This window comes from Alteromonas sp. ABH2_165, assembly GCF_056159945.1.
Genome location: NZ_JBSWWF010000001.1, coordinates 1 through 57671, shown reverse-complemented (window position 1 = coordinate 57671; position 57671 = coordinate 1). Strand labels below are relative to the sequence as shown.

Annotated in this window: 35 protein-coding genes (1 of these 35 running past the window's edge); 9 read left to right on the top strand and 26 right to left on the bottom strand. The window is 49.8% G+C overall.

Annotation, left to right across the window (positions count from 1 at the left end; genetic code table 11):
* Nucleotides 1–2353, top strand: partial view of an efflux RND transporter permease subunit gene (locus ACXAFQ_RS00175; protein WP_474817597.1) — the 3' portion only. The gene continues 719 nt to the left of window position 1, outside the view; the window shows 2353 of its 3072 coding nt (coding positions 720–3072); its start codon lies off the left edge, out of view; the stop codon is at nucleotides 2351–2353.
* Nucleotides 2346–3785, top strand: coding sequence for an efflux transporter outer membrane subunit (locus tag ACXAFQ_RS00170; RefSeq protein ID WP_474817596.1), 1440 nt, complete (start codon nucleotides 2346–2348; stop codon nucleotides 3783–3785). The genes ACXAFQ_RS00175 and ACXAFQ_RS00170 overlap by 8 nt, the downstream gene beginning before the upstream one ends.
* 164 nt (nucleotides 3786–3949) lie before the next feature.
* On the opposite strand, the gene ACXAFQ_RS00165 is transcribed toward ACXAFQ_RS00170, so the two are convergent.
* The 7 genes from ACXAFQ_RS00165 to ACXAFQ_RS00135 all read right to left on the bottom strand — a co-directional run bounded on the left by ACXAFQ_RS00165 (nucleotide 3950) and on the right by ACXAFQ_RS00135 (nucleotide 10087).
* Nucleotides 3950–4390 carry a (R)-mandelonitrile lyase gene (locus ACXAFQ_RS00165; protein ID WP_474817595.1) on the bottom strand — a complete coding sequence of 147 codons (441 nt, stop codon included), beginning with the start codon at nucleotides 4388–4390 and terminating at the stop codon, nucleotides 3950–3952.
* A 63-nt stretch (nucleotides 4391–4453) separates the two neighbouring features.
* On the bottom strand, nucleotides 4454–5248 hold the full coding sequence (locus tag ACXAFQ_RS00160) for a carboxymuconolactone decarboxylase family protein (protein WP_474817594.1): 795 nt from the start codon (nucleotides 5246–5248) through the stop codon (nucleotides 4454–4456).
* Nucleotides 5249–5258: 10 nt separating this feature from the next.
* Nucleotides 5259–5723: a (R)-mandelonitrile lyase gene (locus ACXAFQ_RS00155; protein WP_474817593.1), complete on the bottom strand. Its 465-nt coding sequence runs from the start codon at nucleotides 5721–5723 to the stop codon at nucleotides 5259–5261.
* 573 nt (nucleotides 5724–6296) lie between these two features.
* Nucleotides 6297–6515, bottom strand: a complete 219-nt coding sequence (locus ACXAFQ_RS00150; protein WP_474817592.1) for a hypothetical protein — start codon at nucleotides 6513–6515, stop codon at nucleotides 6297–6299.
* A gap of 55 nt (nucleotides 6516–6570) precedes the next feature.
* Nucleotides 6571–7344 (bottom strand): hypothetical protein, encoded by a 774-nt coding sequence (locus tag ACXAFQ_RS00145; RefSeq protein WP_474817591.1) that lies wholly within the window; start codon nucleotides 7342–7344, stop codon nucleotides 6571–6573.
* 183 nt (nucleotides 7345–7527) lie between these two features.
* A complete protein-coding gene (locus tag ACXAFQ_RS00140; protein ID WP_474817590.1) occupies nucleotides 7528–9099 on the bottom strand; it encodes a sugar porter family MFS transporter in 1572 nt (523 codons plus the stop codon).
* The gene (locus ACXAFQ_RS00135) at nucleotides 9086–10087 is read right to left on the bottom strand and encodes a LacI family DNA-binding transcriptional regulator (RefSeq protein WP_474817589.1); all 1002 of its coding nucleotides are present in this window, start codon (nucleotides 10085–10087) and stop codon (nucleotides 9086–9088) included. Before ACXAFQ_RS00135 ends, ACXAFQ_RS00140 begins: the two co-directional genes overlap by 14 nt.
* Nucleotides 10088–10365: 278 nt before the next feature.
* On the opposite strand from ACXAFQ_RS00135, the gene ACXAFQ_RS00130 reads away from it, so the two are divergent.
* Entirely contained in the window at nucleotides 10366–12867 is a 2502-nt protein-coding gene (locus ACXAFQ_RS00130) for a glycoside hydrolase family 3 protein (RefSeq protein ID WP_474817588.1), read from the top strand.
* 48 nt (nucleotides 12868–12915) lie between these two features.
* Here ACXAFQ_RS00130 and ACXAFQ_RS00125 read toward each other — a convergent pair whose 3' ends face one another.
* The 3 genes from ACXAFQ_RS00125 to ACXAFQ_RS00115 all read right to left on the bottom strand — a co-directional run bounded on the left by ACXAFQ_RS00125 (nucleotide 12916) and on the right by ACXAFQ_RS00115 (nucleotide 21124).
* On the bottom strand, nucleotides 12916–15291 hold the full coding sequence (locus tag ACXAFQ_RS00125; protein WP_474817587.1) for a fatty acid cis/trans isomerase: 2376 nt from the start codon (nucleotides 15289–15291) through the stop codon (nucleotides 12916–12918).
* A gap of 160 nt (nucleotides 15292–15451) precedes the next feature.
* Nucleotides 15452–18394, bottom strand: a complete 2943-nt coding sequence (locus ACXAFQ_RS00120) for a TonB-dependent receptor (protein WP_474817586.1) — start codon at nucleotides 18392–18394, stop codon at nucleotides 15452–15454.
* A 63-nt stretch (nucleotides 18395–18457) separates the two neighbouring features.
* Nucleotides 18458–21124, bottom strand: a complete 2667-nt coding sequence (locus ACXAFQ_RS00115) for a family 16 glycosylhydrolase (RefSeq protein ID WP_474817585.1) — start codon at nucleotides 21122–21124, stop codon at nucleotides 18458–18460.
* A gap of 342 nt (nucleotides 21125–21466) precedes the next feature.
* Between ACXAFQ_RS00115 and ACXAFQ_RS00110 the strand changes: the two genes are divergently transcribed.
* From ACXAFQ_RS00110 to ACXAFQ_RS00095, 4 genes are all read left to right on the top strand, one after another.
* Nucleotides 21467–23059: an ABC-F family ATPase gene (locus tag ACXAFQ_RS00110; RefSeq protein ID WP_474817584.1), complete on the top strand. Its 1593-nt coding sequence runs from the start codon at nucleotides 21467–21469 to the stop codon at nucleotides 23057–23059.
* A gap of 91 nt (nucleotides 23060–23150) precedes the next feature.
* Nucleotides 23151–24005, top strand: a complete 855-nt coding sequence (locus ACXAFQ_RS00105; protein ID WP_070127375.1) for a patatin-like phospholipase family protein — start codon at nucleotides 23151–23153, stop codon at nucleotides 24003–24005.
* A 75-nt stretch (nucleotides 24006–24080) separates the two neighbouring features.
* A complete protein-coding gene (zntR, locus tag ACXAFQ_RS00100; RefSeq protein ID WP_474817583.1) occupies nucleotides 24081–24506 on the top strand; it encodes a Zn(2+)-responsive transcriptional regulator in 426 nt (141 codons plus the stop codon).
* The gene (locus tag ACXAFQ_RS00095) at nucleotides 24503–25816 is read left to right on the top strand and encodes an SO_0444 family Cu/Zn efflux transporter (RefSeq protein WP_474817582.1); all 1314 of its coding nucleotides are present in this window, start codon (nucleotides 24503–24505) and stop codon (nucleotides 25814–25816) included. Before zntR ends, ACXAFQ_RS00095 begins: the two co-directional genes overlap by 4 nt.
* A gap of 141 nt (nucleotides 25817–25957) precedes the next feature.
* On the opposite strand, the gene ACXAFQ_RS00090 is transcribed toward ACXAFQ_RS00095, so the two are convergent.
* The 5 genes from ACXAFQ_RS00090 to ACXAFQ_RS00070 all read right to left on the bottom strand — a co-directional run bounded on the left by ACXAFQ_RS00090 (nucleotide 25958) and on the right by ACXAFQ_RS00070 (nucleotide 34083).
* Complete coding sequence (locus tag ACXAFQ_RS00090; protein ID WP_474817581.1) at nucleotides 25958–27520, bottom strand: tryptophan halogenase family protein; 1563 nt, start codon at nucleotides 27518–27520, stop codon at nucleotides 25958–25960.
* 20 nt (nucleotides 27521–27540) lie between these two features.
* Complete coding sequence (locus ACXAFQ_RS00085; RefSeq protein ID WP_474817580.1) at nucleotides 27541–29037, bottom strand: tryptophan halogenase family protein; 1497 nt, start codon at nucleotides 29035–29037, stop codon at nucleotides 27541–27543.
* Between the two features lie 10 nt (nucleotides 29038–29047).
* Nucleotides 29048–30082 carry a cupin-like domain-containing protein gene (locus ACXAFQ_RS00080; RefSeq protein ID WP_474817579.1) on the bottom strand — a complete coding sequence of 345 codons (1035 nt, stop codon included), beginning with the start codon at nucleotides 30080–30082 and terminating at the stop codon, nucleotides 29048–29050.
* 38 nt (nucleotides 30083–30120) lie between these two features.
* Nucleotides 30121–30843, bottom strand: coding sequence for a SapC family protein (locus ACXAFQ_RS00075; RefSeq protein WP_474817578.1), 723 nt, complete (start codon nucleotides 30841–30843; stop codon nucleotides 30121–30123).
* Between the two features lie 174 nt (nucleotides 30844–31017).
* Nucleotides 31018–34083, bottom strand: a complete 3066-nt coding sequence (locus tag ACXAFQ_RS00070) for a TonB-dependent receptor (RefSeq protein WP_474817577.1) — start codon at nucleotides 34081–34083, stop codon at nucleotides 31018–31020.
* Nucleotides 34084–34885: 802 nt separating this feature from the next.
* On the opposite strand from ACXAFQ_RS00070, the gene ACXAFQ_RS00065 reads away from it, so the two are divergent.
* A complete protein-coding gene (locus ACXAFQ_RS00065) occupies nucleotides 34886–35986 on the top strand; it encodes an ROK family transcriptional regulator (protein WP_474817576.1) in 1101 nt (366 codons plus the stop codon).
* 24 nt (nucleotides 35987–36010) lie between these two features.
* Here ACXAFQ_RS00065 and ACXAFQ_RS00060 read toward each other — a convergent pair whose 3' ends face one another.
* The 11 genes from ACXAFQ_RS00060 to ACXAFQ_RS00010 all read right to left on the bottom strand — a co-directional run bounded on the left by ACXAFQ_RS00060 (nucleotide 36011) and on the right by ACXAFQ_RS00010 (nucleotide 54325).
* Nucleotides 36011–39700 (bottom strand): AAA family ATPase, encoded by a 3690-nt coding sequence (locus ACXAFQ_RS00060; protein ID WP_474817575.1) that lies wholly within the window; start codon nucleotides 39698–39700, stop codon nucleotides 36011–36013.
* Nucleotides 39700–40917, bottom strand: a complete 1218-nt coding sequence (gene sbcD, locus ACXAFQ_RS00055; protein ID WP_474817574.1) for an exonuclease subunit SbcD — start codon at nucleotides 40915–40917, stop codon at nucleotides 39700–39702. The genes ACXAFQ_RS00060 and sbcD overlap by 1 nt, the downstream gene beginning before the upstream one ends.
* Nucleotides 40918–41047: 130 nt before the next feature.
* Complete coding sequence (locus tag ACXAFQ_RS00050) at nucleotides 41048–41767, bottom strand: transglutaminase-like cysteine peptidase (protein ID WP_474817573.1); 720 nt, start codon at nucleotides 41765–41767, stop codon at nucleotides 41048–41050.
* A gap of 69 nt (nucleotides 41768–41836) precedes the next feature.
* A complete protein-coding gene (locus tag ACXAFQ_RS00045) occupies nucleotides 41837–43756 on the bottom strand; it encodes a bifunctional diguanylate cyclase/phosphodiesterase (RefSeq protein ID WP_474817572.1) in 1920 nt (639 codons plus the stop codon).
* On the bottom strand, nucleotides 43753–45009 hold the full coding sequence (locus ACXAFQ_RS00040) for a sensor histidine kinase (protein WP_474817571.1): 1257 nt from the start codon (nucleotides 45007–45009) through the stop codon (nucleotides 43753–43755). The genes ACXAFQ_RS00045 and ACXAFQ_RS00040 overlap by 4 nt, the downstream gene beginning before the upstream one ends.
* An 11-nt stretch (nucleotides 45010–45020) precedes the next feature.
* The gene (locus ACXAFQ_RS00035) at nucleotides 45021–46568 is read right to left on the bottom strand and encodes a DUF3369 domain-containing protein (protein WP_474817570.1); all 1548 of its coding nucleotides are present in this window, start codon (nucleotides 46566–46568) and stop codon (nucleotides 45021–45023) included.
* A gap of 3 nt (nucleotides 46569–46571) precedes the next feature.
* Complete coding sequence (locus tag ACXAFQ_RS00030) at nucleotides 46572–48230, bottom strand: sensor histidine kinase (RefSeq protein ID WP_474817569.1); 1659 nt, start codon at nucleotides 48228–48230, stop codon at nucleotides 46572–46574.
* A 26-nt stretch (nucleotides 48231–48256) separates the two neighbouring features.
* The gene (locus ACXAFQ_RS00025) at nucleotides 48257–48847 is read right to left on the bottom strand and encodes a response regulator transcription factor (RefSeq protein WP_474817568.1); all 591 of its coding nucleotides are present in this window, start codon (nucleotides 48845–48847) and stop codon (nucleotides 48257–48259) included.
* A gap of 2 nt (nucleotides 48848–48849) precedes the next feature.
* Nucleotides 48850–50181 carry an HlyD family type I secretion periplasmic adaptor subunit gene (locus ACXAFQ_RS00020; protein ID WP_474817567.1) on the bottom strand — a complete coding sequence of 444 codons (1332 nt, stop codon included), beginning with the start codon at nucleotides 50179–50181 and terminating at the stop codon, nucleotides 48850–48852.
* Nucleotides 50178–52355 carry a type I secretion system permease/ATPase gene (locus ACXAFQ_RS00015; RefSeq protein WP_474817566.1) on the bottom strand — a complete coding sequence of 726 codons (2178 nt, stop codon included), beginning with the start codon at nucleotides 52353–52355 and terminating at the stop codon, nucleotides 50178–50180. Before ACXAFQ_RS00015 ends, ACXAFQ_RS00020 begins: the two co-directional genes overlap by 4 nt.
* Nucleotides 52355–54325, bottom strand: coding sequence for a TolC family outer membrane protein (locus ACXAFQ_RS00010; protein ID WP_474817565.1), 1971 nt, complete (start codon nucleotides 54323–54325; stop codon nucleotides 52355–52357). The genes ACXAFQ_RS00015 and ACXAFQ_RS00010 overlap by 1 nt, the downstream gene beginning before the upstream one ends.
* Nucleotides 54326–54566: 241 nt before the next feature.
* On the opposite strand from ACXAFQ_RS00010, the gene ACXAFQ_RS00005 reads away from it, so the two are divergent.
* Nucleotides 54567–57671 (top strand): retention module-containing protein (locus ACXAFQ_RS00005; protein WP_474817564.1); only part of this gene is annotated, 3105 nt, incomplete at its 3' end.

The following is a 57671-nucleotide window of genomic DNA, read 5'->3' as shown; positions in this document are numbered from 1 at the left end:
CCGCAACATGATTATCCGCGAATCGGGTAACGATGTGGTGCGTCTGAAAGACATCGCAACCGTGGAAATCGGCGGGCAGAATACCAACAGCGTCGCGCTGAGTTCAGGCAAACGTTCTGTATTTATGACCATCTCCCCGACCCCGGACGGCAACCCGCTGGAAATCGTGGCTAGCGTGAAGGCGTTGATTGAAGACATACAGAAAGTCGCCCCACCGGGCATGGTCATCACCAACCAGTTTGATGTGGCGCACTTTGTTGATGCCTCTATCGAAGAAGTTCAGCACACCCTGATTGAAGCTATCGCAATTGTCATCGTCGTGATATTTCTGTTCCTGGGCACCTTCCGTGCGGTCATTATTCCGGTAGTGACCATACCGCTGTCGCTGCTGGGAACGGCAGCGCTGATGGTCATGTTCGGCTTCTCCCTGAACCTGCTCACCCTGCTGGCAATGGTACTGGCCATTGGTCTGGTAGTGGACGATGCCATCGTGGTGGTAGAAAACATTCACCGCCATATTGAGGAAGGACATTCGCCGTTTCAGGCCGCGCTCATCGGTACCCGTGAAATTATCGGCCCGGTCATTGCCATGACGATTACGCTGGCAGCCGTTTACGCCCCCATTGGCATGATGGGCGGCCTCACCGGCGCACTGTTCAAAGAGTTTGCCTTCACGCTGGCAGCATCGGTGGTGGTCTCCGGCGTTATCGCCCTGACCCTGTCGCCCATGATGAGCAGCCAGTTACTGGACTCCAAACTGACTGAATCGAAAATGGCCCAGCGTGTTGAACACACCATGGAAAGCCTAACTAACGACTACACCCGCCTGCTCGACAGTACACTGGTGAACCGCCCGGCTGTACTGCTGGTTGGCGTGGCCATTCTGGCCACCATCGTGGTGTTCTTCATGAGTGCTAAACGGGAACTCGCGCCCCAGGAAGACATGGGTTATGTGTTCGTGCAGACCAAGGCGCCCCAGCATGTGAGCGTGGATTACACCGAGAAGTACAGTGCCGCGGTGGCCTCGCAGTTCACGGAGCTGCCGGAATTTGAGAACAGCTTTTTCGCAGTCGGTCTGGAAACCGAGAATGTGGGCTTTGGCGGGATAATCCTCAATGAATGGAGTGAGCGTACCCGCACCGCCGACGACATTCAGGGCGAACTGATGGGCCGTACTGCAGGTATCACCGGGGTGTATTCCTCCGTGTTCCAGGACAGTCCGCTGCCCGCCAGCACAGGCGGACTGCCATTCCAGATGGTTGTGCGTTCGCCGGACGACTTTAGCAGTCTGTTCCAGACCTTACAGGGCCTGAAAGGCGCGGCATGGGGCAGCGGTTTGTTTGCCTTTGTGGATAGCGATCTGGCGTTCGACAGCCCGCAGGCACATATTACCGTGGATAAAGACAAAGCCGGACAGCTGGGCGTCAGCATGACTGAAATTGCGAATGCGCTTGCGGTGCTGGTAGGTGAAAACTACGTCAATCGCTTCAACTGGTTTGATCGCTCCTACGATGTCATCGTGCAGGCCAATCAGGAAGATCGCCTGACCGCAGAAGATCTCGGCGAAATATATGTGCGTGCTAACACTGGCCGCCTGATTGCCCTTTCGACGTTCATCGACGTGGATATGCGTTCACAGGCGAATCAGCTGCCCCAGTTTAATCAGATGAATTCTGCCACGGTTTCAGGTGTACTCCTGCCCGGCGTGACCATGGGACAGGCGGTGGACTTTATGCGTCAGCAACCGCTGCCGGATAATGTCACCATCGACTGGCTGTCGAACAGCCGCCAGTTCGTGCAGGAAGGGAACAGGCTGACCGTCTCTTTCATCTTTGCACTGATTGTTATCTTTCTGGTACTGGCCGCGCAGTTCAACAGCTTCCGCGATCCGCTGGTTATTCTGATCACCGTACCACTGGCAATTTGCGGCGCACTGGCCCCGCTGTATCTGAGCTTTACCACGCTGAACATCTACACCCAGATTGGTCTGGTCACCCTGATAGGGCTGATCTCAAAACACGGGATCCTGATGGTGAGTTTTGCTAACGATATGCAACAGCACGACGGTGTCAGCAAGCTCGAGGCGATCCGCCATTCAGCGGCTGTGCGGATGCGTCCGGTACTGATGACCACTGCCGCCATGGTGGCAGGCCTTATTCCGCTGCTGTTTGCTGCCGGAGCCGGCGCTTCCAGCCGCTTCGCGCTGGGCATTGTGGTGGTGATGGGCATGCTGGTAGGCACCTTCTTCACCCTGTTCGTGCTGCCAACACTTTACGTGCTCATTGCCGGAGACCACCGCGAGAAACCGCAGGATGATACCTCCCCTGCACACAAGGAGCTGGCCCATGACTAAATCGCTTACCGCGCTTGCCATCGCATTGAGCCTTACCGGTTGCAGCAGTATGACCCGGGTGGAAACACCCGAAGTCAGTGCGCCGGCTCCGGCCACATTTGAAACCACCGACAGCGCCTTCAGCAATGCTGCCACACCAGTAAAATGGTGGACACTGTATGAAGACGACACCCTGAATCAACTGGTTGAACAGGCTGTTGCCGCCAACCGTGATTTGCGCGTCGCCAGCGCCAACCTGAAACGTGCCCGGGCGATATTTGAGGAATCTGACAGTCGCCGTTTACCGTCCACATCGGTGGATGCCTCGCTGGCTTATGGTGACAGCATTCCAATGACGGGCATGCCCACGGGCACCCGACAATGGTCTGATACCGGCAGTTTCAGTGTTAGCTGGGAAACCGATCTGTTTGGCCGGGTCTCTCATGCTATTGAAGCCGCCGAGGCAGACATCGCTGTACAACAGGCTCTGCGAGACGGCGTCGCATTACAGGTTGCCTCAGAAACGGTTGAAGCTTATCTGCTCGCCTGCACACTGGCGGAAAGTAAGAAGGTGGCTGAAAATTCACGTGACGTTACCCGCTCCCAGCTAGAGCTCGCTGAAAAAATTCAGCAGGCCGGTGCGGCAACGCGGGCAGAGACGGAAAGCGCCAGAGCGGCCGTGATGGTAGCGGAAGCTGAGATCCCGGCACTGGACGCAGGGCGTCAGGCTCAGCTGTTCCGTCTGGCAGCACTGCTTGGCACGATCCGCAGCAAGTTACCGGATAGCGTGGATGATTGCACGGCGTCACCGCAAATTGCTGGTATCACACCGGTGGGGAATGTGGCTGATATGCTCAGACGCCGGCCGGATCTGCGCGAAGCCGAACAGCAACTTCGCAGCGCCACGGCATTGAACAGCCTAGCAGTCGCTGAGCTTTATCCCAGCATTTCGCTGGGCGGCAGCGTGAATTACTTCGATAGCCATCAGTCCGCGGTGTCGGACAACTGGTCGTTTTCAGTGGGTCCGCTGATATCCTGGCAGTTCCCGAACCAGCAGGCAGGACGCGCCCGGGTGCGTCAGGCACAGGCCACGGTGGAGGCTTCGGTTGCCGCATTTGAAGGCAGCATTATCAAAGCGCTGCAGGAAGTGGAAACGTCACTGACACGGGTGACTTCATTCGACCAGCGCGTGGATGCGCTGGAACAGGCGGCTGAACACGCCGAACTGGCTTACAAGCTCACTAACCTGAGTAAAATCGCTGGTGCCAGTTCATACCGGGATGTGCTGGAAACTCAGCGGGACTGGCTGCTGGCGAGGCAAGCCTTTCTGAATGCCAGACAGCAACAGGTGGCACAACGAGTCACCCTATTCAAGGCATTAGGCGGCGGTTGGAAAGCTCTTCCGCTGACTGCCAGTCAGGACAATTCAGCCAGCCCGACGCAACAGCCTTGAGCGCTGAGATAAGCCCTGGGCGCAGGTGTAAGCCCTGAGCCTGGCAAATAAAAAAGCCCGGTCTCGCTTCACAGCGGGCCGGGCTTTCGCTTACTTGTCAGTATATGCGTGTAAGCTTTTACTTGTCACAGGAAACCACACGCGCTGAATCATACTTTTAAAGCTTAGTCGTTAGTTACCGGAGTTTCCAGAAACTGTTCGTCAGTAACGGGTTCCATCCAGTCTACCGGACTGCCGTCTTTTGCTTCATTCACGGCCACGTGCTGCATCGACGTTTTGTCGGTGGCTCCGTGCCAGTGGCGACGACCGCAGTTACACCAGATAATATCGCCCTCGCGGATTTCCCGCTTCGGTCCACCTTCACACTGATGCCAGCCTACGCCGTGGGTGACAACCAGCGTCTGGCCCAGTGGATGGGTGTGCCAGTTGGTGCGCGCACCGACCGAGAAATTAATGATGCCGACACCGACCCGGGAAGGCTCAGGCGCACTGAACAGGCCGGAAATATGTACTTTACCGGTAAAGTTCTCATTGCCGCCATCAATCGCTTTGAATTCGCTGGCACGGATAATTATCATATCCTGATTTATTAAATCTTCGCTCATAAATCGTGTCCCCTTGATGCTGCAGATTCGACGGGCATCGTTGCTGCCCGGCGAATTGATAAATTATTTCTCGTTACGTTTTTCAAAGATGTCTTTGAAAACCGATAACGCTGAAAACGCCTTTGGCCAGCCGCTGTAGAATGCCAGCTGAGTCAGCACTTCACCGGCTTCTTCCTGGGTCAGGCCATTGTCCATGGCTTTGTTCAGGTGGAAATTAACCTGCTCAACCTGGCCGGTAGCAACCAGTGCAGACACTGTTGCCAGGCTGCGGTCGCGGGGATCAAGACCAGGGAGTAACCATAAGTCACGGAACAGCGCGTCGGTAGTGAACTGCACGGTGCCTGGCGAGACATCACCGTAGTTATCTTCCACCATATTGGCCCGTTGCTTTTCCTGCTCCCAGTTGATGGGCAAGAGGTCTAATTCGGACGATGGCAATTGCTTCGCTTTGATTTTGCGCTCAGCATAAACCGGCCCGATAGCTGCAATGGCCGCCTTGGCGTTAGCAAACCCGGTATAAAACGCGAGGTGATTTATAATTTCAGCAATTTCTTCAGGCGAAACATCGCTGTCCAGCGCTTTGCCTACAATCTCAGGCATAGCGTCTAGCTGGCCACGGGCAATCAGACCGGAAAGGGTCACGATGCTGCGGTCACGGGAGGACAGCGCCTTGCGCTTCCAGAGATCATTGCCGATAACGTTATCAAGGTTTCGCTGCACCTGAGGCGCAACGATTTCTGCATAATTAGACTGTGTCACTGTAGTTTGTCCTGTTGCATAAAATGAAAGTGAAAATAACGTCGCCAGCGCGGTCAGCGCTGCCGGCTTACGAACCTTGTTCAAACCAGAAAGCGTCATATTCCGCTCCTTATTTTTCGTACTGTTCGTCAGTGACTTTTTCCATCCATTCGACGTTCTTGCCGTCTTCGAACATTTGTACCGCCAGGTGGGTCAACATGGTGCTTTCAGTCGCGCCGTGCCAGTGCTTCACGCCTGGTGGCGTCCAGATTACATCACCGGGTTTGATTGTCTGCTTGGACTTGCCCCACTCCTGTACGTAACCGCTACCCGCGGTCACCACCAGATACTGGCCTTTGGGATGGGTGTGCCAGTTCGAGCGCGAGGCTGGTGCAAAGGTAACACTGGCTGCGGATACACCGTTGTCCTTGCTGCTGAAATACGGGTTTACGATGCTGGTGCCGGTGAAGAGTTTTTCGGCGCCGGTGATAGCTTTCTGAGTGCCGTTTTTTGTGATCTCAATGGATTGCGCTGTGGCGAAGCCACATGCAGAGAGAAATAATGTTGCGCTAAGTAATTTTACGGTAAATCGCATGTTTTCAGTTACCTTCCATTTAAACGTATTTGAGAAAACGTGTATTAGAGGTTACGTGAAATGGATGGCGAAGTTTTCCCGTTGTAGTGCAATGCTGTTATGAGCGAAGTTCATTAATCTTTTTCACGCAACCAGCAGTATTTTTCACGACAAGCTCTTTTCCTTTCGGCTCTCAACTCTCGGAGTTTCAGGCAAGAATTTCACAGGATTGTGGCTTATCTGCGCGCCGTCGATCCCAGCCAGGGTGGCAGTGAAAAGGAGGTGAATATAAGTCCTGATTCGCTAAAAAATGCCACTGCTGTATTGCCTAATTCACCATCATCACAACAACGGCGTAAAATGTTGTTTGAGGGCGATTGTGCGGGTATTCACTCAAGTAATTCTGAATGGTTCGTCTATCAGCATTGGTGAGCAGCATGAATTCATGCCTGGCTTTGGCAGCATTTATTCAGACAGAGACGTAGCCGCATTAGCAAACATAGATGCGATAAACCACAAAGAAAAAGCCAGCACTGATATCAGGTGCTGGCTTTTGTTTTTAAGACTCTATGCTCGCTCAATTGTCAGGCTAGGTCATGGCTTGGACGGTGCATCTTTGAGAATACTCAGCATCTTTGGGTCTCCATTAAGTTCGGCGATGTCGATGAGATAACTTTTCTGCAGTTCATCCAATGTTTGCCCGGCAAGAAGTTGCTTAACCCGATCCACTTCGTTATTCGCAATGGCCGATTGAAGCCCTTCCATATTGGCAATAGAACGGGATTCGGCACTTTGACTGCTTTGTGATGACATAATAGGTTCCTCAGAAAAAAGCCCTCATGAGAGGGCCAAAATATGGATCAAAAAATTAGCTTTTCATTTTCATCAAACCTTCAGCTTCCACAGTGAAGGTATTGAAAAACTCCTCTTCCATCTCGCCGGTCACGCGTACACGCTCACCTTTCATCAGTGAGAGTTTACCGTCATCATCCACCGGTGGTAGTTCGTCCAGGTCGTCTAGCTCAACTGTGAGCGTTGAATCACCCACTTCTAACTGCAGTGCCTTTTTACCAATAGACTTTACGGTACCGACGAGTACCATTTCTTCATCGTCCACGTCTAACGCACTTGCAGCACTCAGGTACATATCGGCCGCGTGTTGATCTACATCATCGGCAAGGTATGTGGTTTCCATCTCATCAACAAAAACACTTTGTGCTTTGATCCGCTCGTCGGAAAACAGGCTGTCATCAAGTTGAGCCGTCACCATCACATCTTTGCCTTCGAGTTGCTCATACGCTTGTGCATCAAGATCGGTATTATTCAGCTCTACAAAGATGGTGCCCTCACCATAATCAAGGGTGAAGAATTTGGAATCTACGTCAACCACTTCACCAGTAAGGGTTATCCAGGTGCGAGGCTCGGTGCTCACTTGCGTCATCGTAGTGGAATCTTGAGCTTGCATCTTAGCTTTCTTCATACGCTCATCCACGTATGACATTTCATCTTGTTTCATCTCGGTTGCGGAGTGCTGCATTGCTTCAGCTTGTGAATTAATTTGCTTTGCTGCAGCGGCGCCAGATACTGTCGCCAGTGTTGATGTAACCATTACCGCAGCAAGTGTTTTATTCATGTTCATCATAATGACCTCCAGATTGATATGTCTTTCGAGAACGCTGAAAGCTCATGCAAGGCCAATACCTTCTATAATATTCAGTCACTTACATAAAAATCGCAGTTTTATATCAACCAGGTGGTCAGAAAAATTCGCATGATTTTTGTAGAGTTTACAGGGGCCTTGCGTCTGGCTTGAGAGTGGAAAAGGTTACAAACCCTGCCCTATTTGCTCTAGTGTCCGCCCCCGGGTTTCAGGGAATATTTTGATAACCAACACCAGGCTAATAAACGCAAAAGCGCCATACAAAGTGAATGTCAGGGCCGCTCCCAAATACATCAACTCCCAGGGGAACAGAAGCTGCACCATAAAGCTTGAAAGGGAGTTCACTACGCCGACCAATGAGATAGCGAGTGCTCGGCTCTGGTTGGGAAATATTTCAGCGAGCATGGCCCACATCACCGGCCCCAGTGACATGGCATACGAGGCGACAAAGGCAATAATGCCAAATAATACCAGCGGGGCATTCATGTCGATGCCTTTACTCAAAAGCGTACGCTGATAGTGGTGATACAACTCATCCCCTAGCGCGCTGCGCAGTGCATGCTTGAATTCAACATCAGAATCAAATGCAATACCTTCCAGTGGTGTCAGCGCCGACTGCAGTTCAGCTGAGCCAAGGGAAATTTCAGCTACCTCCACACTGTCCAGCTTGTATGTTGCCTGTTTGAAGCCATACGCGCACACCGACATACTCAAGAGCACGCCGCACAAGCCAGTGATCAGCAGCGGTTTTCGACCCCAGCGATCAATGGTCACCATGGCGACTACGGTAAAAACGATGTTCACCAGACCAATAAAAATGGCCTGCATAAAGGCTGCATCGGTACCGACACCGCTATGTTCAAATATGGTTGGCGCATAGAAGAAAATGACATTGATTCCGGTAATTTGCTGCGCAACGCCTAGAATAAGCCCGATACGTAAAGGAAAGCGCATTTTCGGTGTCAGTAGGAACCCCAGCCGTTCCCGCCATTGCCAACTCTTCTGCTCCAATGAATCGCCGATGGCGGCGAGCTGCTTTTCAGCCTGTTCGCTGTCGAACAGCGAATGAGCGACCTGGCGAGCTTCTTCATGACGATTATTCAGCATCAGCCAACGAGGGCTTCGTGGTACCGTGAACAATAGCGTAAACCACAGCGCCGCTGGTATCACCTCCATGCCCACCATAAAACGCCACGCGTGGTCATTAATGCCTAACTGCTGAACCCACTGAGCCTCACTACTACTGACTTGTAAAAACATGAAATTGCTGAAGTAAGACACGGCGAAACCAAGCACAATATTGAGCTGATTCACCGAGATCATTCGCCCACGATGGAACGGCGCGCTGATTTCAGCAATGTACATGGGCGCGATGAGTAAGCAACAGAACGCCATACCGCCGACAAAGCGGGCGCAAACCAGCATGGTGTAGTTTACCGACATGGCAGACGTTAACGACGACATGAAATAGAGTGCGGCAATGAATATGAGCATTTTTCGCCGCCCTATCACATCACTCACCGCACCAGCGCAGCACATGGCGAACAACGCTCCCAAGGTAGGTGAACTCACCACGAAACCCTGCTGCCATTCAGTCAAACCGAACTCAGTATCGATAAAACCAATAGCTCCGGAGATAACGCTGGCGTCGAAACCAAAAATGAATCCACCAATGGCAACAATCAGCGTATGTCGCAGCGTGGGAGAGACCCGACTAAACGGACTAAAGCGGCCCAAGCGAGTCCCGCTCTATAAGTTCAGGTTCGAATACATGAACAATGGGCTCGGAAGATTTAATGTCGTAAACATTTTCCAGGATCCAAGCAGCCGCCATCTCCCCCATGGAATGTACCGGGTTGTTGATGGTGGTGAGCTTAGGGTGCAAATAACGTGAAAACAGCACATTATCAAAGCCAATGACGGAGAGATCGTCAGGAATAGTCAGGCCCGCTTCCCTGGCAGCTGTCATGGCACCCGATGCCATTTCATCGTTTGCGCATACCAGCACAGAAAGGTCTGCATTGTCGCTAAACAACTTGGCGAAACCGTCTTGTCCAGAGGATTCATGATAGTCGCCCTCAAAAAGCAACGTGGGCTCGTTGTCGATACCCGCATCGTTCAGCGCCCGCAAATGACCATTTAAGCGTTCGGTGGCATCTTGCTTAAACAACGGGCCGCTGATGTATCCGATTCTTTTGTGCCCGTTGTCGATAGCTGCTTTGGTGGCCAAGTAGCCGCCATTTTCGTTGTCGGCAACAAAGCACTGATCTTCCATGCCTTCCACTTTACGGTTTACAACCGCTACCGGCACCCCACTCTTACCGAGTTTGGTAAGATAATCATCCGAAACTGCTTCTGCGTGCAGAATAAGGGCATCACAACGACGACTGGTCAGGAAGTCTATCGCTTCTGTTTCTCTGTGCTCTTCCACATGTCCAGCCGTAATGATCACGTGTTTACCGTGCTTTTTAAGGATGAACTCAATGGTGCTCATCAGCTCACCAAAGTAAGAGCCATGCAGCTCCGAAACCAATAAACCAATACTGTTCGTGCGATTGGAGGCCAGAGACTGCGCAATAGCGTTTGGTCGATATCCCAACGCATCCATGGCATCCAGCACCTTCTGACGTGTACGCTCACTCACCCTGGCATTCCCGTTCATTACCCGGGAAACCGTTGCCAGCGACACGCCAGCCGCCTCAGAGACTTCGTAGATGGTAGCCATAATTGCTTCTTAAGTAAGTGGTTTTATTTTGCTGGTTATATTTTAACAGTAATGTACCTAGAAAAGCCTTTTCGAACCAGTGTTTCACACTCCACCGCAATGAGAGCGGAATGATCAGTTAATCACTATCTGTCCATCGTCCATTTGCGGCTGCTAAAACAAAGACTATTGAACTCGCTCACACTTCATGTAATTATCATGTTAAAAAATGTAAGCACTTTCAAAACAAAAGTAAACCGAAATGTAAGCGCTTTCAAATTTTAATTGGAAGGACACCCATGCGTAAAAAACTACTTTCCGCTCTGATTGCCAGCGCGCTGTTATCAGGTTGCGCGAAATTACCCGAAACAACCACTGCTCAACAATCAGAAACCACAACGATATGGCCAAAGCTGGATATTGCAGTGAAGCAGGACCCTGCTGTAGAAAAGCGAGTTGCCAGCATTTTGGCTTCGATGACCGTTGAACAAAAAGTAGCGCAAATTATTCAGCCAGAAATCCGCAGTGTTACGGTAGAGGACATGCGCCGTTATGGTTTCGGTTCTTACCTCAATGGCGGTGGTTCCTTCCCCGGCGATAACAAACATGCCACGCCAGAAGAATGGATTAATTTAGCAGAAGCCATGTATCAGGCGTCTGTTGATGACAGCCTGGATGGCTCAACGATTCCAACCATGTGGGGAACAGATGCGGTGCACGGCCACAATAATGTGGTCGGTGCCACGCTGTTTCCCCACAACATTGGTTTGGGTGCAGCAAACAACCCGGCGTTAATGGAAAAAATAGCGAATATCACCGCGCAGGAAGTCATGGCCACGGGCATCGATTGGGTATTTGCGCCAACCGTCGCCGTAGTCCGTGACGATCGCTGGGGCCGAACCTATGAGAGTTACTCAGAAAATCCTGACATCGTTAAGGCTTACGCGGCGGCGGTGGTAAAAGGGCTGCAAGGCCATGCTGATGCCGATGATTTCCTGGGTGACGAGCGAGTGATCAGTACCGTAAAACACTTCGTTGGCGATGGCGGTACAGTAAAGGGCGACGACCAGGGCGACAACATCGCTACTGAACAAGCCCTATTTGATATTCACGCTCAGGGCTACGTGGGTGGCCTTACCATTGGCGCGCAATCGGTGATGGCATCGTTTAACAGCTGGCACGGCAAAAAGCTTCATGGCCACCAGTACCTGCTCACCGATGTGCTTAAAAATCGCATGGGTTTCGACGGCTTTGTGGTAGGCGACTGGAACGGTCACGGTCAGATTGCAGGATGCACTAATGACAATTGTGCCCAGGCGATTAACGCTGGGCTCGATATTTACATGGTGCCTTCAGATTGGAAAGCCCTGTATGAAAACACCCTGGCACAGGTAAAAGATGGCACCGTTAATGCCGCTCGTTTAGACGATGCCGTGCGCCGAATCCTGCGGGTTAAAGTTCGTGCGGGCTTATTTGATAAACCAAGCCCGGCGGCACGACCGCTTTCAGGTAACAAGTCACTGATTGGCAGCGAAACACACCGGGAAGTAGCGCGTCAGGCCGTGCGTGAATCACTGGTGTTGCTGAAGAATAAGCACAACTTACTACCACTAAACGCGAGCAGTAAGATCCTGGTTGCCGGTGACGGTGCAGACAATATCGGCAAACAATCCGGCGGCTGGACCATTACCTGGCAAGGCACCAACAATACCAACGACGATTTCCCCGGCGGTAGCTCCATTTATGACGGTATCGCTACTCAGGTCGACGCCGCAGGCGGTAAAGTAAGGCTGTCAGTCGATGGCAGTTACACCGAAAAACCGGATGTGGCTATTGTCGTATTTGGCGAGGAACCTTATGCCGAAGGTGTTGGCGATCGCGACACACTGGTTTACCAGCCCGAAGGTAAAACAGATTTAGCGTTGTTAAAGCAACTGCAAAGTGACGGCATTCCGGTGGTTTCAGTCTTTATTAGTGGCCGTCCCATGTGGGTCAACCCAGAACTTAATGCCTCCGATGCGTTTGTCGCCGCCTGGTTACCGGGCTCTGAAGGCGCGGCGGTGGCGGATGTGTTATTCGGCCAGCAGGATTTTAACGGCACCCTGCCCTTTTCGTGGCCTGCTTCCGGCTCGCAAATTGTGAATATGGGCGATGAAGACTACACGCCTCTGCTGCCATATGGTTTTGGTTTGCGATACAAAGATGCAAATGTGCTTCCAGATAATTTAGATGAAAATTTCTCTACAGATTCAAGTAATGAAAACTCAACTATCGACATTCTGGTTGGTGGTGTATCCGCGCCATGGTCACTTTCTCTACATTCCGGCGATCAGTCACAACGGGTATCCGCTGCAGCCCAATCATTGGGTTCGGTAAGCTATCGAACGGTAGATAAGGTAGTTCAGGAAGATGCCATCAATGTGACTTTTGATGGTAGTGCGCCTGCGGCCGTTGCTTTTCAACGGGATGATAACAGCGCGCCCAATAATGCTGCAGCGTCTCTCAGCGGCTATGCACTGAACGTTAGCTACGCTGTCACAGAAGCGTTTACCCAGCCCGCTTATGTTTCAGTTGCATGTGACTCGTTTGAGAGCTGTGATACACGTTTTGCGCTTAAAGCCTCAGAAGTCACAGACTGGGAAACTATCAGCATCCCACTTTCCTGCGTTTCCAATACGTTAGAAATATCTGCAATCACAACGGGACTTACCGTTAGCACCTCAGGAAAAGGCGCGGTTAGCCTGGCTGATATCCGTTTGCTACCGCCAACAGAAACCGTTGATACGGTTAATTGCAATTAACAAAAAATGGGGCGTGTCTGTAACACGCCCCATTTTTGTTTCTGAATCTTAGCGATCTTCCAGCCGGTTATAATCCAGCAGTCCACCTTCAATGGGGTAACGGCTTAGCGCCCACTGAATCACTTCATCGCTAAATTGCCAGAACGCCGGATTAGTTCGTCTTACGCCATAGTCGGTGATAAACGCTTCGTAATCCGACTCCGATTTAATCCGTTTTACTTTCGCTACCATGTTCTGCACCTCTGACGCATTTATCTGCAAGAACACATCAGGATAGCTACCTAATAAACCTTGTACCAAGGTAACCGAATCCTGACCGTAGTTACGGTTTTCGTCTTCTTCAAACAAACTACTGACATTGTAATGCGCACTATTTCGCAAAAGGGTGAACATTTCAGGTTCACCTTCGCCGTTGTCCGGTCGAACCATGAGCATGGTAATTTCTGGCAGGATGGTAGCCTGCTCCGGTGACAACGTATCCAGACTACCTAAAAGCGCCAGTTGGTCGTCTGACAGCCAGTTACTGCGCAGGCTACTGCTTTTGGGCTGTACGTTTTCAAGGGCTTGTTTAAGCATGCTATAAAGCTCGGCTTTGGGGGTATCGGTGGAATACTCGATACCGGTATCCTGTTCAAAGCTATTGATGTCGCCTTCGATGAAATCAGTCAACTCCGGCCCCGCCTGCTGGTACCATTCCGACAGTTGTTGATGACGGGTTTGTGGTGGTAACAACGCCAGAAAGTTCGACTCACCTTCCATACGGAGAAAGTCCATATACAACCGGGTCATCAGCTGATGACCGTAGTTTCCATACACATCAAAACCGGCCACCAGCAGGTAATGAATTCGCTCTAGCAAGGCATAATCAATAACCCATGCCGTCTTGGTGGGCTCGCCCACCAGCCCTTTCGCCACCGTGGCGTTGTCGAAATGTCGGAATACGGTTAGGGTGGCATTGGTGTTATTGCCATCCCCGTCCCAGATACTCTTAAGACTTAAATGTTGTCCCTGCTGGAAGGTATCATTCATAAAGTCAGTGCGGGCGCGAAGATAATCGCCTTGATGCTCAGCGTATTTGACCCAGCTTACGGCCAGTGCGGTTGACTCCTGCTCTGCTGGCAGGTGTAAGTTTTCTTTTTGCGACGCATAGAAGCGATTCAACTTTTCAGACGTTGCTACTTCGGGATCAACAAAGAATACCCAGAAGCGGTCATTAATCACGTTAAGTGCCACCTGACCACGACACACTGGCCCTTTGATGTAACCCATAATGGTATTTTGCGCGCGCTCCAGCATAAAACGGTAGCGGGTGTTTACCGGCATTAAGGTAAAGGCGGTAAGCGGGTTCGCGGCCACTTCGGGTTTATAAGAAGGAAGCTCCGGCACGTCAAATTCGGCCTCGACAAACCATGCGTTCCATTTCGCCATCAAGTCGTCATTGATTGCGTAAGGCTGGTGCGTTTTACTCACGATGGTTGACGTTACAGGCTGCAGGCGATACCACACTCTGTCCGTGCCAGGATGATCGAAGGGACGGCGGGTTGCCACCACATCCAGCGGCTCACCGGGCGGTGTTAGCGAACGTACCAGATTGAAAAACTGCGGCGTCACGCCTTCTTCAGAGAGCTCTTCAAAGTAAAGGTGCGACGTAAACAGGTGCTCGTAAATATACCGGGCTGAAAGCTGCGCTTTGTTCGAGTTGCCATTCAGCCAGGCTTCGAATTTATCGGCACGCTTCAACAGTGCAACAGGCAAAGGTTGAGCTTCGGGTAAAGGTGCGCCATTGTGTAGCCAGCGCATCAACGTTTGTTGCTCTTCGTTGGTCAGTCCTGGTAGCGCATAAGGCATGCCGCCTAACGGTTGTTCGGCAATGTAACTCCCCATTTCATCCAATGTGGGGCACTGCTGTGGTCGGTTCAGACTAATATCAAAACCTTCACCTAAGTGAGTAGTTTCAGGTAACGGATGTGCTTGCTTCAACAGCAGCATTTGCGCCAGCACTGAGGTTTGCGTAGGCGGCGAATCTTCGGTTTCCACCGTTTCGGGCAACACGGTGAAAAAATTCCGCTTGCGCCATTCATCCACATTCTGCGCGTCGATGAACAACCGGTTTGGCGTGGCCGCCGTTAGCCTTGTGCCCTGATACACTTTCTCTTTATTGGCACCTCGGGCAAGTCCTTCAGCGGAGGACATTTTCAATTGACAAGGGGCATCGTAACAGGCATGACAAACTACACAGCGGTGGGTGAGTACAGGCTCAACATGCTGAACAAAGAATTCCGGAGGTAGCGGTTTGGCGGTCAATGTGTTTGTGGAATCAGCCAGTAAAGGGGCTTCTTCTGGCATCCATTTACAGCTCGCCAACCCCACAATTAAAGCCAAAACTATCACCAGCCCAGCTTTCGAGACACCACTTTTCATCATATCTATCATTCCTGCAAAATTCGGCGTCAGTCTACCATCAAGTGGTCGGGCCTTAATACACAAAAACGCCTAAGAAAAATTCACAATAAAAAAGGGCTGCGATGGTTTCCCATGCAGCCCCAAGTCGTCAGGTTGCTCTTGTTATTAGTGTTATCAGCTATCAGAAGGTATAGCGAGCACCCAGTGTATAACGCGGTCCATATTGGCGTGCGTAAAGGAATTGCTCCTCAAAGCGCCCGTAGCCTCGTTCGGTTTCGTTGTTTACATTCACGCCTTCAACAAACACGGTAAACTGCTCGTTGAAATCGTAGTTAATGCTGAAATCCCACTGGCCAAATGAATCAGCCTGTGTGGGTGGTACATCGGCGGAACCCTGTGCCTGCCCCATGCCTTGCAGATAACCTGCACGCCAGGCGTAAGTGACTTTTACCGACAACGCTTCTTTTTCGTAGAACACCTGGAAGTTGGCAGAATCACCAATACCCACCAGCGGGTTCTGACCACTTTCGAGAATGTACGGATCGTAAGTCACATCGCCGTCGACTAATGTACCGTTTACGCCCACACCAAAACCGGTTTCGCCAAAGGTATGTTGAACGGCCAGTTCAATACCATCCACCGTGCGGGTATCCGGCAAATTACGCGGTTTAGTCACACGCCATGTGATGAGTGGATCATCCGCATTTGGCTCAATCACACCCTCCGCATTGGCATAGCCGTTATCCTGGAAATACTGGAAGATGGCACTGTCTGTGGCCTGTACACCATCAGCTTGCAGGGCCGCTACCGCTTCGTTCCAGCGCGGTCCTTGATAAATATCTTGTAATCCTTCGAAGGTCTGATCGCCCCCCGTGGTTTCGATATACTCACTCACTTTCTTACGGAACAGGCCCACAGAGGCATAGCTATCTTCGCTGTAGTACCATTCCAGTGACAAGTCGAGGTTTTGCGACTCGTAAGGCTTCAGGCTGGTGTTGCCCTCAGACGCTGTGCGAGCACCAATTTTCGGGCTACCACTGAACGAACGACCCCCTTGCAGCAAGCCAATAGGCGCACGGGTTATCGATTTACCCCATGAGAAACGGGCCACCACGTCTTCGGTCACATCCACTTTAATGTCAAACATGGGCAGCAAAATGTTATATTCACCGGTGAAATCCTGCAGGATAAGTTCCGACTGATATTCAGTGATCCACTCTGAAGGGGCTACCCAGTTCACCTGCGTAGGCACCCTTACCTGCGCGGAACTGGGCACTTCAGTTTCTTCGTAGCGCACACCGGCATTCACCTGCACATAGAAATCACCAATATCAAAATCCCACTCTGTTTGTACGTAAACGGAATCGGTGATCTCTTCGACGAAATTCACCGTTGGCGCATTAAAGAAAGGATCGATGGAGTAAACGTTACTGTCACCGGTCACGTCCGCCGTAAGGTAAGCCAACTGTCGGGTGATCGCTTCATCAAAGCTGTAGGTGTAAAAGTAATTCGGATTAAGCGCATCACCACCACCACTGAATGCATCAAGGAAATCAGCAGTGTCATGGCGGGTAAACATGCTGTCCGGGAAAATTTCAGTATAAGACGGGCTGAAGCCAGGTCCACCTCGCAAACCACCCCAGGCATCAGTTGCACCCAACGACTGTTCGGTACGGGCATAACCAAAGTCGACTTTCACCAGTGGAATACTGTCGAAAACCGAGTTGTACCAGGTACTGTCGATTTGTAGCTGTTCAATGTCCGAACGGCCCTGATTACGGGTAAATTGACTGAAGTTAGAATCTATTTCACTGGGCATCAGCTCGTTGGTGCCGTTATTCCAGTTGATGTAATAACTCGGAATATCACCTTCCCGATAGTCATACACCTTGGAGATCAACTGATCGGAACCAAGAATGACCTGGCCACTGCCGCCCAACCCTTTGTCCTTACCGTTATCAATCTGATTGTAGGAGTCGTGATAATCCACTGACACTTCCCAGTCATCGGTAATTTGCCACTCAAGGTTCACACCCAGAGAGCGGGCATTCACTTCGGTGGTGTTACGGCTGGCTGTAGCAGAACCGTCGTCACCGGCAATATCCGCATACAATGCGGTACCATTTTCGTCCAGTTCATAAGCATTGATATTCGGCCCGAAGTTATTCCAGATCCCCCAGCCAAAGCTGTTGGTGCCGGTGACGGCGTCTGATGCGGTGTAATCCACGGTTGCCGTGAAATTATCGGTAGGACGGAACTGGAACGTGACCTGTGCGTTGGTACGTTCACGCTGAACATCGGCAAAGCCAAAGTTCAGATCTTTAGGAAAGAATGCCGCATCGGTGATAACAGAACGATTATCTACCACCATTGACGGGTCAAGCTCGGGCAGATCTGCATCAGGCACTTGTACCCACCCTTGAATACTGGCGGACTGTTGACGGAAATCCCGTTCCTGGTGAGAAACCGACAGCCCAATGCCGAACATATCGTCGGCAAACGTGTTAGTGAACACACCTGCCACTTCCGGCGTAATGTCGCTGCCTTCCTCATTAGAGGTGTCCATAATGCCTTTGGCCGATACCGAGAATTGCTGGCCTGGGTTGTCCATGGGGCGCATAGTCAGAATATTCACCGTTGCGCCAAGACCACCACTGAGGTTTTCAGCCCGTGCAGTTTTCTGCAGTTCCAGGGTTTTTACCCCTTCCGAAGACAAGTTCTGTAAGTCGTAAGAACGGGTGAAGCCGGTGCCAGGCATCTGACGACCATTCAGGGTGATAAGGTTAAATTCAGGGCCAAAACCACGCACTGTGATCTGGCTACCTTCACCGTTTGCACGGCTAATGGTCACACCGGTGATACGCTGTAACGCTTCTGCCAGGTTGGTATCTGGAAATTTACCCAGTTCTTCAGCGGAAATGGCATCGACGACACCGCTTGAATTACGCTTCAGATCCTGAGAACGCATCAGTGAGCCGCGAATCCCCTTAACCTGAATGACTTCCATGCTTTCGTCAGCAACGACTTCGGCTTCCTGTGCCTGCACGCTGAACATGCTTGTTGTACCCAGTAACAAAGCCATTGATGTGGCGACCCGGGTCTTTTTAAATGTATTGTTTTTCATAGTTGACCTACTCATCATAATCAATTGTTCCGGCGAGCCAGCCTGGCTTCGCCGGAGGCTTTGTTATTGTGCTGCAATTTCTGCGTTATCGATGCGGTAAACCGCGCCGTCACCCTGTCCCCATGCTGGGAACACCATTACTACGTTAATGTCTGAAACATCGAGACCAAGATCAGACAGCGTTTGCAGTGGGAAGGTATAGGTTTGCCATTCGCCGGCTACCGGATCGAGGCCTTCAAGGCTTTCCGACAGCGGCAACTCAACGGCAGTGGCAGCACCGGTAGATTCAATTTTAAACAGCCAGGGGGCTGTGCTGTCAGCAGGCATAGAAGTCACTTTCATTTCAAAGCGAACAGCCCCTGTGGTAAGCAGTGCTGAGGCATCAAATGACACATCTTCGTCTGCTAGGAAACCCATTACCGTTGGTGTACCGCCAATGCGGAATTCGGCTACGTCACCATGGGCATCATCATCGGCTTCGATTGTCGGAGTTGAACCGCCACAGCAATCCCACGCGCTCCACATGTCCGCTGCAGTATCAGCGAACAGCGTTAAACCTGCAGCCGCACCGGCATCCGGGTGATAGAGCTTCATGTTGTCGATACGGTAAGCTGCACCTTCACCGGCGCCCCAGGCCGGGAACACCATGATCACGTCGATGGCGCTGATATCCAGACCTCCAGCCTGCAGGTCAGCTATGGGGAAAGTGTAAGTTTGCCACTCGCCTTCAACCGGCGCTTCCCCTTCCACACTTTCAGTGATGGGTAATTCAATGGCCGTAGAAGCTCCGTTAGATTCCACTTTAAACAACCAGGCGGCAGAGGCATCGTTTGGCAAACTCACAACACGCATATCAAATTGCAGTAAGCCACCATCAGCCAGTGCAGTGGCATCAAACGGGGTGTCACCACCACCGTCGGCAGAGCGGGTAGTGAAGCCCATTACCGTTGGATCGGCACCAATACGGAATTCAGCAGTCAGGCCGTGGGCATCATCATCCATTTCTTCTGTGGGCGTTGAGCCGCCACAGCAATCCCACATTGGCCAGTTGGGATTCATAGCATCTTCAAAAATCACCAGTTCCGGGTAGCTGGATTGTGCTGAGATTTCCACGTTGGTCAGGCGGTAAGTTGCTCCGTCACCCGCGCCCCAGGCAGGGAACACCATAATGACGTCAATGGCGCTCACATCCAGCCCGGCTTCATCGAGCATGGAAAGCGGAAATTCATAAGTTTCCCACACACCTTCTTCCGGCGTGTCACCAGCCGTTTCATTCGGGCCAACATAACCGGTAGCCAGTGGCAGCTCTACAGCAGTAGACCCTTCTGAACTTTCAATTTTAAACAACCAGGCTGCGCTGGCGTCTGAAGGTAATGAAGTAACATTTAAATCAAACTTCACACTGCCGGTTTCCACCATAGGCGCACCGTCAAAAGGGGTTGCCTGGCCGTTTGGATCGGTAATAAAGGTACTACGACTGACGAACCCCATTACCGTTGGCGTTGCACCGATTGAAAACTCGTAAACGCTGCCTTTTTCGGCATCATCAACGATGGCAGGAGTGGAACCGCCACAGCAGTCCCAGGCTGGCCAGTTTGGATTATCGGTACCACCAAAGATGGTCAGGTTCTGTGCCACACCGCTGGAAGGTGGTGAAGGAATGGGCGCTTCACCTTCTACCAGCGCATCGTCCGTAGAGGCATAACCCGGACGTACAGTTTCACAGCCTTTACCGGTATCCGGGTTGGCCGAACACTGATAAACATGTACATAGTCGATTTCGTAAGTTTGCCCTTCGGCGAAGGCTTCCGCATCGATACCCAATTCATTCACGTTAGATGGCCAGTCGCCGCCCACCGCCAGATTTAGGATCATGAAGAATTCCTGATCGAATGGGGCATTGTTATAGTAGTTCTGTAATTCGCCGCTGGTCTGATCGAAGTATTCGGTGTACCAACCACGATGCGCCAGGCCTGTTGCTTCGCCTTTGCTGTTGTAGCGCACCGTTGATTTTCGCTGTGTGGCGTACAGGAAATCATCCATATACCAGCGAATTTCCCCTTCCTGCCATTCCACGGCATAAGTGTGGAAGTCATCAGCCGGGTTGGAACCATCTGGTAATTTATACGCCTTGCCACTGTACTTATTGTTCGGCCACTCGCTGCCGTAATGCAGGGTACCGTGGATGTTTGCTTCTGGGTTGCCGTCAGCATCCATGGCTTTCAGGTTCACCGCTTCCATGATGTCGATTTCACCACTGCGGGGCCAGCCACCATAAACAGAGTCGGTGGGCATCATCCAGAATGCCGGCCAGCTTCCCTGACCAGAGGGCAGCTTTGCGCGCATTTCAAAACGGCCGTATTTAAAATCTGCTTTGTACTGCGTAACGAGTCGGGCTGAAGTATAAGGCTTTTCCGCCCCCTCTTCGGCTGGCAGTGCAACAATGTGCAGCGCACCATCCGCAACATAAGAGTTGGCATCACTGTCGGTGTAACATTGCGATTCATTATTACCGCCGCCAGCGCAGTTAACCTCATGGGTCCACTTGCTATCGTCGATGCTTGTTCCGTCGAAGTCATCGCTCCATACCAGTTCCCAATCTGTCACTGGTTGCGTGGTATCAACGATGTTGATATCGGTGTCTGTTGTGGCGCCCCCACCGCACCCAACAAGGGTCGTGACCGATATCGCGGCCGCTAACCGCGAGAGTTGCGTGATTTTCTTAGTCATTATTTTCAGCCCTGATCGATTAATTATAAGTTGTGTTCCGCCGAGTGGAGGCGTCGAACCGCATTTTTGTAAGCGCTTACAAATTCAAATAAAAAGAAAGCACCCCTGAATGAAAGCGCTTTCATTACATTAATTGAGGGTAAAATAAAGATCAACAATATTTTCATTGCATTAACAATTCATTTCATTAAAAACCGATGGAAGGGTTGTTTTCCGCCAGCGCTGTAATCTGCGCGACATTTAACCAATTTACCCTCGACATAACGGGCGCGATTCTTTATATTGCGCGGCCCTGCACGCACACCGTGTTTCATTTATCTGTTCAGCTTCTGGGAAAGAATTTTGATTACCACCGCCAATATCACCATGCAGTTTGGCTCCGCGCCGCTTTTTGAAAACATTTCCGCCAAATTTGGTAATGGCAACCGATACGGCCTGATTGGTGCCAACGGCTGTGGTAAATCCACCTTCATGAAAATCCTGAGTGGTAAACTCACGCCGACAGCGGGCAATGTGTCGATGGCGCCAGGTACGAAGCTTGGGATCTTGAGTCAGGATCAGTTTGCTTTTGAAGAAATGTCGGTGGTTGACGCTGTGATCATGGGCGACCGCGAATTGTGGGAAGTAAAGCGTGAGCGCGACGAGATTTATAGCAACCCAGACATGAGCGAAGAAGACGGCATGCGCGTGGCCGATCTGGAAGTACAGTTTGCTGAAATGGATGGCTACACCGCCGAAGCCCGTGCCGGCGACATACTGATTTCTGCAGGCATTGAAGAAGACTATCACTTTGGTCTGATGAAAGAAGTCGCCCCGGGCAAAAAGGTGCGTGTGCTGTTAGCTCAGGCACTGTTCGCGGAGCCGGATATTCTGCTTCTAGACGAACCTACCAACAACTTGGACATTTACACCATCAACTGGCTGGCGGAAGAGCTGAACAAGCGTAAGTCCACCATGATTATCATCTCCCACGATCGCCACTTCCTGAACTCAGTATGTACTCACATGGCTGACATTGACTACGGCGAGTTACGTATTTATCCGGGCAACTATGACGACTTCTCTGAAGCCGCTGCGGCAGCGCTTGAGCAACTTCATCATGAAAATGATAAGAAGAAAGCAGAAATTGAAGAGCTGCAAAGCTTCGTTGCTCGCTTCTCGGCTAACGCGTCTAAAGCTAAGCAGGCAACCTCCCGGGCTAAGCGTCTGGAAAAAATTGAGCTTAATGAGATTAAAGCGTCCAGCCGCCGCAAGCCTTACATCATCTTCAAACAACATAAAAAGCTACACCGACTGGCAATCACGCTAGAAGAGCTTGGTCATGGCTTCCCAGAATTACCCTTGTTCAGTGGCGGCAACCTGTTGCTGGAAGCTGGCGCACGTTTGGCAATTATCGGTGAGAACGGTGCCGGTAAAACCACCCTGCTGAAATGTCTTATCAATGAACTGGACGCCAACGAAGGTGTGGTGAAGTGGGCAGAGAATGCCGCCGTGGGCTATGTTCCACAGGACAGTAACCGTGACTTCGCCAACGATCTCACTTTGTTCGAGTGGATGAGTCAGTGGCGCGGACCAAAGCACGATGATCTGCAGGTTAAAGCCATGCTGGGACGTCTGCTGTTTGGCTCTGACGACTTTAATAAAAAGGTCAGCGTGTGTTCTGGTGGTGAGAAAAACCGCCTGTTGTTCGGTAAGCTGATGCTACAGGATATCAATGTGCTGGTGATGGATGAACCGACCAACCACCTTGATATGGAATCTATCGAAGCATTGAATAACGCCCTGCTCCACTACGACGGCACGGTTATTTTTGTCAGCCACGACCGCGAATTTGTCTCGTCACTGGCCACCCAGATCATTGAAATTAAAGATCAGAAAATCAATCATTTCGAAGGCACTTACGAAGAGTTTCTGGCACACAGCGCTGGCGCTTAGTATTTTTCTAAATACCTTTTCGACGACTAACACTATCACCTTTTGACTTACTGGACTATGTTTAACAGTGAGGCATAAAAGGTGATGGTGTATGTCAGTATCCAGAATTTATCCTAAACAAATCGTTCCAATCCTCTCTGGCGGCGGTACTCGGCTACCCGCTCACATTGGTATTCTGCAAGCCCTCGACGATCTCAACGTAAAACATGAAACCATTGTGGGTGTATCCGGTGGCTCCATTATTGCCGCCATGTACGCCAAAGGCTTTTCTGTTGCAGAAATGAAGCACCTGGCGCTGAATACCGACTTCCGGCAGTTTGCCGATTTTTCTCTGTGGCGTTTGCTGCGCGAGGGCGGGCTGGCCTCTGGCGACGTATTCGAAAAATGGCTCGATGAACAGCTGGACGGTGCCACCTTTGCGTCGCTCAAATACCCCTTGCATATTCTCGCCACCGACGTAAACGGCGGCGGCCCGGCTTTATTCAATAAAGAAACTACCCCCGATGTGCACGTGTCTGCTGCTGTGCGAGCTTCCATGTCCATTCCACTGATTTTCTCTTTCAAGCAATTTGGCGACAAACTATTGGTAGATGGTGCCGTCCTTTCGGAAGATGCCCTGTTCCGCGACTGGCAGCAGGATGGTACGCCCTCTGTGTGTTTCCGCCTGCAAAGTCGACAGAAAAAAGAGCCGTTAAACAAGAAAGCGCGGTTTGCTCTGCCCACCTATGTCATGCTGCTCATCAGAACCTTCATGTCTGCTTTGTCACGGGAATACGTGCACGCTGAACATTGGCACCACACGATTCTAGTGGATACCGGCGAGGTCTCTGCCGTAGACTTTGATGCTAACGATATCGATAAAGAAGCTCTTTTCGAGATTGGTTACAACACCACCCTGGCTTATCTGCCGGATAAGCTAAAGAAGCAGTACACCCAAATTAGTTAATTCATCGGCCTTTTTCACTGATTTTATCGCAAACCCTTGACTCTGGAGTTAACTCCAGGGTTTATAGTAGGCAATATGAGAAAATCAGACTTGCTGAAAATAGGCGAATTGGCGCGCCTGACTGACCTGAGTAACGACACCATTCGCTTTTACGAAAGCAAAGGCTTACTCACCCCTTCCGAACGTTCTGATGCAGGTTACCGGCTGTATTCTGCAGATGATGTGGAAAAGCTTTTGTTTATTCAACGTACCAAAACGGTGGGGTTCACACTGAATGAAATCAGCGAACTCATGGAGCTGAAACTGCACCCGGATACGCACACCTGTGGCGAGGTAAAGAAAGTCACCGAACAAAAGTTGCGGCAAGTCACAGCTAAAATTAATGAACTGGAGCGTATTCGTCAGTCGCTCCTGCAAATGAACGATTTGTGTGATGGCGGCCCAAAAAGCACCCAACACTGTACCATTTTACAACTTCTGGACTCTGAAAAACCGTTATGAATGACATTACGCTTTTACTTACCAACTTCTTTGGCCTGTTCATGGAGTCAGCCCCATGGTTATTAATGGGCCTACTGGTCGCCGGTATCATGCACGAATTGGTACCTGTTAGCCTGTTGCAAAAACACATGGGCAAAAATAGCACCGGGGCGGTGGTAAAGTCGGCTTTAATTGGTGCGCCTTTACCCCTATGTTCCTGCGGCGTTATTCCAGCTGCACTGGGTTTACGCCGTAGTGGTGCATCTAAACCGGCAACCGCGTCCTTTCTGGTATCGACGCCAGAAACGGGGGTAGATTCAATTTCTGTATCCTACGCCCTTCTCGGCCCGGTATTCGCCATCGTACGCCCCTTCGCCGCCATCTTCAGCGCCATTTACACCGGTATGATGGTGAAATGGTTTGTGAAGGAAGACACTATCACACAGAAAGCTGTCGATGATTCCACAAAGGCAATGCCCGTTGAGTCATGTTGCAGCAGCGAAAAGCCTGCTGAGAAAGCGCAGACATCGTCGTGCTGCTCGTCAGAAAAAGCGCCGGTAAAACAGGCGACTGCATCTTGCTGCAGCAGTGAAAAAGCGGCCAAACCGGAAGTGACAAGTTGTTGTAGTTCGAAAACGCCAACGCCGGAACCTGCGGCATCATCCTGTTGTCGCACTGAGCAAACAAAAACGGTGAAAGCCGAATCCAGTTGTTGTGGCACGTCTACGCAGGCCGCTCAACAAGAAAGCAAACTGGTGCAGGTGTGGAAATTCTCCACGGGCAAGCTGCTCGAAGATATCACCCTGTGGTTACTATTGGGTTTAGGCCTTGCTGCCGCTATTCAGACCTGGGTTCCCACTTCATTTTTAACGCAATGGGGAGACGGGTTCCTCGCTATGCTGGTGATGGCGCTAATTGGTGTGCCCATGTATATCTGTGCCACAGCCTCTACACCATTGGCGGTTGGCTTCTTGTCAGCGGGCCTCTCACCTGGTGCCATCCTGGTGTTCCTGTTAGCCGGCCCGGCCACCAACATTTCTACCATGGGCATGATTGGCCGTGAACTGGGCAGAAGCTCACTGGTCATTTATCTATTCTGTATCCTTACCGCCAGTATCGGTCTTGGTTATTTACTTAATTTCGCTGTGGATGCCTTCAACTTACAAACGCTAATCCCGACCGGTGAAGGTGCCCATATTCACGGTGAAGGTGTAAGTGCAATTTACGCCTTGTGTGCGGTCGTGCTAGGCGGTCTGATAGTACGTAATCTATGGCAGGCGGCGAAAGCAAAGATTGCACCGGCTGGCGGTGCACAAAGTAGCTGTCACTAACAGTTGCTAAACATTAGCGAAGAAAAGGGAGGGTTTTATGTTTTCATTTGCAAGAAACATCAGCTTTCCCGTTCGGCGGGAGCTGGTGTTGTCCAGTCGGGCCATCCGCGTGCGCGACGGTGCGAGAATAGTTAGGTAAAGCTATGCGCTAGCGCGGGCATTTTCCTGCACTTTACCAGCCAGCCGGGTGAGATAATCCCGGTTGGAGGGTAACGACCCCAGCAATTCTGCTGTGGCGCGCTGTACACCGCCTAGCGCTTTATCTGCCACTCGCATTTCATGTTGGCTCAGTCCTACACAAGCATCGCTGCAGGTTGCCTGCATACCCATCAAAATATACTGCTTACTGGCAGAAGAAAACAATTCTAATCGGCGATCGGTTTCGTACAACCAAGGTGGCTGAGTTTGCCACAAGAGTAGTGACTCTTTCAGGCTCTCCGGAATAGACGCGCCTTCCCGGTGAGCACGCCAGTATTCGCTGTCGTCACGAGAAGACAACACGTAATGTAGCTTGATGAAATCGATGATCTCTTCCCACCGTTTGTGAGTCATCTCATTGTAACGCTTCGCTAATACTGTCATTGCATTGCGGCAACGAGGGAACTGGTGGCTGATCCACTCGACGGACTTCTCAACCAGCACCAACGCGGTGGCTTCCAGAGGTTCAACAAAACCAGCAGACACCCCAATACCCACACAGTTACGGTGCCAGAACGTTGAGCGATGGCCGGGTTCAAACGTGATCAAACGCGGCTCTGCGCCGTTGGCATCAAGATGCGGATCGCTTTTGACATAGTTCATTAGCGCTTCCCGAGCTTGTTCTTCAGAACAATGCTGACGGGAGAAAACGTGCCCGATCCCGCGACGGCTAGACAGGGCGATATCCCAAATCCAGCCATGTTGCTGTGCCGTTGCAACGGTTGCAGAAGCAATGGGGGCGGTGTCATCTTTGTAAGGCACTTGCAATGCCAATGCGGCATCGTTGAAAAGTTGATCCCGTTTACTTACCAGGGGAATGTTGTAAAAGCCGTTGAGTAGCAATGCTTTAAAACCACTGCAATCGATAAACAGATCGCCGTCGATCTGACGTCCATCATCTAGCGTCAGAGAGGCAATATCACCATTCGCTGCGCCATTAACGTTTTCCACATGACCCAGCGTGTGTACCACACCCAGTTTCTGCGTACAGTGTAAACGCAACATTTCGGTGAATTTACCGGCATTCAGGTGATAACCGTAATTCATCGCAAAGGCGTATTCAGGCATGACCAGAGTTTTCGGCGCCAAATTCTGTTCGCATACTGCGCCTTGAGCACATACCATGGACTCGAAATCTGCACCGGGACGGTTCTTTACAAAATGACTGGATAAGTTGACGGCACCATAGCCAGCTGGCGCTGTGAAAGGATGATAATAATGCTCGCCATTACCATACTGCCAATTAACGAACTTTGAAGCTTGCTTGAAGCCCGCGTTACAAAATCGCATGAAATCTTGTTCAGATAAGCCGATTTGTCGAAGCGTGTCGCGCATGGTAGGCCAGGTTCCCTCACCCACCATGAGGTTTTTTACATTGGGTGATTCAACCAGCTCAATATGAACAGGATTGGTACACCCGGAATGGATGCCATTTTTTGCAGCAAGGATACCAGCAGTAAGCCAACCCGCGGCTCCACCACCTACAATCACAACACGGTTAGTCATTTTTCAGGCTCCTGAAAAAATTAACCCACCTTCCCTGCCGGGCAATATTTTTGAATAAATTGCTCATGAGGTGGCAACTGTGCCACCTGGTTTTCAATTTGTTGCTTCAAAGCGGCTAACTGTTTTTTTAATCCTTCGGGTGCCAGCATCTTGCCTGCATGATGGTATTGCTTTGGCTGTAAGCCCTGCCCCATCATCACCTGAATCCAGGAATCCACTCTGAACAGCGACACGTCGTCCGGCCAGACATAACCATTTTCAGCAAAAATGGTCATTCTGTGTCTGAGAGAATCCGGAATATCCATAGTCCGGTAATGGTCCCAGAACGGACTGTCATCGCGCGCAGTCTGATGATAATGAAGGATAATAAAGTCACGGATAGTTTCAAGTTCAACCGCCGATTCCTGGTTAAACCTTTCGGCTAATATTCCGAAATTATCCGAGAACGGAAATAATTTCATAAGCCGGATCAGTGCCGTGGTCACTAGGTGAATACTGGTAGATTCAAGAGGCTCTAAGAAGCCGCTCGATAAACCAATGGCAACACAGTTTTTGTGCCAGGTTTTTACTCTGCGGCCGGTTTTGAACTTAATGCGACGGGGTTCTGTTAAGGGTTTCCCGGTCAGATTGGCCAGTAAGGTTTCTTCAGCATCTTCGTCGCTCAGGAAACGACTGGAATAAACGATGCCATTACCCGTGCGGGTTTGTAAGGGGATACGCCATTGCCAGCCAGCATCGTGGGCAATCGCACGGGTGTAAGGCCGCGGTGGTTCTGGTGATTCAGTCTGCACAGCAATGGCGCTGTCGGCTGCTAAGTAATGGCTCCAGTCTTCATACTCCACGCCAAGCGCATCGCCGATTAATAAGCCACGGAAACCAGTACAGTCGATGAAAACGTCACCCTGTACGCATTCACCATTGTCTAATTCCAGACTACGGATGTTTCCGCTTTGCTCATCAACAACGATATTGTTAATTTTACCTTCTACCCGTTTAACGCCAGCGGCTTCTGCCTTTTTGCGCAACCAAGCAGCATAAGCGGTGGCATCTAAATGGAAGGCGTAATTAACCGGCTTCTTGCCTGCGGCGAGGGCGAACTTGCCGGCTTTCGCCGCTTTCAATTCCAGACAGTAATCATCTAAACTGTCGTTCAATCCACTGTCGCGGGCAGCCATCCAAAAAGCATGAAATTCAGCCATCCAGGCACGTTGACCAATTTCGCCAAATGAGTGGATGTAACTCTCGTTTTTCTGCCCCCAGTTTTCAAACTCAATGCCGAGCTTAAACGTGGCCTGTGTGGCCGACATAAACTCTCGCTCATCGATGCCCATTAACTGATGGAAATTGCGCATGGTTGGAATGGTTGCTTCGCCTACCCCAACGGTACCGATTTGCTCTGATTCCACCAGCGTAATATCAAGCAAGTTTCCCAGTCGGGTAACCAAACTAAAGGCACTTAACCAGCCAGCAGTACCACCACCGGCGACAACAACACGCGTCTTCGTCGCTGAAGTCATGTCTGGCTCCTTATCGATTTAGGTTACTGATTAACATGGCGCGCAGACGGCGGGCGTTTATCTCGGTCATCTCACCCAGCGCGCCCTGACATTCAGGCGGCAGATGCTCACGCACCACTTCACCTTCACCGAATACGTAGTAATCAAACAATGCTTTCCATGCACGCTTTTCGTCTTCAGGCTTGTCGCGTAGACTCATCATGCCATTTAACAGAACATCCATCGGATTGCCTTTATAGCGCTCTGTGGTCATCCACCAGAAGTTCACCATAATGTTAAAACGCTCGAACGCTGTCACCTCGTGCCACCACATACTCGGATAATACAGTCCATCACCAGGCTCGAGATCGGCAATCCAGGCATTTTCCAGCGCCGTTTTAAGGCGAGGAAACTTTTCAAAATCCGGCTCAGCGAGGTTAGCAATCGTCACTACCTGACCACCCGGTGTTGGATGCAGTGGACCGGGATATAAGTTTTCAATCTGGTCTGGTGGAAACAGGGTGAAACGACGTTTTCCCAGCACACAACAAGCGAGATTTTTGGGTTGATCGAAATGGCAGGCTGCCAACGACTCGGTGCCAATCCAGATTTTGGCCAGCACCTGATTTTGCTCGAATTCAGGATGATTAAAAGCCAGCGAGTGAGAGGCCGCTAATGCGGGAAAGCCCTCGTTGAGGATTAACGAATTGACATACAGATATTCATGCTCTTCTTTATCCAGCTCATTGCGAATGATGTCGAGCACAGAGGGAATCGTTGAACGTTCTGCGGCGAAGTTAAAACCGGTGTAGTTGTCGTTGTAACCAAAGCGCCCTTTTATGGAAGCGGGCGCGCGGTAAACAAGCATGGGCTTTTGACTGTAATTCTCTTCCAGCATTTGCATAGCAGGCAATATTCCCTGCTGACCAGTTTTAACCAGCGGCCAGTCTTTTACCAGCCCTTTCAGGATAACCGGTTTATCCAGAGCAAAGAGTTCATCAAAAGGAATGTTGTCCGGCGTAATGCCTTCCCACACGGTTACTTTCTGTTGAGATGCCTGCACCATAGCGAGTTCCGTTTGTGATTATCAGGAAATTGCGGACTTTACAGCAATGATGACTTCGCGTTCTTGAGGTCAATCAAGCGCTGGAAATTTGCAAGCGAAGAGACAATAAAATACAACGGCCCAAGCATGCCGAACTGGCTCAATCGCGCTAACGCTTCGCCACTTAGCTGGCTAAGTTTGTCTTGATTAATCGTGTAGTAATTACTGAAGTTAACCTGTTCCACGTTGCTGAGCTTCACCTCAATGTTAACGTGTTCAAGCAGCTCCATTTCTTCCACCAACGCAAACAACGTTTTATTGTATTGGGTACCCGCTTCAATAGTCTGCAGAGCGCGTTTTACATAGCTCAAGTAACCTGACTCGCCGCCCATGGGCATGAATACAGGTTCCCCTTCCGTTTCGTTAATGCGGGGATCATCGGTATCCACACAAATGAAAGGTTGCGGTGCGGCATCATCAGACTCGCGATAGGCAATGCTAAAAGGCCCTCTACCTAACAATGCAGGTACATAGCGAGTGATCCAGCCATGATCATCGAGGAACAGGTTTTCGTCTTTACTCAGGCCAAGAATGGCGTGGATCTGGATGTCGCCTGACTCACTGTCTTTATGAAACACCAGCGGAAATTCTTTGTGCAACTCACTCACTTCTGAGGCATAAACCCGAGTGCGATTTACCTGATAACCCGTAAAAGCGGATGGGCGAGTATCGACTTTCAGATCTTTGTGATCAACGTTATTTAACATGGTAGGTGTAGACATAGATTGGTCCCCGGTTACTGCGGGTTAAACGAATGGTATACGCGGGATGTTATCGCGCTACCTTGTTATGCGCAATGTCGTGATGGTTTTGAAAGTGTAAACTGGCCGACCGATGCCGGCCAGGAAATTATTCCGCCACAGTGAAGGACCACGGTGGCGGGTTGCTAACAGCGATTAGAAGCTGTAGCGCGCACTCAGTACGATACGTCTATCAAGTTCCTGGATGAAGAACGTATTGTTGTAGCTACGGCCATATTGACGCGAGCCTTCTTCCAGTAAGTTGATTACGTCCAGGCTCATGGTGAAATCTTCAGTGAAGTCATAGCTCACGTTCAGATCCAGCTGCTTGTACTCATCGATAAACAATGGGTTACGAACAGAAGAAACACCACGGTTAACTTCCGCAAGGAAAGAATCACGCCAGTTGTATGCTACGCGAGTAGACAGACCTTCTTTTTCGTAAATCAGTACCAGGTTAGCGGAGTCACTCAGACCTTCCAGAGCGAACTGGTCGATTGAAGGATCTGCACCGATGTCGTAACCGATATCACCGTCTACGATAGTGAAGTTAGCTTGGTAACCGAAGCCACTGTCACCGAAGAAGTGCTGCCACGCAAACTCGTAACCGGAGATACGTGCACTCTGGTTGTTTACAGGCTGAGTTACTTCAAACTGCATTTCCGGGTCGCCGGCTACTGGGTCAACGTTATTGTTAGCAAATACGTCGTCAGCAAACGCCTGACCTTCCTGGAACTCATCCGCGCCACCAGGGAACACGTCTGGGTTTGCAAGCAGAGCAGTCATGGTGAAGAAGTTACGCTCGGTAATTTCTACGCCACGCGCTTCCAGTTCGGCAATGGCTTCAGCTGAGGTAGTACCTGCTGCGCCAGAAGTCGCATCCAACAGACCAAACAGCGTCTGAGAAACCTGCTGCGTACCTACAAAGTTATCTACGTCTTTACGATAGTAACCCACAGACACCATGCTTGAATCACCGTAGTAATATTCAAGAGACAGGTCGAAGTTGTTGGATTCCAGTGGATCCAGGGCTGCGTTTCCGCGGCTACCAGAAGCCACACCGCCTAAGTATGTAGGACGACCAGGCGCACCGATAGAAGTTGCAGTGTACATCTGGTTATACGCAGGGCGTGCCAGAGTCATGCTGTAAGAAACACGTGCTTTTAAATCATCAGATAGGTTTACAGACAAATCGATGTTAGGCAGGAACGCTTCATATGAGTGGTCCTGAGACAGCGCTTGAGTCTGGTCGCCGTAGCTGATAGTGAAGTCGTTATCTGATAACCAAGTGATTTGCTCTGGGATAGACTGTATAGAGATTGACTCTACATCTGTCTTCTCATAACGCGCACCTACTACCAGGTTAGCTTCGAAGCCACCGATTTCACCGTCCATTGTCGCCATTGCGTACAGAGACAGGATATCTTCTTTAACCGTATTGTCCTGCGCACCTACAGAAGGCAGGTCACCAGGCGTGTAACCGTAAGCTGGCGCTACTGCGTTCAGCAAGTCTACAGCGTTGCCGCGGAACGATACACTACCCAGAGGGATAGTAGTAGACCCCGCAGGTACTGCAATTGAGTCTGCACCTGCAACACCGCTCATGTCGTGATCTTCAAATGCACAAGCAGTACAAGTTACGTCAAGCAGACCTTCAGGAATGTTGCCAACATCAGCTACACCCCAGCCACCCAGCTGTGCTTCAGTTTCGTAACGAATCTGGTTCATTTCGGTGGCCATGTAACCGATACCGAAATCAACTTTCACGTCAGAACCTTCGTCCCAAGTACCGTCGAAACGGAACTGCTGAACGTCAGACTCTTGATCTGAAGAAATAGCACGTGTTACCTGAGGACCAACATCCGCCAGGTCGAAAACACCGTTGTTGTTACCTTTAACAGAATCGTCAACAACAATGCTTGCTTGTGGCATATCCAGACCGAAGTCCATGGTTTGCCAGCCAGCGGTTGCACCTGCAACGTTGAAACGGATTACGTTTTTACCGTAAGGGCCATTACCACCAGACTTAGCATTTGCCACGTTAGCGTCGAAGCGCAGGTTCAGTGAATCGTTGGCCCACCAGTCAGCGTTGAAGCCGAAAGAGCTCAGTTCATCTTTCGCAGCCATTACCAGGTTCTGGAAGAAGAAGTCTTTACCGCCGTCAATGTCTTCAGTGAAACGGATAGGCGTAGCAACTACAGGGTTACCATCAAATTCCATATCAGTGAACTGACGAGCAAACCAAACACCGTCTACGATAGAGGTTGAGTTGATTTCGTTGCTGGCATAAGTCGCATCTGCGGTTAATGTCAGCGTATCTGAAGGCGCGAACTGTAAAGTAACCATACCGTTCAAACGTTCACGGTTATCTTCGTTCAGACCTAAACCTAAGTTAGAAGGCATCGCAACTAATTGGCCTTCTTCTGGCGCATTAGTTACGTTTGCACCATCAACCAGACCGAATGTACCAGGAGACGTTGAATCCCAGTTGTACAGTTGATAGTTCTCAACACTCATGTGACGGCTACCAGAATCACGTTCCTGGTATGAACCGAATACTGCAAAACCAAACGTGTTATCTTCGTTTGACCAGTTAGCAACACCGCTCACTTCTGGTGTTACGCCGTCGCCACTGTAATCTTTCATGGCTTTCGCGCCGATAGACGCACGGTTTTCACCTTGAGACAGTGGCTTCAGAGTGTTGATGTTAATTGTTGCACCGATACCACCTGAAGGTACGGCTGCACGGCCAGTTTTGTAAACTTCAATGCCACTTACACCTTCCGATGCCAGGTTAGAGAAGTCAAAAGAACGGGTAGTACCTGATGCGCCTTGGTCCAGCGGGTTACCTGTAATAGAGGCAACGTTTGCTGCCGGCATCTGGCGGCCGTTTAGTGTGATCAGGTTAAAGTTACCGCCAAAACCACGAACAGTAACTTCAGAACCTTCACCGTTTACACGGTTAATAGAAACACCAGTGATACGCTGGAGAGATTCTGCCAGGTTAGTGTCTGGGAATTTACCCATATCTTCGGCAGAGATTGCGTCAACAACACCACTAGACTGGCGCTTAACGTTCATTGATTGAGACAAACTACCGCGAACGCCGCGTACTTCAATCTGTTCTACTTGTTCAGGCGCATCCTGAGCAAATGCAGGTGCTGCAACCATTACGCAGAGTGCCCCTGAAACTGCGTAAGATAGCTTTGTTTTATTAAACATAGTTTGGTTTCCAGTTGAGTTTTCACACGTGAATTTAAGTGCGTGTCCCTTATGAGGTGAAAACTGAACCGTTATCCGAAGATAAGGAAGTAACAGCTTCTCTCTTGCCCCATCACGCACTCGTTGTGCAAATCGTTTCGTTGTGATCCCATTCTCACAATGAAACGGGTTACATTCCGCCATTTTCGTTAACGATTTGTAACAGGTGTAGTTATAGCCCGCCTTGTGAAGGAATTGCAAGTATTTTGTTAGGCACCCTAACAAAATTATTCTTTTTTATGAAAATGAAGTATTCTTTAGTCGTAATTTTGAGCAAAAAAGAAGATTTCCTGCGTTTTCTCTGCTTAAAATGAACGGGAAAAGTTACAGCAGTTTTACAAATCAAGTTTAGTAAAGACCACAATTTGAATACCTGCAAGTTCGGCTTGTATAAAGTGTCGCAAGCGAAATTGAGCAACCGGTGAAGCTTAGCGCGAGCAGTAAATCTGTATACTATCTGGTTTTAACGTTAGTCGTAACACTACAAATATTTAATTATTCGAGTGAACCGAGAGCCCATTTTTTTATTTTACTCGAGATGAAAAGTGTAAAGGTGAGTCAGGCTGGGTAAATAGTAATGCCTGCGTAAAAAGTACAAATAACACCCAACTGTCAACCCGGTACATTTTTTAGTCTTTGCGCACTCTTTGAGGCAATTAAAAGACAACAAAATCTGAAATTAACGCGGTTTCCCTTCCCGCAATTTATTTACAAGAAATAAACAATTAGGATTTACGGCTAGCCGTAAGATAATCAAAATAATATGCCCGTACATAAACAATCTTGCCAGGGATTTGAACAGCAAAGCTTGGCGCTGGACACAGACAGACGTTTTTTCAAATGCCTGCTACAACATGGACCGATGAGCCGTGCGGCGATTTCGCAGCTTACCGGTATTTCACGACCGACTATCTCTGAAGCAGCTCAGCGTTTGAAAGGACAATCGCTGGTTAACGAGACGAAGCGCAAAACACAGAATAAGCAGGGCCGAGCTGGCATCTTGTATGAAATCAACGCGATGCGTGGCGTAACGTTAGCAGTAGCGTTAGACAGTGCCCACATACAAATGCGTTTGATGGACTTGGCCGAAAACGTGATTTCAGAGCAGCATACTCCCCTGTCAGATGTGCTTACGCAGGAAGCTTTTCTTGCCCGTGTAATACAAATGGCCGAAGATTTGGTATGTCAGGTAGATACTGTTGTGCTCTCTGTGGGCATTTCTATTGCCGACCCAGTAGATGCAAACACAGGCCTTGTGGTGCCATTACCTAAGGCACCGTTCCCCCTTTCCCACAACATCAATTTTTGCTCACTGTTTTCCAATTTATTCCATTGCCCGGTAACCATTGACAATGACGTAAACTGGGCGACGTTGGCTGAACGCGCCCAGGGCAATGCTAAAGATGAACAAAATTTTGTGTTTTTCTATTTTGGGCGCGGTATTGGTGCAGGTATTCACATTAGTGGTCACCTGTTAAGAGGCAGCTCCGGAATGGCTGGAGAAGTGGGTTATTTTAAAGTGGATGGCGACACCAATCTGCAAGATTACGTAGAATCTCAGGGCCTTCTTAAAGCCCTACTTGAGAACCGTTCACTAAAAACCAACCCGGCCATTGATAAAATTGTGCATGTGATCTCTTCAACGGCCATTCTGGTTAATCCCGATCTGGTGATCCTGGGCGGCCCTCTTGCCCGTCACGACGCGTTTATGGCTGCGCTAATGACAAAAATTCCTGAAAATACCTTAGTGAAAACCCGGGTTATGCCCAGCGCCATGCCAGAAACCGCGCCTCTGTGCGGGGCATCGGCGGGGGCACAGGAGCTCGCACTGGCATCACTGGGATTACTTCCTCAGCCTGAATAGTCGCCCATTAAATGGTAGGCTGCTTTATACCAAAGCGGCCTCTTCCATCACCTTAAACTCTGCATCGAGTTCACTTACTCCCAAACCGCTTCGCTTGTGCACTCTGATCTGCGTGGGAATACGTTCTTTCATGGCTTCAACATGGCTAATAACCCCAATCATTCTGCCCGACGCGTTCAGGTTATCCAGCGCATCAAGGGCAATATCCAAGGTTTCTGCATCCAACGTGCCGAATCCTTCATCCAGAAACAGTGAGTCGATGCTGGTTTTATGACTCACCAAATCTGATAACGCGAGCGCCAGCGCCAAACTCACCAGAAAACTCTCACCGCCCGATAACGTTCGGGTGTCACGGGTGATATCCCCCTGCCAGGTATCTGCCACCAGCAGAGAAAGGCCGTTCACTTCTTTGCGCTGCAAGCGATAGCGACCATGTAATCGGCTTAGCTGTCTATTTGCCAATACAATGAGGTTATCCAGTGTGAGTCCTTGCGCGAATTTTCTGAATTTATCGCCTTTGGAAGAACCAATCAGTTCGTTCAGTGTAGACAACACATCAAAGGCAGATTGTTTGGTTTCAATATCATCAGCAATTTGCTTCAGTTTTTGCTTCTGTTCGTCGTCGGCCTGCTTGCGCGCCTGCAATTCTCCTTTGCGGGAAAGGCATGCATCGCGGGTTGTTTCCGCTTCTTCCAGTGCTCGTTGCACTTCCGCTAATTCCATCGTTTGCCAATGGGCCGCTTCCTCACTGTTTTTCCAGTTGCTGTATGCCTTAGTAGCCTCATCAGCAAACGCACGCGTTTGCTTAAGTGCGTCCTGCAATGTTTGCTGCTGTTGTTTTAATGCTTGCAAGCCATGCTCGTCCAGTCGCGCCTGTTCAAATGCGCTATCAGAATCAAACCCTTGTTGTTCCCGACTTTGCAACCACTGCGCTTGCGCGGCTTCAAGGCGCTCTGACAAAACAGACACACTTTTTTGAAGCTGTATTGATTCGGCGTTCAGGGCCGTATGCGTATCTGTGGCCGTTTGCACCGCTTTATGTGCTTGCTCAGCGCGTTGATGGTGTAAGGCAATGGCCTGTTCAGCGTCATTGAGCGCCTCACGTGCTGGTGTATTACCCAGCAATGCTTTTCGCTGGGAAAGTGCTTCACTGTACTGTTCGAACAATACCTGAGCAGCGTGTTCAGCATCGGCAATGATTTGCTGAAGCCCCTTCGCGGCAGTTTCTTGCCCCGCGAGTTCAACATTGAGGGGGCCAGACTGACGCTCAGACTCAGCAACCTGTTGCTGTGCCGCCTCAAAACGCTGTGCTCGCGCCTGCAGATCTTTCAGCCAATCCATCAACTCCCCATCAGGTACCGTCAACCCGGCTTCTGTTACTTGCTGATGAAGCGCTTGTATCTGCGCCTGAGATTCTGTGATTACAACAGACAAGCGTTGAGCCAAAGCGGCCTGCTCTTTTTGCCCCTGTTCGAGACGCGTCAGTGCCAATTGATGATTGTTATCCGCTTTTTCTACTTTCCGCTCACATTCATTTAGCGCAGTACTTAAGAAGGTAACCGCCTCCTTTTGTGCTACCAAGGCATTTGCTTCAGCCCTTAAGGACTCCGCTTCATTTTGCAGTGCAGTCTCATATTCACCTACGCTAGTAGCCTGCTCAAGTACCAGAGTTACCGGAAGCTGATGCTGTTGTTGCTCCCACTGTGCAACAAGCTGTTGCAATTCGCCTTCGGCGTCAACAAGCCAGCGGTCAAAGCTCGATAATTCGCTCTCAAGTTGCTGGCATCGCTCCTTGAGTGCGGTCCCCGCTTCTTCTGCTTTTGAAAGTTCTAGCTCAAGGGCTTGTTTTCGTTGCAGCGTTTCTGGAATATTTATCTCGCCTTCAGCGGTTATTGGATGAGATTCCGCGCCACAGAGCGGACAAGGTACACCGTGTTCCAGTTTGGCCCGGTATTCGGCAAGTTGCTCCTCCTGCCTTACCAATTGGCTCACATCTTTTAATGACTGGCTTGTCGTCTGATACGCCTTTCTTAATGCTTGTAGCTCCTGCTTTTGCATTTCCAATCTGCTTGCCAGTGCATCACGCTGCTGCTTTTGGTTCCCCATATTCTCAGAAACCGAAAGGTAACGGCGCTGCACTTCCGCCGCTTTGCTCAAGGGCCGCCACTGGGCGTCAATCTTCTGAGCGCGTTGCTCTCCAGTAACACGTCGCTGCTCGCCGCCGAGAGTTTCAAAAGCACTAACCGCAGCCTTTGCTTCGGCTTGCTTTTCTGCCTGTTCTGAACGGGCGGTTTCAACATCAACAGCCAGTTGGTTGACCTTGGCTTGCTGTGCTGCAATAGCGGCTTGTTGCGCAGACTGCTCTGCTTCAAGCGTCTGTTTTTGCTGCTCATATTGGGCCATTAATGCTATTTGCCCTTGCCAGCCAGAAAGATGATGACTCAACACGCCATCATTTTTATGCGCATCAAGATAAGCTTGCTGCTGTTGTCGCTGAGTATTCAGCGTGGTTAGCTGCTGCCTGAGTGTGGTTAACTGATTTTCCTTATCTTTAAGTGTTTGCTGTTGTTCTGTTACTTTGCGGCGAACGTCTTGTTGCTCCTGTTGCAGGCGACCGATTTTATCGTCCAGCGGTATAACTTGCTCGTGGACAAGGGAAATGCGCGTTTTCATGTCCTGTTGTACTGCGCTGTACGCGCTGGCAGCCTGTCTGTCAGTCGCTTTTGCCGCATTTAGCGTTTGCTCTGCCGTCGCCACCTGCTGTTTCAAATCAGCTTCATTGGTGACGGCTTGCTCACGCTCCTGCTTCATGGTTTGCAGGCTTTTCCACTCCGGTAACAATTTGGCTGCTTTCTCAGCCAACAAAATACCCTGTTCCTGGGGCAGGAAATTATCGTAGTGTTGCTGCGCTTGATTCAGGTTTGCTGTAGCTTGCCGTTGTTTCTCTTCGCGTTCCGTCGCCCCCAACCACCAAGTCACGCCGTTCTGCCATTGTTCGACCTTTTGACGGGCAGACGCTAACTGGGATTCCGCACCGTCAATTGCCGTTTCCAGCGCCAACCTTTCCTCGGCAGAAAGTAACGATACGTTATCCATGCCTTCCCGTAACAGGCCTAACTCAAGCTTCGCTTTAGCGTAATTCTCATAAACCCGCATGGAAATGTCGGCGTAAATTTCAGTACCGGTCAGTTCTTCAAGCAAGGCTGCACGATCGCTTTCGCTGGCGTTGAGAAAAGCGGCAAAGTCGCCCTGAGACAACAACATAGATTTAGTAAAGCGGGCAAAGTCCAGCCCGGTAATCGCTCTTATCTCGTCATCTTTGCTTTTAACCTGATTGGCAAGCACGTCGCCGCTTGCCACTTCCGCCAATTCCACCACTGCCTGCTGTAGATTGCCATCTGCTTTTCCCCGGGCACGACGCATGCTCCAGAAAGCGCGGTAGGCTTTCCCCTTCACGGAGAATTCCACTTCTGACAGGCATTCTGCGGTTCCCCGGGTCATGATCTCATTGGAAGACTGGGTGAGATTTCCTAGTCGTGGGGTCTGGTGATAGAGCGCTAAACAAATAGCGTCCAGTAGCGTCGTTTTACCTGCACCGGTTGCACCAGTAATCGCAAACAAACCGTTATCGGTAAAAGGAGAACGGGTGAAATCTATCTTCCACTCGCCTTTAAGGGCATTGAGATTTTTAAGTCGTAGCGTAAGAATTTTCATCAGACTTCCTGCTCCTCATCCAACGAGGTCACCACGGCAGAAAATTGTTGTCGAAGCGCTTCTTTGGTTTCGTCCACCTCGCTGTCTAATAATTCAAGGCGTTTTTCAAACACCTCCTGTGGCGACAATTCCGATAAGTCTTTCTCATACTCGTTGCTCATACCCACAGTTTGTTGTTGCTGAACCCGACGTAATTGCAGCACTTCTACGGGTTTACCTTCAACCATGGCTTGAATACGCTGATGTAGATCAGACAGATACCCTTGTGTGGTCACCTCAATGCATAACCAGGTAGAGGCCTCCTGGTTCTCAAACTCACTCAGTGCCTGTTCAATGTCGTCCAAACTGCCCCGGAGCACCTGCATGTCCTGAAACAATGGTACGGGTACGGATTCAACAGAAGTGGCCTGATGGCCGTCGAAGGACACAACCAACACCTGCTTTTGTGTACCGAGCTCATCAAAACTTAGCGGAATAGGTGAACCGCTATAACGAATAATGTCAGATTTTGCTACCCGCTGGGGACGGTGAATATGGCCTAATGCTATGTAGTCTGCCGGCGGAAATCCGCCTGCATCAAAACCATCCAGGCTACCAATATAAATTTCCCGTACACTCGAAGACGCAGACACACCAAGGGCGGTAAGGTGTCCGGTAGCAATAACTGGAATATCGATGCCAAGTTCAGCGCGACGGGCTTCAGCCAACTGATATACCGAAGCGTAATGGGCTTTTATTGCCTCACCAAGACTCTGCTTTTTATCTTCTCCAGACTGACCAGCTTCGCTAACCATCACATCCCTGGCGCGAATAAACGGAATCGCGCAGACAATCCCGGTCACATCATCGTTATTATCACGGATTTCCACAACCTGCTCTGCAGGATCGGCGCACGTCGAAGCGATAACATGGGTATTCAAGCAAGAAAGCAAGCCACGGGTTTCATTGAGCACAGAAACTGAGTCGTGGTTGCCACCGAGTATGACCAATGTGCAAGCATGGGCCTGCAGAGACACCACAAATCGGCTATAAATCTCCCTGGCATAACTAGGCGGCGCCCCAGTATCAAAAATGTCACCAGCCACAATGATGGCGTCAATGCCATGCTCGTCTACCACGTTAAGTAACCAGTCGAGAAATCGCTGATGTTCATGCTTTCGATTTTGAGTGAAAAAGCTCTGACCCAGATGCCAGTCGGAAGTGTGCAGAATTTTCATGAAACTAAACTTGGGAATAATCAAACCATTACCTTACCACATGCTTTGATAGCGGGTAATGAATCAGTCAGTTTCATAGAAAGATTTGAGGTTACGTTGAGGTGAGAAATACACGGGAAGCGAAGCCGGATTATTTAACGCTAATACCCTCTGTGCTGATTTTATTGAGCAAACCACGCCAACGAGAAAGCTTAGCTGACGCTGAACCCGATGACTTCTTTTGCCCTGGCGCCCATACACCGGTACTGTTGAAACTGAACACAGGCATCAAGTCTGTTCTTTGTCGGGCGGGTAACACTTCTGAAATAAGGCTGTCGAGGATAAGCGGCTGACTGTCTGGCGTTGCGTAATAACCGAGTACCATGTGCGCTTGAGTCACCGTACTGCGGCGTCCACCTATTTTGGCTTTAACGTAAATGAGCCGAAGCTTCTCATCGGCAACACCCAAGTTAAGCAGGAAAATATACTTGGCGATGGCGTAGTCTTCACAGTCTCCCACCCGTTTAGCCAGAAATTCCGCCGGTGACGCCCAATAATCACTTTGCTTCCAAACCACGTCATCGGTTTGGTAAGTCACATTTTCACTGAAATAATGATTAATCCGCTTAAGTTGCTCGGTTTCTGACAGAGACGCTGCATCTGAAAACAATGCACTTAGCGCCGCTCTTCGCCCGCCATCAACCTTTCCACCGTGTTTTTCAACAGCTTGCCAGAATTGGTCAAAGTTTATGTTTACCAGAGCAAATGCGGTAAGGGTGCAGCAAAGCGCGAGCGCAGCTGCAGTAATCCCGACTTGCAGATTTAAGATGCGAGAAAAGAAAGAAGACGCAATACGTTTCAGCACCGACACAGCAGCTCACCCGGGGGAACTGGCTTGCTCACCAATCGTAAAGAAAGAAAAATGTTCACTCGTGCCCGCCTAACGCTTGCTGTCCAGACGTGTGATACCATCAAATCCCATGGACATCAACACTTCCTCATCTTTCTGCGATACTACGCCATCAGCAATGACTGCCATCCCGAGCGAGTGTGCCAGGTCTGCAAGGCCATTGAGGTAAACCTGGTTTGAGCGATTATTGACAACATCGTAAACATAAGCACTGTCGATTTTCAGGTATTTGAGGCCAAATTCGTGAACGTCAGCCACTTTTGAGAAACTCTCTCCAACACGTTTAAGCCCGGTGTTGACGAGGAGTTTGTCTGCCATGCGACAAAATTGTCGGAATGCGATGGGATGAGTAGCGGCAGTATGTTCCCGCAGCTCCAGTGATAACCGAGATAATACCTGACGTGAACCTTTTAACGTACTCTCTAGCTGAGAGAGTGATTTGTCACTGATAATCGACTCTTCATACAACAATACAGAACAACGCTTATCGGTATTTTCTGCCAGCCAGTTCAATGCTGTTGTCAGAGTGAGCAAATCTATTTCCTCTACCTTGCCAAAGCGTCTGGCTGCTTCTGTGAGCCGGCCAAATCCTCTCATTTCACCGTTATCATCAAAGTTAAGCAATGCTTGATAGTGCATCACACTGCCATTGTGAGAAAGCACTTTAACGGTCTGCAGGTGACAATGTTCACTCGCTTTAGCGAAATCCTGCTCCCACTGTTCAAGACTCTCACAGTGGTAATGCCGCTCAGGCACGGGCTGCAGATTAAAACCAAACACAATATCCTGCTCTTGCACTTCCTCCAACAGCTCATCTACTCTGTCGAGAAGTTCATAACTGGCTTCGTTTGGACTTAGATAAACGCCGGCGGTGACGCAGTGTAATGATGCATCACTAAATTCTGGCAAATCTGAAATAGGGTTATCTTCAACAAACACCTGCGCAATGTCTTCCATCGCCCGACATTCAGAAAGCAGCACACAGATATCAGTCTCATTTATTCGCGCAATTCTAAAATCGGTGTACAACTCGTCGTGGCGACGATAAAACTGCGCTAATTTTTCGGCGAAAGTTTTAATGAAGTGATTGAACACATCAGGCGCCATGGACTGCACATCGCCCTGATGTTTCATTAAGCTATGCATCAACAAGCCATTCTGACCATCTTTGTCTCGGTACCTAAGTTGCGATTCAAGAATAGAAAAGAAGGCATTAATGTTGACAAGTTTCGTCACCGGATCGTGCTGATCCCGCTCGCGGGCGAGTTCCAGTCGGCGGTTATTTTCAACGAGATTCGCTTTAAATCGATCGGCCAACGAGTTCATCGCGTTAACCACTCTGGCAAAGTCAGCCGTCCACGGGCGGGAAATTTTTATAAATTTTCGTTCAGAGAAGCTGTTAGCCTGGTTAACTATATTGCCAAGGGGCTTAAGAATGACCCTGAGAATCAACGAACCGATAATACCTATGGCGGCCATCAGAACCAGAATACTGATCACGAAACTTTTGAACTTTGACCACAGTGAATCCATGGCGAAAGCGGTTTGACTTTCAACATACAAGGTACCGTAGAGATCCCAGCCATCACTCACTTGCGATATGCCTGGCGCCACTTCCAGTGCGGCTAATTCCTGAAACCAGTTTGGTGCCGTTGATGGCTCCCCTTCGTAGTAGATTTCATCAATAATACCGCCGTTATTATCCTCAAGACGAATTCTTGCATAGTGCCCGGAGTCAAATTTTGCTGACAACATTAATCTGATTTCTGCCGGTGACTTTTCAGCCTGCGTTAAAACCAGCGCAAGTGAATTGGCATCATCGTTATTTTTTAAATAAAGCTGTTCTTCAGTATTCTGCTGAGTCGAAAAAAACAACACCAGAAAGCTTACCATGCTGTTAAGTGCAATGATCGCCAGTACCGCAATCCAAAGTTGTTTATTCAGCGTCACAGATTACCACTCGCCTCATCTTCAAGTTCTACCGGCAATGTCAAAGTGAAAGAGGTACCTTCACCCACTTCCGTTTTCATTTTCAGTTTGCCCTGCATTTTGTCTTCCGTCAGGGTTTCCACGATATGAAGGCCCAACCCACTGCCTCCCTGCTCCCGCCGGGTAGTGAAATAGGGTTCGAACATCACATCTCTGAATTTAACGGGAATACCCTTACCATTATCAGCAATAGTGATGATTGCCGACGATTCGGTGGAGGTTACCGTTAATGTAATTTGGGGGTCGGTTATGGTACTGTCGAAAGCATGAATAGAGGCGTTAAACAGCAGGTTTGTCAGTACCTGTGACAGCGCGCCCGGATAACTCTTCATCATGAAGGTTTCCTCGATATCTTCTTCCAACACGATTTCAATTTGCTTCGCTTTCAACTGCGGCTTAACACTGCTCAGCACGCTTTCAATGGTACTGTGCAGAGGAAAGGTAAGCAGTCGATCCGCGCTTTGGTTAACCGCATTCGTCTTGAAGTCTCTGACTAGTTTGGCTGCGCGACCAAGATTAAATGTCAGTAAATCTGCGACCTCATTGCTTTCTTCGATAAACTCTTCAAAATATTCCTCGGTTAACGAACCGTCATTAAAGCTTTTGTTGAGGTCATCCACACTTTCTTTTAAATGTGACAACGACGTAATCGCCACGCCAAGTGGATTGTTTATTTCATGGGCCACTGATGCCACCATGCCCCCTAACGTACTCATTTTCTCTAATTCGATAGCCGCTTGCTTTTTCTCACGCAAATAATCAGATTCAATAAGTAGAGGCGTAAACTCCAAGATGACGCGTTGTAAGTTGATATCCTGTTTATCTATCACCTTGTCACTGGTCAGCACAATAAAGCCGCCCACCAGTTCTGTATTGGCAATCATATAAACAGCAACCGACAATCCTTGCATTCCGCTTTCGTTTAACCATGAAGCCATGGCCACCGATATTTTGTCATCGTCGACCCATCCACTTTCCCTGGCAGCAAGCATGGGCTCCAGAACATGTCTTTCTAAATGTCGGGGCGCATCAATGCCCATACTGTCTAAAGCGATGCAGCTATCGGCACTGATTGACCAACAAGACACGTGCTGGCATTCTGCAGCAATAAAGATAGCCTGATCGAGAAAAGTAAATTGCGCTTGTACCGGGAGATCCCTCAGTAAGGTCGTTCCCAGTAGTTCTCCCATCGCTTTTGTGACAGATTTACTCATTCAAACACTCCTTAGTCCGGAAAGTTTTCACGAATCGACCAGAAAAAATCGATATCTTCGATCATCAGGTCTGATAGCGTAGGATCAAATTTAGCGCCTTTTTGCGCGCTGAGTTGACTAAGCACCTCATCCTTAGACATCGCCGCGCTATTGTCAGAACCAGACGTCATACGATCGAACTCTGCAGCAAGCGAAATAATGCGTGCGCTGACAGGAATGGTTTCGCCGCTGAGCTGATTGGGATACCCTTCACCATCCCATTGTTCGTGGAATGTCTGGCAGGCTTGTGCAGCCTTCTTCATCATTGGCTTATCAGACTTACTCAACAACGCTGCTCCCACATTAGGATGGTTTTTCAGCAACGCCATTTGTTCAGCAGAAAGGCTCTCTTCACTCTGTAAAACCGTATCTGGCAGGGTGATTTTACCGATATCACATATAGGCGCGAGCCGGCGAATAGTCTCAGCATCATCAACGCCTAAACCAGCACGTCGTGCCAGTTCATAACTCAGTTCTGCTGTGCGTAGACTGTGTGAGTTACTTTCACTACTGCGCTGTTCAGCCAGGTTTCCGAGTAAGTGAAGAATATCGGATTGTGTGCCTTTGATTTCTTCACTGATCATCAGATTCTCGTAAACCAGTGACACGTTGATGCAGTAAATTTCCAAGAATTCTTTTTGAGAATCCGTTAACGCCCCTTTGGTTTCTATAAAGAGCAGGTTCTCGTACCCCTTATCCGTGCAGGTATAAAACACGTAACCATTATCAAAGTGCTGAGATTTCTTGGTGGCTAACACTTCTTTAAAACAAGTTTCGACATCTTCTGGCACCATAGGCGCACTACTTTCTTTGATGTCAGCCAGGCTGCCGGTAGCAGCAAGCACCGCCCGCTCCTTCGCACCGCTGCCTTCTTGCGGAAAGGTCGAACAGTAAATGGCACTGGAATCTAACTGCAACAGGTTCATGATTTCTTTAAGTACCGCTGAAGCAAAATCATTCAAAGAATGGGTTTGCAACATTTTGGTGGTACTTTCGATAACCTGTCTGAGCCCCTTACGATGATTTTCAATGGTGGAAATATCACGATAAGATCGTAACCCCGTATACATCAGGGTTTTCAGCTTCTGACTCGTGAGCTCGGTTTTTTCTTTGTAGTCGTTGATATCATAGCGTTCAATAACTTCATGCTCAGGCGCCTGCCCCGGCTGTCCCGTTCTGAGCACCAGACGACATGCATTGTTTTGCAGATCTTTGCGAACGTAGTGCACCACATCCAGGCCGGCATGATCGGTTTCCATCACCACGTCTACCAGCGCCAGCGCGATATCCGTTTCGGTATTAAAAATTTCCATCGCTTCCTTGCCTGAATAGGCGTGCAAGAATTCGATTTTTTTGCCATCAAAGCGAAAACGCTTGAGGGTCAAGTCTGTCACCCGGTGAACTTCTGTTTCGTCGTCAATGATTAGCACTTTCAGCGGTGATGATGCCTTCTCTTCAACGGTTTCATTCCCGGAAGGTGCAACGACTTCTTTCTTCTTGGCAAATAAAGGATTTCCCATCAGTTACTCCTTATCATCTAAGTCTTTAATTCGTAATGAAACCCACAAGCCACCTTCTGGCTCTTCTCCGTGATTAAGCTCACCCTGAAGCTTACTTTTCACCAGGTTGTACACCACGCTTAAACCCAGCCCAGCATTTCCCCCGCCACGTCGGGTGGTGAAAAATGGGTCAAAAATCTTACCGAGGTCTTCTTTGGCCACCCCTTCACCGTTATCCGAAAACTTGAGCATTACCCATTTACCAAATGTGGTAACGCGTATGGAGATAACGCAGTCCTGCTCTTTGTTGGCAAAGCCATGAATCGAAGCATTTGAAGCCAGTGCGTCCAGCACTTGATTAATTACCGTGGGGTAAGTGCATATTTCTGAACGACGGCCTATTTCAATGTTAATTTTCACTTTGGTAGACATCGCGTTCTGCTTATAGTGTTCTGCAAAATTTTCTACCAGTTCAGCCACATCTACGGTTTCAGGCGCAACCGAATCATCAGCGTTAATGACGTCAATTTTTTTGAAAGATGAAATAAGTTTAGATGCTCTTTTCAGGTTTCCCAGTGCCATTGCGAGCACTTCTTTACCGGATGTAATAAATTCCTCGAATCTATCCTCATCTAAATCGCCGTTATCGAAATCTTCCTTCAAATCACGGATAAGATCGTTAACGTGAGAGCAACTCGTAATACTGATCCCAAGCGGCGTGTTGACTTCGTGGGCGATACCGGCGACCAGTCCGCCCATCGCGCCTATTTTTTCTGCCTCTACGGTTTTTTCCTGGGCAAATTTAAGATCCTGTAAGGCACTTTGGCGCTCGTCGCTGAGGCGGTGCACTTTTAAGGCGAAGTAAACGATGTACAACACCATCAGGCTGAAAAGAAAAGCAAGTACAGGAATTAAAATGTAGAACCGGTTGAACAGATCTTCCGGAGGATAAACCACCATTTCCCACTGTTGATTGAAAAGAGTAACTTCACCTCTAAAGGGTTCTGCTAACGCAGACGAATACTTAACATCCGAAAAGGCCACATTCTTTTTATCGTCTTGCGTTTGATAAACGATAAAGTTACTAGCAATACGATTACTGATCGCGAGCCTCGCCGCCTTGTGCACGTCTACCACCATAATCAATAACATTTTGTGATCGGGCATAGCACGGACCAACGAAACAAACTTACGTTGGGTATCGTCAATGGCAAACAATTCTGTCGAATAGTCATCCATATTGCCCACCGTTCGCATATCAACATAGGTTCGCGTTATATCGCGCATCTGCTTACGACCAAGAAATTCATAGCCATCTGCCACAACCCAGTACTTAATTTCTGGTAGCGTACTTTTGGCTCCGGCGCGAATGTCGTACTCGTAGATGCCAATTCCGCTTATTGCCGGATTATGCTCCAGAATCACTTCCGCAAAATATTCAAATTCGATGCTATCGACACTTTCTGACGAGTCGAAAAACTTGTTTTGTAAGTGCAGTGCGTATTCGAAATCGTTGAGATTAACGTTGAAATGATCGATAAATTCTTTCACCGGCCCATCAAACGAAGCGACACGCTCCTGCTCTGAAAGCTTCTTGTAAAGCTGAAAGCCGCCGAGAATGCAAAGTATGCTGAAAAGCGCTCCCAACCCAATGACGGTCTTATTTTGAAAAGTGTAAGTCACAATGCCCTCATACTTATTTCGGAATGCTATTGTGGAGCGCTATTAAAGCGACCAATTTTTAACAACAAGGCCACCCGGTCTTTCACCCGGTACTTTTTAAGAATAGAAGACATATGTTCTTTTACTGTCCTCACGGTGATATTTAACGTTTCAGACATTTGCTGATTCGATTCACCCTTCAACAATAGTTGCAGAATTTCTCGTTCACGTTCGGTAAGCACCTCACCGCTATCTTCCCGTAACGTATAGCCAGGGTGTTCGCTCAAGCGATGGAACATGGCTGTCACCAAACCGCCAGGGATCCATAAACCGCCAGCAGAGATAGCCTGGCTAATGGCGTCGCAGTGACGAAATACCTCTGTGGCATTGCAGTAAGCCCGGGCGCCGAGCAATAAGCTCCCCTGCATTTCTTTGATATCGGGTTGATAACTGACAACCACGGGAGATATCTCTACAGCTACCGCATCACGGACCACTCTCTGCCAGTTGGGCTCGCGGGTATCGATCCAACATATCCCACCTGAATTAATAGTCGAAAAAGAGGCATTCAGCCAAGAATCAGCGTCAGAAAGTGAGGAAATTTTCCTGAGTGCATCGCCAAGAATAAAAAATTTCATTTCTACCGTTCCCTTAAAGCAGAAGTTGAAGCACGAATCAGAGGGTTAAGCAGATATCGCATTACCGTGCGTTTGCCTGTGATGATATCGACTTGCACCATCATGCCGGGCAGAATATCCAGTTCACCGGCATCACGTGCCGCGGTGGATAAGCGCACAAGATAGAAGGTTCGGTCCTGATCATCGGTTACAGTGTCGGCACTTATATGTTCCACAGAGGCATTCATGCCGCCATAAATGGCGTAGTCATAGGCACTGAATTTTAAAATTGCGGGCTGCCCTAACTTGAGAAAGGCAATGTCTTTCGGCGGAATTTTCGCTTCCACTAACAGCACGTCGTCAGAGGGAATAAGCTCAGCAACAGCGCTTCCCGGTGTAATGACTCCTCCTACGGTGTTGACTAACAAGCGCTGAACGGTGCCCGACACAGGGGCGCGTATTTCAGACTGCTTGACCACATCCTGAAGGCCAGTTTGCGACTCCTGCAAGGTTTGTAACGTGGCCACGGCTTCGTTCAATTCCTCACTCCAGCGGTTCTGCATTTTTAACCGCGCCTCTTTCAGGTTGTTTTGTTCTTCGTCGATGGTCGCTTCACTGCGAAAAATGGCGGCTCGGGTACGCTGAATAGCCCCTTGGTTTTCTATGATCTGGCGCTCTAAACGTAAAATATCGATTTCAGACACCGCCCCCGATTCAAGCAATGGACGGGTTACACTTAACTCTCGCTCAGCTAAGGTTAAAGTGTCCTGAAACTGTTTGAGCTCAGAGCGAAATGATTCCACGTCCTGTTCTCGCTGGGCTATCCGACTTTCAAATCGGGCCTCTGTTTCCTCCAATTCTCTGATACTGGAATAGTAAAGTGCCGTTTCGTTGGTCACGATATCGGGTGCGGCTAGCCTCAGATCATCGGTGAAAGCCAGAGGCTCGCCACGGGTCTGAGCGGAAAGGCGTTCAACCTTGGCCGAAACCGCATTCATTCGGGTGCTGTTCTCCTGCAGAGAGGAGATATAACGGGTGGGATCAACGCGCAGTATCACGCTTCCCGCTTTAACAAACTGCCCTTCCTTAACCAGGATGTCCTGCACGATGCCACCATCGTACGATTGCAAGACCTGTAGCTGGCTAGAAGGCACCACTTTGCCATCACCCCGGGCCACTTCATCAACCGGTGCTAAGCACGCCCAAACGATAAGTACCACTATGGTCATTACCACGCCATAAAGCAGCACTCTTGCACGCAGTGGTCGTTGTTGAATACGTGCCCACTCGGCTTCTAACACCCAATCGTTATCGGGCGGAGGCGTCAAACGTTCCCTCATCCAGGAAAAAATCATGAGTTTGCCCCTCCTTTTAGCGCTGATGCCAAGCGCAGCATGATCTCGTCTCTAGGGCCATCGGCAATAATGCGGCCACGGTCAAGCACCACGATGCGGTCCACCAGGCTGAGTAATGACTGCCTGTGTGTATTCAGAATTAAGGTTTTACCCTTGGTTTCTCTGGCCAGAAGTTGGGTTATTTTCTGCTCTGCTGCCGCATCCATGGCGGACGTGGGCTCATCCATTAAGTACATGGCAGGTCTGCGGATGAGCGCTCTGGCCAGCGCCACCGATTGGCGCTTACCGCCTGAGAGCAAGCAGCCGCCTTCACCGACACTGAGATTTAAACCATCGGGGTGGTGATTCACGAAATCGGTCAACCCGCAGGCGCCGAGAATTTCCCAAATGAAATCTTCGTCATAGTCTTCCTGAAAAACGGTGATGTTATCTTTCAAACTTCCGGTAAACAGATTGATGTCTTGCGGCACATAGCCAATTTGATTACGCAACGTACTCGGCTCATATTGCTGTAAGTCGATATTATCCAGGGTGATGATTCCACTGGTGGGCGCATAGGCGTGCAGCAGCATCTTGTGAATTGTGGTTTTACCCGAGCCGTTGTTGCCCAGAATGGCCACCCGCTCACCGGGTTCAATGGTTAGTGATAATCGACTGATTACATGAGAAGCCTGATTGGGATAAGCGAAAGACACGTTATCGAATGCGAACTTACCTTTGATGCAGGTATGCTGTGTCCATTTGCGACTACCATCAGACTCTTCCTCTTTCTCCATAAGCTCCGAAAGGGTTTCATAAGCCACTTTGGCGTGATGATATTGGGCGAGCAGCCCGGCTGCCTGAGACAATGGCCCCATAGCTCTGGATGACAGCAGGTAAGCCGCAATTAAACCACCTTGTGTCAGTTCACCGTCGACCATGAGAAACACGCCTACCACCAGAATAGCGACACCCACAGACTGCTGAATCCACAGCGCGGCATTGGTAACCGATGTGCCTGCCAGGCGGAGCTTTGCGTTAATTTTTGCGAGATTAATGGAGTAAATCTCCCAATCTCGCTGAATATGATGGCCTGCATTGAAAAACTTCACGTCTTCAAACATCTTCACTGACTCGGTCACCAACCCGTTGCGTGCCGATGACGCCTCACTGGCATTGGTAGCAAGCTTCGCCATGTTTCGCTGCGCATAAAGCCCGAAGCCAAGTAAAATCAAACCGCCAACAATAATAGGCAACGCCAGAAAGCCGCTGATCAAAGCAATGATGACAATAAAGAAGATGGCGAAAGGTAAATCGACCAGAGACACCAAAGTTAATGAGTTGGTGAATCCCCGGATTGCCTCGAAAGACTGCAGATTGCTGACGAAAGCGCCTGTTGACTGAGGCTTAACGTTGAACGAAAACCCAAGCACCTTTTGCATTAGATTAGCGGTAAGGCTGATATCAATGCGACTTGCTGCGAGTTCAACAAAGAAATGCCGCAGCATACGTAAGCTAAACTCTGCCAACAGCACCAGGCCCGCACCAATGGCGAGCACCCAAAGGGTTTCAATAGCGGCATTGGGCACCACGCGATCGTACACATTCATCACAAACAAGGGCATAGCCAGCGAAAGTAGACCGATGAAAACCGATGCCAGTAGCACATCCCTATACAGCGGAATGGCCGTTGATACCGCGCTCCACAACCAACTGGTCTCCGTGTCGCTTTCTGCAACCGAGGGCGGACGGCCGATTTTGTTGTCGGGGCGCAGGAATATGACGAATCCGGTAAATTCAGTGTCAAGTTCACTAAGGGAAACTTTTTCCACGGTTTCCGATGAGTCTGGAAAAACAACTTCGGCAACATGCTTCTCTGTGTCTAGCCCAACCAAAACGCATGAACGTTGTTCCTCAAGCACCAAAATCACGGGCAGAAGAGATTTATTTATTTCGGTTAGCGGCCTTTTCACTATTTTACAGTGTAGCCCGACGCGGCTGGCAGCTCTGGGCATTACCGACGGCGAGAGTTCTTCATGCTGCATAGGCAAACCTGCCAAAACAGCATCGGCAATCATGGTGATGCCATGAAAATCACAGATTGTTTTCAGACAAGCCATCAGACACCCGCCACGTACCGTTGAACGGGCTGCGATTTCCTCGACAGAAAGGTGAGAAAGATTGGGTGGTGACATTAGCGCTCCATACCCCTAGTTTCAGGCAATGCAGCGTTGTTAATAAAGCGAATTTCTACTCTACGATTAGCCTTGTCGGCTGCATCCGTGTTGTTATCAATAGCAGGGCTGTCCTCGCCAAGGGCAATCACCGAGAACCGGGATTCGAGGCCTCCTGTTGTGACTTGGGTTGTTAACCAGTCAGCCACATTTTGCGCCCGCTTGAGTGAGAGAGCCTGATTATAATTCCGGTTACCTTTTAGTGAGGCATGACCGTATAATTGGATAGCATTCGACGGCGATTCATTCAGAAAATCCACAACAGGTTGTAACGCCTTTTTTTGATCTTCACTCAATGAGGCGTCATTTTCAGCGAAGAAGGCATTCATTGCGGGGCGCAGCTCTGGCTCCAGCAATGGCGTTGGCTCAGGAGCGACAGACGCCGAGTCCTCGACCATTTCATCGCCAAAGGGGTCTACGACCATGGGTTCTTCTATTTCCTGATGACAGCCAAAGTCGTCTGCAGTTACATTTGCAGGTGTGTCTGGACATTCATCCCATAGGTCAGTTACCCCATCACCGTCGCTGTCTCGTACCAGAATGTTGGTTTCCTGAGACATCACGTCGGTACTTTCCGCCGGACAAACATATTTGGGGTCGTAAACTGCACCAGACAATCTGATTGCTTCGGTTACGTTAAAGTCCGAGCGCGTTACTGCCAGAAATTCAGCAAGCTTGCCGCTACCCGCCAACAATCTGAGTACCGCTTTGTACTGGGTATATAAGGCTTCAGTGTAAGCCCGGCCAGATTCATAGGCCTCATTTTCTGAGTCGAGCAGATCAAGCAGTGTTCGTTCGCCGATTTTGAATTGATCAAGATATGCCGTTCTTACTCTGCTTGCAGACAAGCGGTGTTCGTTCAACGCAGGTAATTGTCTGTCGAGATTGCGAATATCGTTAAATGCAATCTGCACGGTTTGCCTGACATCGCGACAGGAGCGATCTCTCAGATCAAGGGCTTGGTCTTTCAGGGCGAGGGCTGACTTGATTTGCGCGCGATCAGCACCGCCGTTATAGAAGTTGTAGGAGACTTCAATGCCTACCCGTCCCTCCGTTATCGTATTGTCTAACCCCGCCTGGTCCCGTGTTTGCGTACCGTAACTTCCCACTAAATTTACCGTTGGCAAATAGCGAGACTGCGCAGAATCAATGGAGAATTGATTAGAGCGAATGTTGTACCAGGTCGCGAGGAAGCCTGGATTGTATTGATAAGCCACCATCAGACTGTCGACGACAGACGCGGGCAAATCAACATAAATCAGATTATCTATGCCGGCAAGCTCATCAGGGGGGCGTTTACCCGTTAGGCGCTGATAACGCGAAGCGACATCATGTAAATTAGACTGCTCCGTCATTACATTAGATTCGGCCAAATACAAACGCCCACTAATTTGCTCGAGGTCAGCGCGTCTCGCCACACCGGCCTGCGCACTTTTTTCTATCTGCTTGTATACATCAACGTGTGTTCTTAAGTTGTCTTCAGCCACGCGAAGCAATTCGCGATAAAGAAGCATATCGGCGAATGCAGTGGCCACTTCCAACGAGATCAGTTCCACCTGATTCAGTAATTCCAGGTATCTGACTTTTTGTGCCGATTCGAGCCGCTTAATTTCGGACGATGTGAAGAAGCCATCAAAAAGCATTTGTGTGGCTGTAAGGCGGATCTCGCTATCAGAATAGCTCTGATCAAGGCCGGAATTTCGTCTTACTAAGGCGCTTCTCGCGGTTAAATCAACTGTGGGTCGATACCCCGATCGCGCCACCTTGGTATCTTGCCTCGCGCTTTGCAGATCCTGCCAGGCCGCGTTGATATCAGGGTGGGAATCTATTGCCTCACGCACTACTTCAGAGAGTTGTATCGGTTCTGCTGAGGTAGCACGAACACTAATTAACCCGAAAGCTAACAACAAAAATAACCATCGAATTGGCATATGTTCTCCACGATTAAATAACTGAAACAAAATTAATCTCGGCGGTAATTAAGCCTGTTACTTAAAGGTAGACACTGGAATCTGAACCCGCAAACTACCGAGGTCAGAAAAAGATTAAAAAAAATTTCTGACTTAAATCATTTGTAAAACAGAACCTTATTAAAAGCCTGTTCTCTGGTACAGGGCCGGACTTTTTGACTGACCTATCTTTGAGTGCATTAACAGTCACAGGTTTTAAGTCATGCTCAATGTCACAAATGTCACTGGTGAAGTGATTATCCGTCTGCCCAATGGCGAAGAACGTCCGGTTGTTGCCGGCGATGTTATTCCATCAGATGCTGAAATCATTGCTGAAAACGGCGGTCAGATAATGACCGAAGAGTTAGGCAGTGTTGTATTAAGTGCCGGCGTTCCACAGCGTGTTGAATCGCTCGAAAATTTCACTGCAGCCACCTCAGATGATGAATTCGTCGTCTACGATGACTCTCTTGATGATGTATTGAGTATGGTTGATGGCGGTGCAGATGCTGATGTTGATAACGCAAGTAGCGAAGTTGACATCGACGCGCTACTTAGCGGCGATGGCGATATTCTCGACGCCTTAGAAGAAACCGCTGCCGGTCTTGGTGGTGGCGGTGGTGGCGGCGGTGCCTCCTTTGTGCAATTAAGTAGAATTGCCGAAGATGTCGACCCCCTCGCCTTCGAATTTGAACCAACAACTGGCAACGAAGCCACACTCGAAGACACAGACGCTGCTGGTAACGAAGCAGACGCAGAGCCAACAACCCTTGAAGATGTCGTCATTAGCGGCGACTTCCCTCCCGTGGTATCGGGTGAATCGAACCTTGCGCCTGACACCCCCGTGACCATCATTGTCACCGATGAAAACGGTACTGAAACGACCATTGATGCGCCAGTCGCAGAGGACGGAAGCTTCACCGTTACACTTCCGGATACATTGGAAGACGGCACCTTTGATATTGTTGTAGAAGCACCCGACCCGCAAACGGGTACGGTTACCTTTTCAGACACGTTTGTGGTGGATACCACCGCCCCAACTATCACGGTTGATCCCGTTGACGTTACCAACGATCCATTCATTGAAATAACAGGCTCAAGCGATCTACCTGCAGGCAGCGAAGTCAGTGTGACGATTGTTGACGCCGCAGGAAATACGCAAACTGTCGTAGCAGTTGTCGCTGATGATGGCAGCTTCTCCGTTGTCCCCGACGCGCCTCTAGCCGAAGGCGCATTCGACATTTCTGTATCGGCAACGGATGAAGCCGGCAATACAACCACGGTAGAGTCAAGTGGTGAAGCAGATTTCACACCGCCAACAGTGACTTTTGATGTGACAACTACCCCGGGTGAGCCTGCCGTCGTCAATGGTAATACTGACCTTGCGCCTGGTAGTACGGTAACCGTGACTGTTACAGACGCCAATGGCGATGCGTTTGATCTTGTTGCCGATGTACAAGCTGATGGTTCTTTTGCTGCAACACTGCCTGCTGACTTAGCCGAAGGTGACTACACCGTTTCTGTTGAAGCTACAGATCCTGCGGGTAATCAAACGCAAACTGCCGGTGAATTCACCGTAGAGGCTGATGCGCCAGTTGCAGAAGAAACCACAGAGCCAACTCCACCGCCAGCAGCTGAAGAAGAAACGACAACGCCGCCAGAAGAGGCTGGTACAACTGAGCCTGCGCCAGGAGAAGAAGAAGTAACGCCGGGTATAGAAGAGCCTGCGCCAGGGGAAGAAGCAGCAACGCCGGGTACAGAAGAGCCTGCGCCAGGGGAAGAAGCAGCAACGCCAGGTACAGAAGAGCCTGCGCCAGATACTGAGGCACCAGACGGAACCACGGAAGCTGAAACCTCACCAACACTGACAATTGATCCTGCTACACCAGGCAACGATGCCACACCCACAGTTTCAGGTACTACAGACTTACCTGCTGGCGAAACAGTATCGATCACCGTTACCGATGCGAATGGTGACGACCAAACTTTCACTGCTACCGTACAACCTGACGGTTCGTTCAGCGCCGATGTCCCTGCGGATCTAGCTGAAGGTGCTTACACGGTTGACGTTACAGCCACCGATGCTGCTGGTAACACAACAACGGCAACAGACGCGGGCGGTGAAGTTGATACTTCCGCACCAACAGTGACCGTTGATCCACAAAATACAGGCAATGACGCCACACCAACGGTATCGGGTACCACAGATTTGCCTGCTGGCGAAACGGTATCGATCACGGTAACTGATGCGAACGGCGACGCCCAAACCTTCACCGCTACCGTACAGCCTGACGGTTCGTTCAGCGCAGACGTTCCAGCGGATTTGGCCGACGGTGCCTATACGGTTGAAGCGACCGCCACCGATGCGGCTGGTAATACAACGACAGCAACAGAAACTGGCGGTGAAGTGAACACCGCCGCTCCATCACTGTCTTTAAACCCACAATCGCCCGATTCAGATACTACACCCACGGTATCTGGCACAACGGATCTACCGGCTGGCGAAACCGTGTCGATCACGGTAACCGATGCCAATGGCGATGCTCAAACCTTTACCGCCACTGTTCAACCTGACGGAACATTCAGCGCCGATGTGCCTACAGATTTAGCTGAAGGCGCATACACAGTCGAAGCGTCAGCTACAGACGCTTCTGGGAATACAGCAACGACAACAGAAGCTGGCGGTGAAGTTGATACTACCGCACCTACCGTCACGCTGGACGCGCAGACAACGGATAATGACGCAACGCCAACGGTGTCTGGCAGCACGGATTTACCGGCTGGTGACACCGTCTCGATCACGGTAACTGACGCCAATGGTGATGCCCAAACCTTTACGGCAACCGTACAGCCTGACGGAACATTCAGTGCGGATGTGCCTGCGGATTTAGCCGACGGTGCTTACACGGTTGAAGCGACCGCCACCGATGTGGCAGGCAACGCGAATACCGCTACCGATAACAACGGCGAAATTGACACCGCAGTCCCAACGGTTACGCTGGACGCACAGACAACAGGTAATGACGCTACGCCTAATGTTTCAGGTACCACGGATCTGCCGCTCGGCGAAACCGTGTCGATCACGGTAACGGACGCCAACGGCGACGCGCAAACTTTCACAGCAACAGTTCAGCCAGACGGCTCGTTCAGCGCAGACGTTCCAGCGGATTTGGCCGACGGTGCCTATACGGTTGAAGCGACCGCCACCGATGCGGCAGGTAACGCGACCACCGCCACCGACAACAACGGTGAAATTGATACTGCAGCACCAGTTATCACTCTTGATCCACACTCGCTAGGTAATGACGCCACACCAACGGTTTCGGGA

What these genes read in the sequence shown, in the direction of transcription:
- ACXAFQ_RS00095 (WP_474817582.1), top strand. Translation starts at nt 24,503, where the DNA reads ATGAATGACATTACGCTTTTACTTACCAACTTCTTTGGCCTGTTCATG.
- ACXAFQ_RS00125 (WP_474817587.1), bottom strand. Translation starts at nt 15,291, where the DNA reads ATGATGAAAAGTGGTGTCTCGAAAGCTGGGCTGGTGATAGTTTTGGCT.
- ACXAFQ_RS00165 (WP_474817595.1), bottom strand. Translation starts at nt 4,390, where the DNA reads ATGAGCGAAGATTTAATAAATCAGGATATGATAATTATCCGTGCCAGC.
- ACXAFQ_RS00065 (WP_474817576.1), top strand. Translation starts at nt 34,886, where the DNA reads ATGCCCGTACATAAACAATCTTGCCAGGGATTTGAACAGCAAAGCTTG.
- ACXAFQ_RS00130 (WP_474817588.1), top strand. Translation starts at nt 10,366, where the DNA reads ATGCGTAAAAAACTACTTTCCGCTCTGATTGCCAGCGCGCTGTTATCA.
- ACXAFQ_RS00155 (WP_474817593.1), bottom strand. Translation starts at nt 5,723, where the DNA reads ATGCGATTTACCGTAAAATTACTTAGCGCAACATTATTTCTCTCTGCA.
- ACXAFQ_RS00160 (WP_474817594.1), bottom strand. Translation starts at nt 5,248, where the DNA reads ATGACGCTTTCTGGTTTGAACAAGGTTCGTAAGCCGGCAGCGCTGACC.
- ACXAFQ_RS00040 (WP_474817571.1), bottom strand. Translation starts at nt 45,009, where the DNA reads ATGAGTAAATCTGTCACAAAAGCGATGGGAGAACTACTGGGAACGACC.
- ACXAFQ_RS00080 (WP_474817579.1), bottom strand. Translation starts at nt 30,082, where the DNA reads ATGGTGCAGGCATCTCAACAGAAAGTAACCGTGTGGGAAGGCATTACG.
- ACXAFQ_RS00015 (WP_474817566.1), bottom strand. Translation starts at nt 52,355, where the DNA reads ATGTCACCACCCAATCTTTCTCACCTTTCTGTCGAGGAAATCGCAGCC.
- sbcD (WP_474817574.1), bottom strand. Translation starts at nt 40,917, where the DNA reads ATGAAAATTCTGCACACTTCCGACTGGCATCTGGGTCAGAGCTTTTTC.
- ACXAFQ_RS00075 (WP_474817578.1), bottom strand. Translation starts at nt 30,843, where the DNA reads ATGTCTACACCTACCATGTTAAATAACGTTGATCACAAAGATCTGAAA.
- ACXAFQ_RS00060 (WP_474817575.1), bottom strand. Translation starts at nt 39,700, where the DNA reads ATGAAAATTCTTACGCTACGACTTAAAAATCTCAATGCCCTTAAAGGC.
- ACXAFQ_RS00115 (WP_474817585.1), bottom strand. Translation starts at nt 21,124, where the DNA reads ATGACTAAGAAAATCACGCAACTCTCGCGGTTAGCGGCCGCGATATCG.
- ACXAFQ_RS00145 (WP_474817591.1), bottom strand. Translation starts at nt 7,344, where the DNA reads ATGATGAACATGAATAAAACACTTGCTGCGGTAATGGTTACATCAACA.
- ACXAFQ_RS00020 (WP_474817567.1), bottom strand. Translation starts at nt 50,181, where the DNA reads ATGATTTTTTCCTGGATGAGGGAACGTTTGACGCCTCCGCCCGATAAC.
- ACXAFQ_RS00105 (WP_070127375.1), top strand. Translation starts at nt 23,151, where the DNA reads ATGTCAGTATCCAGAATTTATCCTAAACAAATCGTTCCAATCCTCTCT.
- ACXAFQ_RS00150 (WP_474817592.1), bottom strand. Translation starts at nt 6,515, where the DNA reads ATGTCATCACAAAGCAGTCAAAGTGCCGAATCCCGTTCTATTGCCAAT.
- ACXAFQ_RS00025 (WP_474817568.1), bottom strand. Translation starts at nt 48,847, where the DNA reads ATGAAATTTTTTATTCTTGGCGATGCACTCAGGAAAATTTCCTCACTT.
- ACXAFQ_RS00135 (WP_474817589.1), bottom strand. Translation starts at nt 10,087, where the DNA reads ATGGCTACCATCTACGAAGTCTCTGAGGCGGCTGGCGTGTCGCTGGCA.
- ACXAFQ_RS00035 (WP_474817570.1), bottom strand. Translation starts at nt 46,568, where the DNA reads ATGGGAAATCCTTTATTTGCCAAGAAGAAAGAAGTCGTTGCACCTTCC.
- ACXAFQ_RS00120 (WP_474817586.1), bottom strand. Translation starts at nt 18,394, where the DNA reads ATGAAAAACAATACATTTAAAAAGACCCGGGTCGCCACATCAATGGCT.
- zntR (WP_474817583.1), top strand. Translation starts at nt 24,081, where the DNA reads ATGAGAAAATCAGACTTGCTGAAAATAGGCGAATTGGCGCGCCTGACT.
- ACXAFQ_RS00085 (WP_474817580.1), bottom strand. Translation starts at nt 29,037, where the DNA reads ATGACTTCAGCGACGAAGACGCGTGTTGTTGTCGCCGGTGGTGGTACT.
- ACXAFQ_RS00090 (WP_474817581.1), bottom strand. Translation starts at nt 27,520, where the DNA reads ATGACTAACCGTGTTGTGATTGTAGGTGGTGGAGCCGCGGGTTGGCTT.
- ACXAFQ_RS00010 (WP_474817565.1), bottom strand. Translation starts at nt 54,325, where the DNA reads ATGCCAATTCGATGGTTATTTTTGTTGTTAGCTTTCGGGTTAATTAGT.
- ACXAFQ_RS00170 (WP_474817596.1), top strand. Translation starts at nt 2,346, where the DNA reads ATGACTAAATCGCTTACCGCGCTTGCCATCGCATTGAGCCTTACCGGT.
- ACXAFQ_RS00070 (WP_474817577.1), bottom strand. Translation starts at nt 34,083, where the DNA reads ATGTTTAATAAAACAAAGCTATCTTACGCAGTTTCAGGGGCACTCTGC.